Source organism: Thiohalobacter sp. COW1, from assembly GCF_016629505.1.
Lineage (GTDB): Bacteria > Pseudomonadota > Gammaproteobacteria > Thiohalobacterales > Thiohalobacteraceae > Thiohalobacter > Thiohalobacter thiocyanaticus_A.
In genome coordinates, this window is sequence record NZ_AP024239.1 from 3,485,861 (window position 1) to 3,542,349 (window position 56,489).

At 64.7% G+C, this 56,489-nt stretch carries 59 protein-coding genes, 1 tRNA gene and 1 pseudogene (1 of these 61 cut by a window edge); 48 read left to right on the forward strand and 13 right to left on the reverse strand.

What is annotated here, in order from left to right; genetic code table 11:
- The 3 genes from COW1_RS16535 to COW1_RS16545 form a co-directional block, all read left to right on the forward strand.
- On the forward strand, positions 1-104 hold the 3' end of the coding sequence (locus COW1_RS16535) for a cytochrome c1 (protein WP_201344845.1). It extends 637 nt beyond the left edge of the window; only the last 104 of its 741 coding nucleotides appear in the window; its start codon lies off the left edge, out of view; it ends in the stop codon at positions 102-104.
- A gap of 126 nt (positions 105-230) precedes the next feature.
- On the forward strand, positions 231-857 hold the full coding sequence (gene sspA / locus COW1_RS16540; protein WP_201344847.1) for a stringent starvation protein SspA: 627 nt from the start codon (positions 231-233) through the stop codon (positions 855-857).
- 62 nt (positions 858-919) lie between these two features.
- Positions 920-1,321 (forward strand): ClpXP protease specificity-enhancing factor, encoded by a 402-nt coding sequence (locus COW1_RS16545; protein WP_201344849.1) that lies wholly within the window; start codon positions 920-922, stop codon positions 1,319-1,321.
- Here the strand turns inward: COW1_RS16545 and COW1_RS16550 are convergent.
- Entirely contained in the window at positions 1,305-2,348 is a 1,044-nt protein-coding gene (locus COW1_RS16550) for an integron integrase (protein WP_201344852.1), read from the reverse strand. The two genes, COW1_RS16545 and COW1_RS16550, sit on opposite strands and share 17 nt — an antisense overlap.
- Positions 2,349-2,666: 318 nt before the next feature.
- On the opposite strand from COW1_RS16550, the gene COW1_RS16555 reads away from it, so the two are divergent.
- The 15 genes from COW1_RS16555 (at position 2,667) to COW1_RS16625 (ending at position 11,403) form a co-directional block, all read left to right on the forward strand.
- Positions 2,667-2,930, forward strand: coding sequence for a hypothetical protein (locus tag COW1_RS16555; protein ID WP_201344854.1), 264 nt, complete (start codon positions 2,667-2,669; stop codon positions 2,928-2,930).
- 102 nt (positions 2,931-3,032) lie between these two features.
- Entirely contained in the window at positions 3,033-3,473 is a 441-nt protein-coding gene (locus COW1_RS16560; RefSeq protein ID WP_201344856.1) for a hypothetical protein, read from the forward strand.
- 105 nt (positions 3,474-3,578) lie between these two features.
- Positions 3,579-4,361: a hypothetical protein gene (locus COW1_RS16565; protein WP_201344858.1), complete on the forward strand. Its 783-nt coding sequence runs from the start codon at positions 3,579-3,581 to the stop codon at positions 4,359-4,361.
- Positions 4,362-4,392: 31 nt separating this feature from the next.
- Positions 4,393-5,043, forward strand: coding sequence for a DUF4145 domain-containing protein (locus COW1_RS16570; RefSeq protein WP_096366945.1), 651 nt, complete (start codon positions 4,393-4,395; stop codon positions 5,041-5,043).
- Between the two features lie 72 nt (positions 5,044-5,115).
- A protein-coding gene (locus COW1_RS16575) for an IS3 family transposase (RefSeq protein WP_201344860.1) occupies positions 5,116-6,305 on the forward strand; the annotation gives its coding sequence in 2 pieces (ribosomal slippage) (positions 5,116-5,413 and positions 5,413-6,305; 1,191 coding nt in all).
- Between the two features lie 109 nt (positions 6,306-6,414).
- The gene (locus tag COW1_RS16580) at positions 6,415-6,774 is read left to right on the forward strand and encodes a hypothetical protein (RefSeq protein WP_157745665.1); all 360 of its coding nucleotides are present in this window, start codon (positions 6,415-6,417) and stop codon (positions 6,772-6,774) included.
- Positions 6,775-6,943: 169 nt separating this feature from the next.
- Positions 6,944-7,225, forward strand: coding sequence for a type II toxin-antitoxin system RelE/ParE family toxin (locus COW1_RS16585; RefSeq protein WP_096366942.1), 282 nt, complete (start codon positions 6,944-6,946; stop codon positions 7,223-7,225).
- Between the two features lie 11 nt (positions 7,226-7,236).
- Complete coding sequence (locus COW1_RS16590; protein ID WP_096367609.1) at positions 7,237-7,536, forward strand: HigA family addiction module antitoxin; 300 nt, start codon at positions 7,237-7,239, stop codon at positions 7,534-7,536.
- 83 nt (positions 7,537-7,619) lie between these two features.
- Positions 7,620-7,937, forward strand: coding sequence for a multidrug efflux SMR transporter (locus COW1_RS16595; RefSeq protein ID WP_096366941.1), 318 nt, complete (start codon positions 7,620-7,622; stop codon positions 7,935-7,937).
- Between the two features lie 98 nt (positions 7,938-8,035).
- The gene (locus COW1_RS17295; RefSeq protein ID WP_201344862.1) at positions 8,036-8,359 is read left to right on the forward strand and encodes a helix-hairpin-helix domain-containing protein; all 324 of its coding nucleotides are present in this window, start codon (positions 8,036-8,038) and stop codon (positions 8,357-8,359) included.
- 254 nt (positions 8,360-8,613) lie between these two features.
- Positions 8,614-9,153 (forward strand): PEP-CTERM sorting domain-containing protein, encoded by a 540-nt coding sequence (locus COW1_RS16605; RefSeq protein WP_201344864.1) that lies wholly within the window; start codon positions 8,614-8,616, stop codon positions 9,151-9,153.
- A gap of 278 nt (positions 9,154-9,431) precedes the next feature.
- Complete coding sequence (locus COW1_RS16610; RefSeq protein WP_242466551.1) at positions 9,432-9,638, forward strand: PhzF family phenazine biosynthesis protein; 207 nt, start codon at positions 9,432-9,434, stop codon at positions 9,636-9,638.
- Positions 9,639-9,965: 327 nt separating this feature from the next.
- Complete coding sequence (locus COW1_RS16615; RefSeq protein WP_201344868.1) at positions 9,966-10,358, forward strand: hypothetical protein; 393 nt, start codon at positions 9,966-9,968, stop codon at positions 10,356-10,358.
- A gap of 112 nt (positions 10,359-10,470) precedes the next feature.
- A complete protein-coding gene (locus COW1_RS16620) occupies positions 10,471-11,106 on the forward strand; it encodes a LysE family translocator (RefSeq protein ID WP_201344870.1) in 636 nt (211 codons plus the stop codon).
- A gap of 54 nt (positions 11,107-11,160) precedes the next feature.
- The gene (locus COW1_RS16625; RefSeq protein ID WP_201344872.1) at positions 11,161-11,403 is read left to right on the forward strand and encodes a DUF4282 domain-containing protein; all 243 of its coding nucleotides are present in this window, start codon (positions 11,161-11,163) and stop codon (positions 11,401-11,403) included.
- A gap of 14 nt (positions 11,404-11,417) precedes the next feature.
- Here COW1_RS16625 and COW1_RS16630 read toward each other — a convergent pair whose 3' ends face one another.
- Positions 11,418-12,329 (reverse strand): hypothetical protein, encoded by a 912-nt coding sequence (locus tag COW1_RS16630; protein ID WP_201344874.1) that lies wholly within the window; start codon positions 12,327-12,329, stop codon positions 11,418-11,420.
- A gap of 89 nt (positions 12,330-12,418) precedes the next feature.
- On the opposite strand from COW1_RS16630, the gene COW1_RS16635 reads away from it, so the two are divergent.
- The 3 genes from COW1_RS16635 to COW1_RS16645 all read left to right on the forward strand — a co-directional run bounded on the left by COW1_RS16635 (position 12,419) and on the right by COW1_RS16645 (position 15,490).
- Complete coding sequence (locus COW1_RS16635) at positions 12,419-13,528, forward strand: NnrS family protein (protein WP_201344876.1); 1,110 nt, start codon at positions 12,419-12,421, stop codon at positions 13,526-13,528.
- Between the two features lie 82 nt (positions 13,529-13,610).
- Positions 13,611-14,702 (forward strand): HAMP domain-containing sensor histidine kinase, encoded by a 1,092-nt coding sequence (locus COW1_RS16640; RefSeq protein WP_201344878.1) that lies wholly within the window; start codon positions 13,611-13,613, stop codon positions 14,700-14,702.
- Positions 14,703-14,725: 23 nt separating this feature from the next.
- Positions 14,726-15,490 (forward strand): EAL domain-containing protein, encoded by a 765-nt coding sequence (locus tag COW1_RS16645; protein ID WP_201344880.1) that lies wholly within the window; start codon positions 14,726-14,728, stop codon positions 15,488-15,490.
- A 3-nt stretch (positions 15,491-15,493) separates the two neighbouring features.
- On the opposite strand, the gene COW1_RS16650 is transcribed toward COW1_RS16645, so the two are convergent.
- The 5 genes from COW1_RS16650 to COW1_RS16670 form a co-directional block, all read right to left on the reverse strand.
- Positions 15,494-15,649: a hypothetical protein gene (locus tag COW1_RS16650; protein ID WP_201344881.1), complete on the reverse strand. Its 156-nt coding sequence runs from the start codon at positions 15,647-15,649 to the stop codon at positions 15,494-15,496.
- A 187-nt stretch (positions 15,650-15,836) separates the two neighbouring features.
- Positions 15,837-16,421 (reverse strand): BON domain-containing protein, encoded by a 585-nt coding sequence (locus COW1_RS16655; RefSeq protein WP_201344883.1) that lies wholly within the window; start codon positions 16,419-16,421, stop codon positions 15,837-15,839.
- Position 16,422: 1 nt separating this feature from the next.
- Complete coding sequence (locus tag COW1_RS16660) at positions 16,423-17,019, reverse strand: SIS domain-containing protein (RefSeq protein ID WP_201344885.1); 597 nt, start codon at positions 17,017-17,019, stop codon at positions 16,423-16,425.
- A 23-nt stretch (positions 17,020-17,042) separates the two neighbouring features.
- Positions 17,043-17,429 (reverse strand): YraN family protein, encoded by a 387-nt coding sequence (locus tag COW1_RS16665; RefSeq protein WP_242466455.1) that lies wholly within the window; start codon positions 17,427-17,429, stop codon positions 17,043-17,045.
- On the reverse strand, positions 17,329-19,389 hold the full coding sequence (locus COW1_RS16670) for a penicillin-binding protein activator (RefSeq protein ID WP_201344890.1): 2,061 nt from the start codon (positions 19,387-19,389) through the stop codon (positions 17,329-17,331). The genes COW1_RS16665 and COW1_RS16670 overlap by 101 nt, the downstream gene beginning before the upstream one ends.
- A 197-nt stretch (positions 19,390-19,586) precedes the next feature.
- Between COW1_RS16670 and rsmI the strand changes: the two genes are divergently transcribed.
- Entirely contained in the window at positions 19,587-20,441 is an 855-nt protein-coding gene (gene rsmI / locus COW1_RS16675) for a 16S rRNA (cytidine(1402)-2'-O)-methyltransferase (protein ID WP_201344892.1), read from the forward strand.
- 235 nt (positions 20,442-20,676) lie between these two features.
- On the opposite strand, the gene yegQ is transcribed toward rsmI, so the two are convergent.
- Both yegQ and queG read right to left on the reverse strand, forming a co-directional pair.
- Positions 20,677-21,984, reverse strand: coding sequence for a tRNA 5-hydroxyuridine modification protein YegQ (gene yegQ / locus COW1_RS16680; protein WP_201344894.1), 1,308 nt, complete (start codon positions 21,982-21,984; stop codon positions 20,677-20,679).
- 289 nt (positions 21,985-22,273) lie between these two features.
- The gene (queG, locus tag COW1_RS16685; RefSeq protein ID WP_201344896.1) at positions 22,274-23,362 is read right to left on the reverse strand and encodes a tRNA epoxyqueuosine(34) reductase QueG; all 1,089 of its coding nucleotides are present in this window, start codon (positions 23,360-23,362) and stop codon (positions 22,274-22,276) included.
- Between the two features lie 390 nt (positions 23,363-23,752).
- On the opposite strand from queG, the gene COW1_RS16690 reads away from it, so the two are divergent.
- The 13 genes from COW1_RS16690 to COW1_RS16750 all read left to right on the forward strand — a co-directional run bounded on the left by COW1_RS16690 (position 23,753) and on the right by COW1_RS16750 (position 38,264).
- Positions 23,753-25,255: an NAD(P)H-hydrate dehydratase gene (locus COW1_RS16690; RefSeq protein ID WP_201344898.1), complete on the forward strand. Its 1,503-nt coding sequence runs from the start codon at positions 23,753-23,755 to the stop codon at positions 25,253-25,255.
- Complete coding sequence (gene tsaE, locus COW1_RS16695; RefSeq protein WP_096366923.1) at positions 25,239-25,703, forward strand: tRNA (adenosine(37)-N6)-threonylcarbamoyltransferase complex ATPase subunit type 1 TsaE; 465 nt, start codon at positions 25,239-25,241, stop codon at positions 25,701-25,703. The genes COW1_RS16690 and tsaE overlap by 17 nt, the downstream gene beginning before the upstream one ends.
- A 165-nt stretch (positions 25,704-25,868) precedes the next feature.
- Positions 25,869-27,176, forward strand: coding sequence for an N-acetylmuramoyl-L-alanine amidase (locus COW1_RS16700; RefSeq protein WP_201344899.1), 1,308 nt, complete (start codon positions 25,869-25,871; stop codon positions 27,174-27,176).
- Between the two features lie 140 nt (positions 27,177-27,316).
- Entirely contained in the window at positions 27,317-29,128 is a 1,812-nt protein-coding gene (mutL, locus tag COW1_RS16705; RefSeq protein WP_201344901.1) for a DNA mismatch repair endonuclease MutL, read from the forward strand.
- A 5-nt stretch (positions 29,129-29,133) separates the two neighbouring features.
- Entirely contained in the window at positions 29,134-30,081 is a 948-nt protein-coding gene (gene miaA / locus COW1_RS16710; RefSeq protein WP_370590875.1) for a tRNA (adenosine(37)-N6)-dimethylallyltransferase MiaA, read from the forward strand.
- Between the two features lie 191 nt (positions 30,082-30,272).
- Entirely contained in the window at positions 30,273-30,542 is a 270-nt protein-coding gene (gene hfq / locus COW1_RS16715; protein ID WP_096366919.1) for an RNA chaperone Hfq, read from the forward strand.
- Between the two features lie 29 nt (positions 30,543-30,571).
- Positions 30,572-31,891: a ribosome rescue GTPase HflX gene (gene hflX, locus COW1_RS16720; RefSeq protein ID WP_201344903.1), complete on the forward strand. Its 1,320-nt coding sequence runs from the start codon at positions 30,572-30,574 to the stop codon at positions 31,889-31,891.
- Positions 31,892-32,037: 146 nt separating this feature from the next.
- Positions 32,038-33,186 (forward strand): FtsH protease activity modulator HflK, encoded by a 1,149-nt coding sequence (gene hflK / locus COW1_RS16725; RefSeq protein WP_096366917.1) that lies wholly within the window; start codon positions 32,038-32,040, stop codon positions 33,184-33,186.
- Positions 33,186-34,058, forward strand: coding sequence for a protease modulator HflC (gene hflC / locus COW1_RS16730; RefSeq protein ID WP_197702953.1), 873 nt, complete (start codon positions 33,186-33,188; stop codon positions 34,056-34,058). The genes hflK and hflC overlap by 1 nt, the downstream gene beginning before the upstream one ends.
- A 59-nt stretch (positions 34,059-34,117) precedes the next feature.
- Positions 34,118-34,303 carry a DUF2065 domain-containing protein gene (locus COW1_RS16735; protein WP_201344905.1) on the forward strand — a complete coding sequence of 62 codons (186 nt, stop codon included), beginning with the start codon at positions 34,118-34,120 and terminating at the stop codon, positions 34,301-34,303.
- 151 nt (positions 34,304-34,454) lie between these two features.
- Positions 34,455-35,633 (forward strand): ATP phosphoribosyltransferase regulatory subunit, encoded by a 1,179-nt coding sequence (locus COW1_RS16740; protein WP_201344907.1) that lies wholly within the window; start codon positions 34,455-34,457, stop codon positions 35,631-35,633.
- A 140-nt stretch (positions 35,634-35,773) separates the two neighbouring features.
- Positions 35,774-37,087 carry an adenylosuccinate synthase gene (locus tag COW1_RS16745; RefSeq protein WP_201344909.1) on the forward strand — a complete coding sequence of 438 codons (1,314 nt, stop codon included), beginning with the start codon at positions 35,774-35,776 and terminating at the stop codon, positions 37,085-37,087.
- Positions 37,088-37,244: 157 nt separating this feature from the next.
- Complete coding sequence (locus COW1_RS16750; RefSeq protein WP_201344911.1) at positions 37,245-38,264, forward strand: MBL fold metallo-hydrolase; 1,020 nt, start codon at positions 37,245-37,247, stop codon at positions 38,262-38,264.
- A 104-nt stretch (positions 38,265-38,368) separates the two neighbouring features.
- Here COW1_RS16750 and COW1_RS16755 read toward each other — a convergent pair.
- Positions 38,369-38,455: transfer RNA gene (locus COW1_RS16755), tRNA-Leu, on the reverse strand.
- 92 nt (positions 38,456-38,547) lie between these two features.
- On the opposite strand from COW1_RS16755, the gene rnr reads away from it, so the two are divergent.
- From rnr to COW1_RS16815, 12 genes are all read left to right on the forward strand, one after another.
- A complete protein-coding gene (gene rnr / locus COW1_RS16760) occupies positions 38,548-40,869 on the forward strand; it encodes a ribonuclease R (protein WP_201344913.1) in 2,322 nt (773 codons plus the stop codon).
- Complete coding sequence (locus tag COW1_RS16765; RefSeq protein WP_242466456.1) at positions 40,866-41,561, forward strand: OmpA family protein; 696 nt, start codon at positions 40,866-40,868, stop codon at positions 41,559-41,561. The genes rnr and COW1_RS16765 overlap by 4 nt, the downstream gene beginning before the upstream one ends.
- Positions 41,562-41,894: 333 nt before the next feature.
- Positions 41,895-42,650, forward strand: a complete 756-nt coding sequence (gene rlmB / locus COW1_RS16770; protein ID WP_201344915.1) for a 23S rRNA (guanosine(2251)-2'-O)-methyltransferase RlmB — start codon at positions 41,895-41,897, stop codon at positions 42,648-42,650.
- 114 nt (positions 42,651-42,764) lie between these two features.
- Positions 42,765-43,145 carry a 30S ribosomal protein S6 gene (rpsF, locus tag COW1_RS16775; RefSeq protein WP_201344917.1) on the forward strand — a complete coding sequence of 127 codons (381 nt, stop codon included), beginning with the start codon at positions 42,765-42,767 and terminating at the stop codon, positions 43,143-43,145.
- 22 nt (positions 43,146-43,167) lie between these two features.
- Entirely contained in the window at positions 43,168-43,494 is a 327-nt protein-coding gene (gene priB / locus COW1_RS16780) for a primosomal replication protein N (RefSeq protein WP_201344919.1), read from the forward strand.
- Between the two features lie 15 nt (positions 43,495-43,509).
- On the forward strand, positions 43,510-43,734 hold the full coding sequence (rpsR, locus tag COW1_RS16785; protein ID WP_201344921.1) for a 30S ribosomal protein S18: 225 nt from the start codon (positions 43,510-43,512) through the stop codon (positions 43,732-43,734).
- 55 nt (positions 43,735-43,789) lie between these two features.
- On the forward strand, positions 43,790-44,701 hold the full coding sequence (locus COW1_RS16790) for a DUF2232 domain-containing protein (RefSeq protein ID WP_096366906.1): 912 nt from the start codon (positions 43,790-43,792) through the stop codon (positions 44,699-44,701).
- A gap of 34 nt (positions 44,702-44,735) precedes the next feature.
- Positions 44,736-45,182, forward strand: a complete 447-nt coding sequence (rplI, locus tag COW1_RS16795) for a 50S ribosomal protein L9 (RefSeq protein ID WP_096366905.1) — start codon at positions 44,736-44,738, stop codon at positions 45,180-45,182.
- Positions 45,183-45,317: 135 nt separating this feature from the next.
- Entirely contained in the window at positions 45,318-46,715 is a 1,398-nt protein-coding gene (gene dnaB / locus COW1_RS16800; protein ID WP_201344923.1) for a replicative DNA helicase, read from the forward strand.
- Entirely contained in the window at positions 46,712-47,785 is a 1,074-nt protein-coding gene (alr, locus tag COW1_RS16805; protein WP_201344925.1) for an alanine racemase, read from the forward strand. The genes dnaB and alr overlap by 4 nt, the downstream gene beginning before the upstream one ends.
- A 198-nt stretch (positions 47,786-47,983) precedes the next feature.
- Positions 47,984-49,306, forward strand: a complete 1,323-nt coding sequence (locus COW1_RS16810; protein WP_201344927.1) for a tetratricopeptide repeat protein — start codon at positions 47,984-47,986, stop codon at positions 49,304-49,306.
- A 12-nt stretch (positions 49,307-49,318) separates the two neighbouring features.
- Positions 49,319-51,097, forward strand: coding sequence for a FecR domain-containing protein (locus tag COW1_RS16815; RefSeq protein WP_201344929.1), 1,779 nt, complete (start codon positions 49,319-49,321; stop codon positions 51,095-51,097).
- A gap of 27 nt (positions 51,098-51,124) precedes the next feature.
- Here the strand turns inward: COW1_RS16815 and COW1_RS16820 are convergent, their stop codons facing one another.
- Positions 51,125-53,350 (reverse strand): CHASE2 domain-containing protein, encoded by a 2,226-nt coding sequence (locus tag COW1_RS16820; protein ID WP_242466457.1) that lies wholly within the window; start codon positions 53,348-53,350, stop codon positions 51,125-51,127.
- A 523-nt stretch (positions 53,351-53,873) separates the two neighbouring features.
- On the opposite strand from COW1_RS16820, the gene radA reads away from it, so the two are divergent.
- A complete protein-coding gene (gene radA / locus COW1_RS16825; protein ID WP_201344933.1) occupies positions 53,874-55,235 on the forward strand; it encodes a DNA repair protein RadA in 1,362 nt (453 codons plus the stop codon).
- A 252-nt stretch (positions 55,236-55,487) separates the two neighbouring features.
- On the opposite strand, the gene COW1_RS17300 is transcribed toward radA, so the two are convergent.
- Both COW1_RS17300 and COW1_RS17305 read right to left on the reverse strand, forming a co-directional pair.
- On the reverse strand, positions 55,488-55,835 hold the full coding sequence (locus COW1_RS17300) for a PilZ domain-containing protein (protein ID WP_369801271.1): 348 nt from the start codon (positions 55,833-55,835) through the stop codon (positions 55,488-55,490).
- 378 nt (positions 55,836-56,213) lie between these two features.
- A pseudogene (locus COW1_RS17305) lies at positions 56,214-56,474 on the reverse strand (FHA domain-containing protein); the annotation flags it as partial.
- Positions 56,475-56,489: the final 15 nt, after the last annotated feature.

Sequence of the window (56,489 nt, forward strand, 5' to 3'; positions counted from 1 at the left end):
GGCTCGAGCGCAAGCGCATCGGCCTGTGGGTGATCGGCTTCCTGGTGATCTTCACCATCCTGGCCTACATGCTGAAGAAGGAATACTGGAAGGACGTACACTGACGGTACGCCCCGGACAGTACAGGTAAGGCCCCGGGCCGGTGGCGCGTGCGTGCGCCCCGGCTCGGTGCTTTTTCAGGTATACTCTGCGCCAGACGCCCAATCCGGAGTAGCCCAGGAGTAATCCAGATGGCCGTAGTCGCCAATCGTCGTTCCGTCATGACACTCTTTTCCAGCGCCAGCTGCCCCTACAGCCATCGCGCGCGTATCGTGCTGGCCGAGAAGGGCATCACCGTCGAGGTGGTCAACGTCGACCTGGACAACCTGCCGGAAGACCTGATCGATCTCAATCCCTACCAGACCGTGCCGACGCTGGTGGACCGCGAGTTGGTGCTCTACGATTCCCACGTCATCATGGAATACCTGGACGAGCGCTTCCCGCACCCGCCGCTGATGCCGGTCGATCCGGTCTCCCGCGCCAAGGCGCGCCTGGCCATGTACCGCATCGACCAGGACTGGTACGGTCTGCTGCGCGACATCGACACCAAGGGCGAGAAGGCCGCCGCCAAGGCCCGCAAGATGCTGCGCGACAGCATCGCCTCCAGCGCCGAGGTGTTCGCCGCCATGCCGTTCTTCCTCAGCGAGGAATTCAGCCTCATCGACTGCTATGTGGCCCCGCTGCTGTGGCGGTTGCCGGTCTACAAGATCGACCTGCCCAAGCAGTCCAAGGCCGTGTGGGATTATGCCGAGCGCATCTTCGCCCGCGACTCGTTCCAGCAGAGCCTGACCGACGCCGAACGCGAAATGCGCGACTGAAATTCACCGGCCGGAACACCGCCGTTCCGCGCCGCATCTGCAAGTCCGGTCCTATGGAAGACATGAGCCCCAGCCGGCCGTATCTGATCCGCGCCATCAACGAGTGGATCATCGACAACGGCCAGACCCCCTATCTGCTGATCAATGCCGACTATCCCGGCGTCGAAGTCCCGCAACAGTTCGTCGACGAGGGCAAGATCGTGCTCAACATCAATCCCACCGCCGTCGCCGGGCTGGAACTGGGCAACGAGTACATCCTGTTCAGCGCCCGCTTCCAGGGCCGCGCCTGGGAGATCGTCATCCCGGTGCCCGCCGTGCTCGCCATCTACGCCCAGGAAAACGGCCGCGGCATGATGTTCAACGAGGACGAATACGGCCCCGAGCCGCCCGACGGCGGCGGTGGCCCGGAGCAGGACAAGTCCGACGACGACAAGGGCCGGCCCTCGCTCAAGGTGGTGAAGTAAGCCTTCCCGCGGGGGCGGGGCGCTCATCCGCCCCCTGTTCCTGCGCACTGCCCAGTACCTCCCCAAGCGGACTCAGTACCGCATTCCCGCCGCGTTGCAGCACATGGGTGTAGATCTGTGTGGTGCGCACGTCCTTGTGCCCCAATTGTTCCTGCACTGTGCGGATATCCATCCCGCGTTCGAGCAGATGCGTCGCGAATGAATGGCGCAGGGTATGGCAACTCGCCGGTTTCAGGATCCGCGCCTTGCGGACGGCCAGTTTCACGGCCTTCTGTACGCAGCTTTCATCCAGGTGATGCCGCCGAACGACGCCGGAACGGGGATCCACACTGCGCCGGCTGGCGGGGAAGACATACTGCCAGGCCCAGGAGGTGGCTGCGCGCGGATATTTACGCGCCAGCGCATGCGGCAGCCATACCGCCCCGAAGCCGTCACGCAGATCCTTCTCGTGCAGGTTGCGGACTGATTCCAGATGCCGTTGCAGCGGCGCGATGCAGGGATCGGGAAGCACGACTACCCGGTCCTTGCCGCCCTTGCCGGAACGCACCGTAATGCTGCGGTGATCGAAATCCAGATCCTTCACCCGCAGGCGCAGGCACTCCATCAACCGCAGACCCGAGCCGTACAACAGGCAGGCCGGCAACCAGTGGGGGCCATCCAGCGCCTGAAACAGCCTGCGCACCTCGTCCCGGGTCAGAACCACCGGCAGGCGTTCGGGACGCTTCGCCCGAACAGCCCCAAGGATATCGCCCAGCGGCCGGCCGATGACATGCCGATAGACAAACACCAGGGCGTTGAGCGCCTGATTCTGAGTACTGGGGGCGACATTGCGCCCGACCGCGAGATAGGTCAGGAACTCGCCGACTTCGGTTTCGCCCAACTCGCTCGGGTGCCGCTTGCCATGAAACAGGATGAACTGCCGGATCCAGCCGAGATAGGCCTCTTCGGTGCGGATGCTGTAGTGCCGGGTCCGGATCGCGTCACGCACCTGATTGAGGAATGGTGATTTAGGGCGGTCCTTGTGCATAGAGCTCTCTCCCTGAGCTGTATGTCTGTACAGTACAAAAGAAGCGGCCGTTCCGCAACCCCTGCGGGATAGGCGGCGAAGCAGGCATATAACCGGGCAAGGTAACCGATGAAGCCGCATCCCATATGCTTGATATGCTGGAATAAAAAGGGTAGTTTTTGAAGTGGTGGGCAGAAATTATGGACTGCCCGGAGTTGGGATATATGGAAAATCGCCGTGTTATATCACGGCAAAGCTCCAGATACACACTGTTAGCGCTACTGAGACATAGTGATGCTTCTTTTAATAGCAATCGTTCTGCTTTTGACTGGAACATTGATGTACTACCGAACAGTTATCCGACTGCAGCAGTGCTTGAATGAGGCCGATCCGGAACGTGGAGTCATCTATAGGTTTTTTGCAGTTGATGAGATCTCTTTAATGAGCAACCCCGTGCGAATGTACCGTTTCATTTTTCACAAAGCAGATAAGGTTCTCGAAAATTCCGATGCACTTGCGGGGATAAGGAACAAATTTATTTCCTCTCTGTTCGTCTGTGGCATTGGGAGCGTGCTGGCAGGTGTGGATATTCTGCTGCGCTAACAAGTAGTTCCAGTACGTTCCGGGCCTTTGGCCCTCCACCGGATGCCCTTTTCGCTGCGCTACAAGGGCACCGCTGAACAAAAGCGTTATGTGTAAATAATTATGAAAAATGGATTTCTACATCTTACTAACTCGCTTTCATTATTTGAAAAGCTCAAATATGACTTTAATGAGTTAGAAAAAGATAGTAATGATGCGTACAAAGCATTCAATTTCTTTGTAACAGCAGAGCATTTACCAGACTGGGTTGGCGACACCAAAATAAAAGACAACAACCCCTATTTAAGGGTCTCGTCGCATTTGGCTACTGGTGCCAAACATTTCAAAGTCACAAACCCTAAAAAAGCCTCTGTCAGCAATACTGCAATTGACGTATATGTCGAAGACGGTTATGTTCATGACGGCTACTTCGAAACCGTACTTACTCTTGTCCTTACAGATAAAGAAGCTAAGGAACTCGGCGTAACATCAATACCTGTAATGGCATTGGCAGAAGAAGTACTGTCTTTTTGGAAGAAATATTTTGAAACTAACAACACATAACAAAACGGTCAAGTTCGCATGTGCAAAAAACGCACATGCTTGGACTCCGCTTACGCTCCGCCACTTACCTAAGCGTTATGCCCTTGAATGCCATCGAGTGCCAGCATGAGAAGTTACAGCGACATTGAGAAACAATTCATCTCGTTTCTTGTTAAGTCAGAGCGAGGACAGAGGAAACTCATGTCCTTTTTAGATGCCCACCTTGAGCGAACAAAGATTCGTATCGACCTCACCAAGACCGATGCAGAGTATCGGTTCGAGGTTGAAAAGGCATCAGATGAAGTCTTCGGTTGGATAATCAACAAGGTAGAAGATTTACAGGAGATAGTCGCAGTCCTAGTCGGCCTACTGGGCTACTTGCAGGCCCGTGGATACATCGCCTCGTACAAAGTAACCCCGGATGTTCATACATCAGTGTATGAATTTGGGCGGGGAATAGATAAAAACTTGAAACTGTCATCTCCATTTCCTGACAAAGACATTGCGCGCCTCGTAATCGATTTCGCATTTAAAGAAATTGTGCCACTTGATCCATTACGGGATTTGGAGGCACATGCCTTTGTCGCTCCCGAAGACCGCAGATTCCAAAAACAATATTTGCAAACAAACGTTGCAATAGTTTTGGCATTTGCTGTTGGTGCGGCAGGGGTTTGGTTGAGCTATTGCGCCCTGATGCAACAAAACGCGACATCTGCTGCGCAAGCTGAAAACGACAAAACGAACCATGCAGCTACCGAGGCGCGTTTTGCGGCGGAGTCGGCCTGGGTGAAAGATATTCAGTCTTTGTTGAAACAAATTGAGAAGGCAATACAAAGTTCGTCCAACAGCGGGCATAACAACGCGCTCAAGAGCGACCTCGGGGACGCTGCGCGCCCCTCGGCGCCTTAGCGCGAACGTTAGGTGCCAATAGGAATAGCAGATGCAGCATAAATACTATCCACCAACGTACCAGGAAAATCAGTTTCATTGTATTTATTGCAATGTTTTCGCTCGCCAATCCTGGTTCAGTCTTTATACCCATATGCATAGTAATGCTCGTGGCACCGATTTCGAGGCATCGGTATGTAGTCATTGTGGCGAACATACTTATTGGTACCAACAAAGAATGATCGTGCCATCTGATTCGCCAGTCCCACCTTCGCACCCAGATTTACCTGAGTCCTGTGAAGCTGAATACGAAGAGGCTAGATCTGTTTTTGGTCGTTCCCCTAGAGCTGCAGCTGCTCTATTGCGGTTAGCTGTTCAGAAATTAATGGCCGAACTTGGGCAAAGCGGAGAAAACATCAACAATGATATAAAGTCTTTGGTGGCAAGCGGGTTGCCAATTCAGGTTCAGAAAGCACTAGACTTTTGCCGGGTAGTCGGCAACAACGCAGTACATCCTGGTGAAATAGATCTGAATGACACTCCAGATATCGCACAAAATCTTTTTAGTATGATTAACTTTATCGTCGAAGATCGCATTACGCGGCCGAAAGAAATTGATGAGTTATATTCTCAACTGCCAGAAGGTGCAAGAGATGCGGTGCAAAAAAGGGATGGCGACGATAATGAAAAAGAAAGCACCTAACCAAGCGCCCCAGCCGACGTTGTAGTTCCCCCGCTTTAGTGGACACCTTCTGATAACTCAGGAGGTGTGAAAATGGCAAGATACACGCAACCCAGAAAGACCTGGCAATATACAAACGATTTCAAAGTTAAGGCGGTACGGCTTAGCTACCAGGAAGGAATTCAAGTCAAGCAAGTGGCTGAAGGGCTGGATATTCATCCTTTCATGTTGTCACGCTGGCGAAAGGAATACCGCGACGGAAAACTACAAGAGGATGGCCGGAAACGCGTGCGAGTGGACAAAGAGAAAACGACGATTAATCTACAGGATTTATCAGAGATTGATCGACTAAAACGGGATAACGAGCGCCTGAGAAAGGAGAACGATCTCCTAAAAAAGTGGCAACGGTATCTGGCGGAACAACATCAGAACGATTTGGATTCGTCCAAAGATACCGGGAAATCGGAGTGAGGTTTCTATGCCACTGGCTGGGCGTCTCCACCAGTGGCCTTTATGCTTGGGAGAAACGCCAAGCCTCGCAGCGCCACCAGGAAGATCAACAGCTCCTGAAGCATATATCGCGCATCTATTGGCGAAGCGAGGGTCGCTACGGGAGCCCCCGGGTCCATCAAGCCCTGCGACAACAGGGGGTATTGGTGGGCCGGAAGCGGGTAGAAAGGCTAATGCGAGGGGCAGGTTTGAGGGCCAGGGTGACGCTGGTCACGCGCCGTCAGCCAGGACTGATGCGCTTCAAGACGGCAGGCGAGAATTTATTGAAAGGCCTGGAAGCGCCCACGGCTATCAATCAGGTCTGGGTGGCGGATGTGACGTATTTGAAAGTCAATCAGCAATGGCGCTATCTTGCTACCGTCATGGATCGATATTCGCGACGGATAATAGGCTGGTCACTGGCAGCCACGCGCACGACAAAGCTCACTCAAGCCGCCCTGGCATATGCGCTGAAGAAACGAGGGCGTCCAAGCAACATCATTCTACATACTGACAGAGGAATTGAGTTTACCGGATATGAGTTCCGGGATCTGATGAAACAGCATGGCATTCGCCAGAGCTTCAACCGTCCGGGGCGCTGTACGGACAACGCGCACATGGAGTCGTTTTATCATAGTCTCAAAGGGGAGCTTGTTCGTGGCTCGGTATATAGACGGACAAGCACATTGCGCAGATCCCTGTCCCGATACATCAATCGGTTTTACAATGCGGTGAGGTTGCACTCGGGTTTGGGCTACCTGTCGCCGATAGAGTATGAACAAAAAACAGCGTGACAAACCGGGTGTCCATTTTATCGGGGGAATATCACGCAAACTACACTGCGCTTCGTTTGCGCCGCACAGCTTTATCGTTATGTGTAACAACAAGAGAGAGGTTTGAGAAATGAAGAGTATTACTAATTTATTCTTATTTTTTGTCGTTTGGCTGCCTATTATTGCGACTGCGAGCGATGATTACAAGATCACAGGGAAGTCAGGGATCATGCATTTCGTGGCTGTAGATGCCACACAAAAAGACAATGAAGATGTCTATCGCCTTGCGGTAGGTAATGCTTGTGCTGGTAAAGCAATATGTCAGGTTCAATTCTGGGTAGGTAGTGCGCCTAGCAAATTCCCATTAACGGATGCACAGGTAGAGTCAAAATTGGTGCAGTGGCAACAGAATCTTAATACCGGGCTCCGCCGTTGGTTAGTGAAATGCAGCTCATCAAATTTATTTTCAAAAGAAAGAGAGTGCATGTAACTGGTCTAGGAGTGCGAAGTGAGCTTGTGCATCGAAGTAACACATAACACGTCGCTCCATCCGACATCGGCGCTGACGCGCCTCCTCGGCTGAGCTAGGCGTTAGAACTCACGAGACCCAAAATAGTGTTGCTTGACAATACTAACGCGATACAATAGTATTCCTCGCTATGATCAAATCGTTCAAGGGCAAGGAAGCTGAGAAGATTTATCAGGGGTGCTATTCGAAGCGGATTCCCAAAGACATTCAACGCCTTGCGGCACGGAAACTGGAAATGCTCGCTGCGGCGAGCGATCTCAAATCATTGAGAATTCCACCGTCCAACCGTCTTGAAAAACTGAAGGGTGACAGGGCAGGTCAATACAGTATACGAATCAACGATCAATGGCGTATCTGCTTTATCTGGAAAGCCGGTGATGCTCATGAGGTGGATATCGTTGATTATCATTAGAGGTGTCAGTCATGGCTAAGAGAGATTTCGATCCCATTCATCCTGGTGAAATTCTGCTTGAGGAATTCTTGCGGCCCATGGGTATATCTCAATACCGCCTTGCAAAAGATATCAGTGTGGCGCAACGCCGTATAAGCGAAATTACCCAAGGCAAGCGGTCTATTACAGCTGATACGGCGTTGCGCCTCGGTCGGTACTTTGGCATGGAGGCGCAGTTTTGGCTCAATCTTCAGTCGCGTTACGATCTTTTGTGTGCAGAAGCGGAGCTCGCCAAACGGCTGGACAAAGAAGTTACGCCCCATGCGGCATAGAAAAGGGTACTAACCAGCCCATCATGCCGACAGGAAGATCGCGCGGCTTATGGGCGACGTTAGCAATCAATAGGAGTTCCGTAGTGGGTTGGTTTTATTTGTTGCTTGCTGGCTTATTGGAGATCGGCTGGCCCGTTGGGCTTAAGATGGCACAAATTTCAGAGACCCGCTGGACCGGAATTGGTGTTGCTGTTCTGTTCATGGGTATGAGCGGTTTCTTTCTTTTTCTCGCTCAGCGCTCAATCCCCATTGGCACTGCATATGCTGTTTGGACTGGAATTGGCGCGGCAGGCACTTTCTTGGTTGGGGTCATGTATTACGGCGATCCGGCGTCAATTCTTCGTTATCTCGGCGTCGTGCTGATTGTGGCTGGGGTAGCAACATTAAAATTGGCGCATTAAGTGCTAATAAGCTGCTCAAATTCGTTCCGGCCACAAAAGCTGTGGCCTCCACCGGACTCGCTAACGCTCGACGATTAGCGGGGCGTTAGCCGCTATCTATGAACCCGAGCAAAGTCGAAAGAACCAAAACCAAGAAGCTTACCGATCTTCCGAACATAGGTCCGGCAATGGCGCAGGTTCTTGAATTGATCGGAATCGGTGTGCTAAAGGATCTGGAAGGCCGTGACGCATGGGAACTTTATGAAACTCTATGTGAACGCAGAGGATCTCGCCAGGACCCATGCGTGCTGGACATATTCATGTCCATAACTGATTACGTCGGCGGAGGCTTCCCTAAACCGTGGTGGGCATATACAGAAGAGCGCAAACGCCGGTACGGTAGAATACTCAATGAAGGCCGAAATAAACGAGTACACGGCTGACAAGTCAGCCAGTCCGGCGTGGGCATTGATGAGCTTTGATTGCGCTACGCAGCTTGAACGTAAGCATTGAAACTTGGTACTTAGTCAAGTGTAGAATTCTTTTAGCCTGTTCCCGATAGGTGTCAGTGATTTTTACACTCATGCAAAAGGCAGACTGCGCAGCCAATAATATTATCCGAAAAACAATAAGCTGAAGTTATGGCATTATTGTTGCTGGGCTGATCACTTAGAACATTTAATAATTGGAGAAGAAAATGAAAAAAATCGTTTGTCTGTTTGTGTGCCTGTTTGTTGGAACAGCAAATGCAGGGTTGATTACAGTTGACTTCCCGAGCAGCACGTCAGCATCGACGGCATCAGCCGGGGAATATTTTTTTCTCACTTCACATTCCGTTCAGGAAACTTTTTCAGGCACTGGGATAAATGGCGTCACCTCACTCGACCTGTCGCTTGAGCTTGATTACAACAGTTTGAACGGCGGTGCGTTTGTTGATTTTGATGTGCTCATTAATTCCGTAACAGTCGGTAGTTTTTCATTCGTACAGACTGATGCGCTTGGATTATATGACTTCAGTTACAGTTTTCCGGAAATCATAGGGTCAGGAACATACGAATTGGCTTTGCAGGCTACCAATAATGTTCCTATTGGCCTTGGGTCCGTTGGGTTTTCCGAAACGAACAGCACTGCTGATCTGACAGGTGATGTTTCTGCGGTTCCGGAACCCGCAAGTATTGCATTGCTCGCGCTCGGGTTGGCTGGAATAGGGTTTTCGAGAAGAAGAAAAGCATCTTAACCTAGTGGTCATATTTAAAAGCCTCGTTCATTAACGGGGCTTTTTTTGCTGAACAAAAAAGCACTCGGACGAATAAAAGCAGCTTCGCTCCTGTCGTCGCATAGCTGCTTTGATTTGCCAATTGAAAATGGATTTCCCGCCGACTCCCTGCGAGATTTCCGAGGCCCTGGCTGACACCATTGGCGTACGCCCTGTCGAGTTGCTGGCTTGTGCGTGGTGTCATCGTGACTGCGCCAGGCACTGATGTGGATTTTGTCAGTCGTTTCTTTGCTCCAAAGGTGGGGATCCCAGAAGATCCCGTCACGGGTTCGGCTTATTGCAAGCCCGCGCCGTACGGGGCTGGAAAACCGGGGAAAACACAGTGTTCGCCAGCCAGGTACCCAGGCGTGCTGCCAGCCTTCCATGCGAAGGCAAGGACGACCCGGGTCGTGCTGGATGGAAGTGCCGTAATGTTCATGCAGGCAGAGATCGCCTTCGACGCCTGACAATGCTTGATCCCGGACGCATTTTCCGTTCACGTTGTTCGTTGCGAATACGCCGATTACGGCTGACATCATACGCACTCCCTGTAATAAGGCGTCCGGCACTCCTTCAATTGCCGGCCCGCCCGGCTGTATGTGCCGGCCGCTGAGTGCTGCCGGCCCCGTGCGTTTGCGGCACACGGGGAGGGGCGCGGCTGAATCCTCTCCGGTTGATTTGCATCAGGAAAGCGGGCTGGCATTCCCGTGAAAATCGTTTATGTTTTGAATGCCTGGATGGGTACGATGTCCAGCGCAAGGTTTCCCCGGATTGCACTGCACAAGGAGTGAGTCATGAGTAAGAATATGTTGAAGATTTCAGCGCTGTCCGTCTCGCTGCTGTTGTCTTCCGGGCTGGCTGTCGCCGCGGATCAGGACCGCGCCCAGGTCCAGGACCGGACCCAGCAGCAGGAGCAGGTCTACGGCAGCCAGCTGATGACCGAGCAGGAGCGCAATGAGTATCGTCAGCGCATGCGTTCAGCCGGTTCCGCCGAGGAGCGCCAGCAGATCCGTCAGGAGCACCATGAACGCATGAAGATGCGCGCGCGGGAACGTGGCGTCACCCTGCCCGACGAGCCGCCTGCCCGCGGCAGCGGCATGGGCAAAGGCGACGGTATGGGCCAGGGTAATGGCATGCACAAGGGCGGCGGTATGGGTCAGGGCGGAGGCATGGGCCAGAACCGCTGATCGCGCTGTTGTCTGACAACTGGTTCACTCAAATGTGTCCGGGGCTGCACCGTCTGACGGTGCGGCCCTTTCGTTGTGTCCGGCCCCGGCCGGGTGGCGGGCGTCCGGCGGCATGATTCCCCTGCCGGAACTGGGCGCCTTTATCGCCGCCTCGATCCTGCTCGGCCTGGCGCCCGGTCCGGACAATCTCTTTGTCCTCACCCAGTCGGCGTTGTTCGGGGCCCGGGCCGGTCTGCTGGTGGTGCTGGGGCTGTGCACCGGGTTGCTGGTGCATACCGCCCTGGTCGGCCTGGGGGTGGCAGCCCTGCTGCTCGCCTCGCCGCTGGCCTTTACCCTGCTTCGACTCGCCGGTGCCCTGTATCTGCTCTACCTGGCCTGGCAGGCCTTTACCGCCGCGGGAGCAAAGGGCCTGGCAGGCGGCCGTTCCAGCCTGCTCTCCGGGGGGCAGTTGTATCGGCGCGGCATTATCATGAATCTCACCAATCCCAAGGTCTCGCTGTTCTTTCTGGCGTTCCTGCCGCAGTTCGTCGCGCCTGAATACGGCCGGGTGGGCCTGCAGGTGGGGTTGCTCGGCGCGCTGTTCATCGCAGCGACCCTGTTGGTGTTCGGCGCCGTCGCCCTCCTGGCCGGGCGGCTGGGCGAGTGGCTGTCAGGTTCTCCCCGCACGCAGCGCTGGCTGCACCGGCTGGCCGGGTGCGTCTTTGTGCTGCTGGCGCTGCGGCTGGCATTGCCCACCGGAACGGTCTAGGCTTCAGAGGGTGCAGAGTCAGATTGCCTAACCGAGAATAAGGGAGAAACAACAATGAAAGATGTCCTTTTCTTCGACAGCATGCTCACCCCCAAGATCATCACCGTGGTTTACTGGCTGTTGCTGCTGGGGGTGCTGATCTCGGGGCTGGGTATCATGTTCAGTGGCCAGACCGGCGGTTTCCTGGGCGGCGTCGCGATGATCGTCGGCGGGGCGATCGGTGCGCGGATCTGGTGCGAACTGCTGATCGTGCTGTTCAAGATCCACGACAATATCAAGCGGGTCGCCCGGAACTGACCTTCTGGCCGTGCTCAGTCCGTCACCGCCTGCAGCAGCGCCAGCGGGCCGACGGACCTGATCCGCTCGAGTTGCCCGGCCTGCATCACGAACAACGATCCGGCAAAGCCCAGGGCGTTGACGGAGATGCCCTCGTGGCATTCGCGGGTGCGCGGCACGGCGAGCATCCAGTCGCGGGTCAGCAGCAGGTTGTAGGGGGCGGACTGGCGGGTCTCGTCGCCGAGGCTCAGCGCCTCGATGCCGATGGCCTCCAGCAGGGCGATATAGAGGCGGTACAGGTCGCCGTTCCCGCGCATGGCGTCGGGCCTCAGGCGCACGAAGGCATGCGGCAGCGGCAGGGCGGGGCAGCGGACGATGCGGCCGGGCGCGTCCGGGCCGTCGAGCAGCGGCGTGATGGGCACGGCCGGCCCGGTGCCGAGCAGCGGCAGGGGAATCCATTGCAGGTGCTTGTGCGTCTGGCTGGCGCCGGCCACCTGGCCGCCGTTGTAGAAGCCCAGCCCGCCCCGTTCGCGCATGCACCAGGCCAGGGCGCTGAAGTCCGCGGGCGTGAGCAGACATTCCTGGTGCTCGAACGCCCGGGTGACGAGCAGGATGTGATGCTCGATCACGTTGAACTTGTTGAAGATGCACAGGTGCCCGTGCCCGACGGCGCCAATGGTGAGATCCGCCTCGGGCGGCAGGAAGGGATTCGACGGTCCGGCATCATTCTGCGTCTGCCGGCGCTCTCTGTCCCTGGCCTTGCGTGCCAGGCTCGATACCCGGCGCACCACCCAGGTGACGCCGTCGCGTTCCAGCAGCGCCTGCTGCGTCTCGATCGGTTGCAGCGCACCGCGCTCGAGCGCATGCCGTTCGCGTTCCAGCAGCCGCGGCCAGAACTCGCTGTGGGCGAGTGCCGCGGTCCCGGGCCTGGTTCTCTCAGGGTGCATGGCGCTAGCCTACTACAGGAACGGTTGACCGCGGCAAGGGGTTGGCCTGGATCAATTGCGCCGATCGCCGCCAACCCTATGCTGTGTCCATGCCTCAACGGATAGAGACCCCCAGGCCGGCAGGGCGGCCGCGGCGGGTGCCGCATCACATTCTGTTCCCGCTGGCGCTGGGCTTCGGCGCGCTGGTGCCGCTGCTGTGGCTGGGCCTCGGCGGCAGCGTCTTCTGGCACGCGCATGAACTCCTGTACGGCTATGCCCTGCTGATGGCGGCGGGATTCCTGGTGACACGGGCGCGTCCCGCCCTGCTGCTCGGTCTGGTCGCCGCCTGGGGCGTGGGCCGATCGGCCGCCCTGGCACCGGCGTCGGTCGCGGCCATCCCGGCTGGCGTGGCGTTCCCGGTGCTGCTGGCATGGCTGGCCGGCCGGGCCCTGTGGCGGGGGGCCAAGCGGCCGGAGAACCGCATCCTGCCGCTGCTGCTGGTACTGCTGCTGGTGCTGGACGCGCTCTGGTGGCTGGGGGCGGTGCTGCAGCAGCCCCAGCTGCAGCAGCGGGCACTGCTCGGGACGGTGGATCTGTTCACCCTGATGATGCTGCTGATCGCCGGCCGGGTGCTGCCGGCGGCGCTGGGCGGCTGGCTGGAACGTCAGGGCATCGCCCGGCGCGATCACCGCCGCCGGGCCTGGGAACTGCCCCTGGCGGCGGTGATGGCGGGCCAGCTGCTGGGGGATCTGGCCGGCCTGGCAGACCGGGCCGGGGCAATGGCCCTGGCGGCGGCGGGCCTGGCGCTGGCCCGGGCGCGCGCCTGGCAGCTGGGCTATGCGTGGCGGCGTGCCGACCTGTGGCCGCTGGCGCTGGGGTATTTGTGGCTGCCGGCCGGGCTGGCGCTCAAGGGACTGGCGCAGATCACCGCTGTGCTGCCGCCCGGCCATGCCCTGCATGCCCTCACCGTGGGCGCGCTGGGGACGCTCACCCTGGTCATGTCGGCGCGCACGGCGCGCCTGCAGCGTCACCTGTCGCTGGCTGGGCTGCACCTGCTCGGCCCGGCCGTGGTGCTGGCCGGGCTGGCGGCCCTGGTCCGGCTGGCGGCGCTGCCGGCGACCCCGGCCAGGGCGGCGCTGTTGTGGTCGGGGGCCGGCCTGTGGTGCCTGGCGCTGCTGCTGGGGCTGTGGCTGCAGTGGCAGGCCGCCCGGGGCCGGTGAACCCGCTTCCCGTCGGGCTTGCGTTTTTGCCTGCGCGCCCGATACTCGCACCCTCAGCCCGCGCGAAGCATGGAGAACCCGCTTGGACCCGGATTTCGATTTCAAGGACATCATCGCCAACGCCAACGATATCGTGATCGTCACCGAGGTCGCGCCGCTGGACGAGCCGGGGCCCCGCATCGTGTATGTGAACCGGGCCTTTACCGATCTCACCGAATACACGCCGGAGGAGGTGCTGGGCAGGTCTCCGCGCATTCTGCAGGGGCCGGATACGGATCCCGCGACCCGCCGGCGCATTCACGCGGCCCTGACCCGCAACCAGCCGGTGCGCGAGGAGATCCTCAACTACAGCAAATCGGGGCGCAGGTACTGGCTGGACATGAACATCGTGCCCCTGGTCGATCCTGACGGCGGCGTGCGCTATTTCGCCGCCATCGAGCGTGACCTGACCGAGCGGGTGACGGCCGAGGCGATGAAGGACGAGTTCATCTCCACGGTCAGTCACGAGTTGCGCACGCCCCTGACCGCGCTGCGCGGGGCCATCGGCATGCTCAATCCGCAGGTGGTGCCGGAATTGACTCCGCAGGCACTGGAGTTGGTCGATATCGCTCAGCGCAACTGCGCCCGACTGCTGTATCTGATCAACGATCTGCTGGATATGGAAAAGCTCGCCTCCGGCGGCGTGCCGTACAGCTTCGCGCCCCAGGCCCTGGCCCAGGTCATCCGCACGGCGCTGGATATCAATGCGCCCTACGCCGACCAGCATGAGGTGCGTCTGGTGTTCGAGCCGCCGCGGGTGGATCTGCAGGTCATGGCCGACGAACAGCGCCTGCTGCAGGTGCTGGGCAATCTGCTGTCCAACGCGGCCGGTTTCTCCCCGCCCGGCGGCGAGGTGCGGGTGGACCTGCAGCCGCAGGATGATCGGGTGCGGGTCAGCGTCTGCGACGACGGCGAGGGCGTGCCGGAGAGTTTCGTGCCGCGCCTGTTCCAGAAATTCGCCCAGGCGCCGCTACGCTCGGGTGAGCGCCGCAGAGGTACCGGTCTGGGACTGGCGATCTCGCGCGGCATTATCGACCAACACGGCGGCGAGATCGGCTATTACCCGAACCGGCCGCGCGGCAGCTGCTTTTATTTCGTCCTGCCGCGCATCCAGGGCCAGGCCGGCGGCCGCTGAAACCGCTCTGGCAGAACCGTTGTATGAATGAAGCAATCCTCTCCCGCCCGGGCTGTCGCGAGTGCGCCGAAGGCAAGGCGCTCGAATTCGACTTCACCATGGCCTTCCAGCCCATCGTCGATCTGCGCGAGGGCAGGGTATTCGCCCACGAGGCGCTGGTGCGCGGCCTGAATCAGGAACCCGCCGGGCAGATCCTGGCCCGGGTCAACGACAGCAACCGCTACCGCTTCGATCAGACCTGCCGGGTCAAGGCCATCAGCCTGGCTGCGCAGCTGGGCCTGGAGGGTCTGCTGTCGATCAATTTCCTGCCGCATGCCATCTACCGCCCGGAGACCTGCATCCGGACCACCCTGGATGCCGCGCAGCGTTACGGTTTTCCGCAGGAACGGATCATCTTCGAGGTCACGGAGGGCGAGCAGGTGCAGGATCACGCCCACCTGATCGGCATCTTCGAGGAGTACAAACGGCTCGGGTTCAGGACCGCGATCGACGATTTCGGCGCCGGTTATTCCGGGCTGAACATGCTGGCCGAGTTCCAGCCCGACATCGTCAAGCTGGATATGGTCCTGGTGCGCAACATCCACGCCGACAAAGCCCGGCGTGCCATCGTTCGCGGCATTGCCGGTGTCTGCCAGGAACTTGATATCACCCTGGTGGCCGAGGGGATCGAGACGCTGGAGGAGAAGCAGGTGCTGCTGGATCTGGGGATTGTGCTGCAGCAGGGGTTTCTGTACGCCCGGCCGGCGTTCGAAGCGGCGGCTGAATTGTCGGCAGCGGCCTGCGACTGAGGCTTACATCAACCGCCGGCCGCAGCGCCCGCATTCGCGCTTGACCGCGATCAGGCTCCAGACGGTGAGGGCGATCGCGGGCAGCAGGAAAAAGGGCCAGTAGCCGTGACTGAGAAAGGCGATGGGAACCAGCCAGACCAGCAGTGTGGCAGGTATCAACCAGATGTTTTTCAATACGGGCGGTTGAGTATTCCCGCAATAGGCGCATTTGTGCATTGTAGTTCTTGCTGCAGGGCCGCCCTGACGGGCAGCCGGGTTGGTGGGCTCTGACGGCCCTGTCTCCCTCTGGTGCCAGCGAGATTGCCACGATCGCCGGCCTGCCGCAAGAACAGGTTCAATCCGGGGTTCAGTCGATATACTCGAACAGCTTCACCACGCGCTGCACCCCGCCGACGCTGCGCGCCTCTTCGGCGACGGCGTCGCCCTCGCGCCGGGTCAGCAGTCCCATCAGGTAGACGGTGCCGTTCTCGGTGACCACCTTGACCCGGGTCGGGTCGAAGCCCTCCAGGCCCCGGATGCTGAACAGGCTGGTTTTGACCTTGCCGGTGATCAGGGTGTCGCTGGAACGGGTCATCATGGAACTGGGCGCGGCCACGCTCAGTTCGTTGTAGACCCGCCTGACCTTCTCCACACCGGCCACGATCCGCTCGGCCCGCTGCTTGTAGCCCTCGGTGGGCGTCTCGCCTGACAGCAGCACCATCATGTTGTAGCTGGTCACGTTGAGGTGGGACTGCTTGTACAGTTCCTCGTCCTTGCGCAGGGCGCTCAGGGCCTTGAGTTCGATGGACTGGTCCTCGATCACGGTGCCGGCGGTGCGCCGGTCATGCACCACGGCGACGCCGGTGGCGGTGCCGCCCACCACCAGCGGGGCGCAGCCGTTGAGGACAGACAACGCGGCAACGGCAATGAATACGGATTTCAGGGCATGCATGTCAGTTCTCCTGTCCCAGTAACTGGTAATCGATCAGGTCGCACAGGCAGTGGATGATCAGGGTGTGCACCTCGCGGATGCGCGCCGCCGAGGTGACCGGCACCCGGATCTCGACGTCCTGGTTGATGAGCAGGTCCGGCAGCGCGCCGCCGTCGCTGCCGCCGGTCAGGGCCACCACCGTCATGTCGCGGTCGTGGGCGGCATGAACCGCCTGCAGGATCGCGTCCGGGCTGCCGCCGGCGGCGATCGCCAGCAGTATATCCCCCGGCGCGCCCAGTGCCGTGACCTGGCGGGCAAAAACCGACTCCCACCCGAAGTCCTCCGCGATCGCGGTCAGCGTGGGGCCGTCGGTGTTCAGGGCCATGGCCGGCAGGCCAGGACGCGCCAGTTCGAAGCGGCTGAGCATGGCGGCGGCGAAGCGCTGGGCCTCGACGGCGGCGGCGCCGCTGCCGCAGCTGAGGATGCGCCGCTCATCGAGCAGCGCCCGCAGCATGGCCTCGGCGGCATGGGCGATGCCGGGGGCAACCGCTTCCATGGCGCTCTGCTTGGCGTGGATGCTGTCGTTGAAATGCTGGGTGATGCGGGCAAAGAGATCCATGGTTTTTTCTGTATTCGTATTCGTCAGCCGTCATCGGCGGAAAAGGCATTGGCCAACCAGTCGACCTGTGCGCCGCCGGCAAGTTCCCCGTGCACTCCGACCACGTCGAAGCGCGGCGCATAGCCGGCCAGGCGCGGATGGGTGAGCAGAAAGTGCGCCGCGCTGCGGATGATGTGCCGGCGCTTGCGCCGGTCAATGGTATCAAAGCCGTGTCCGAAGCGCGTGCTGCGGCGGTAGCGCACCTCGATGAAGGCCAGGCTGGCGCCATCGAGCATGATCAGATCGATCTCGCCCGCGCGGCAGTGATAGTTACGGCTGACCAGTTTCAGTCCCCGCTGCTGCAGGTAGCGGAGCACGTAGCGCTCCACCGCCTGGCCGCGGGCCCGGGTATGGGTCGGGGGTTGCTGCATCGGACTCATCCTTGAGTGGCAGTGGGGGAGTGGAGACCGCGCCGGCCTCCGTGGCCGGCGCGGGGATGACGGGCGGCAGCGCCTCCGGGACGCCGCCCCGGAACCGGGCCCAGGCCAGATCGCGGTGGATGCGGCCGTCCGCATCCAGGCTCAGCGTGCCGCTGGCGCCGGCGTGCGGGCCGGTCAGGCCGCCGGGGTTGGGACCGGACAGCCAGGCCAGCAGGTGCAGGGCATCGTGGCCGAAGGCGTAGAGGCGCGGGTACTGGCGGCTGGCCTCGGGCCAGAGCCGCTCGGTGGTGGTGCGCAGCGGCGCGAAGGCGGGATCGAGCAGCCAGGGGGCATCGCAGAAGCGGATGTCGTTCATGTCCTGGTCGCGGTCGCGATCGACGTGGCCGGTGAAGCTGTGCGAGGTGCTGTACAGCGGCAGGTCGCTGGCGTGATGAAACCGGAACAGGGGCCGGAGCAGACGCGCGGTCTCGGGCCGGGCCAGCAGGAAGACGAATTCGGCGTCCTGGCGCCGGCGCGGTTCGAACTCCACCTGGCGGCCCAGCAGCCGCACCAGCCGGGTGCGGCGGGTCTGACTGGCGTCCAGGTTGAGCAGGGTGCGGACCTGGTCCGACAGGCCGCGGGCCTCGCGGCCGTAGTACTGCACCTCCAGCAGGTCGCCGCCCAGTGCCTCCCAACGCTCCAGAAAGGCGCTGAACACGCGCTCACCCCAGGTTCCCTCCGGCACCAGGGCCAGGGCCCGGGTCCTGCCGCTGTGGAAGGCGCGTTCGGCCACCTGTCGCGCCTCGTCCTCCGGCGCCAGGCTGAACTGGAACAGGTTGGCGGGCAGTTCGCCGGCGTCGGTATCGGGGATCCAGTTCAGGGCCAGCACCGGCACCTCCAGGTGCCCGGCGCGGGCCAGTTCGGCGACCGACTCCTTGCTCAGCGGGCCGATCACGAATTCCGCGCCCTCGCGGATGGCCTGCTGATACAGGGACCAGGCGCGGCCCGGTTCCTCGCCGATGTCGTAGAACCGCAGCCGCGGCCGCGGGTCCACGGTGTCCAGGCTGTAGTGGGCGGCGAGCAGGCCGTTGCGGATGGCCTCGCCGGCCTCGCCCAGGCGGCCCGACAGCGGCAGGATCACGCCCACCTGGCCGGGATAGCGGCCGCGTTCGGCGACCTGGGCCTGCAGGCGTTCCAGCGTGGCGGCCAGTACCGGATGGCGCGGATTGCGCAGACGCCAGTCCCCCAGGGCCTGTTCCAGCGCGGCCGGCGCGCTCTGGTGACGGCGGGCCAGTTGCACCAGTTCCATCCAGCCGCCGAGCACCGGGTCGGCGGCCGGACGCAGCATGTCCAGGGCCCGGGGGTCGAGGCGGGACAGGGCCGCGATGATGGCCTGCTGATTGGCCTCGCGCTCGGCGGCGTCCTCGAGCAGGCCGTCGAGCCAGATGCGTTCGCGCGCGCTTTCCAGGTGATGGTTCTGGCGGGCGTAGGCCGTGGCCCGCAGCCGGTGCTGGCGGCGCTGCTGCTCCAGGCTCGCCGTCTCGGGCGGGGCCTGTTCCAGCTGCGCCAGGGCCGCCGCCGCATCGTCCCCGGCCAGCGCCAGGGCCGCGCGGCGCAGATCCAACCGGAACCGCGTCAGGGGGTCGGTCGCCAGCGCGGCGATGTCGTCGAGCAGCAGCCGGGCCTGCTCCAGCTCGCCGTATTCGATCAGGAGGTCCGCGGCCTGCAGGCGGTAGTCGAGGGCGCGCTCGGGCGGCGCGGTCTCCGCCGCCTGCAGGTAGAGCTGCACCGCCCCCTGCGGGTCGCCGGCGGCCAGGCGCGCTTCGGCCGCCGGCAGCGTGACCGGCGCCGCCACCGGGGCCGGGGCCTCGCGCGGCGGCTGGCCGGCGCAGCCGGCCAGTGCGGCCAGGACGAGAAGGATCAGTAACTGCGGGATCCGGAAGAGGGCAGTGGACCGGGGAAGCGGGGTCACGATGGATGCGGGCTCCGATGTTCTCTCATAAACCCGGCAATTCAATATCGAGCAAGTTCTGATCGATTTCCTATTCGTCATGCCGGCCTTCGGCGGCATGACGGCGCGATCAGAGTTTCCTCAGATTGCCGGGTTGATTATTGTACCCTCCTTTATCGGGACGATCGAATGGATGCCGGCATGCGGCGGAGAGGACAATGAGTGAGACGGGCGGTGTGCTGTATGTGGTGGCCACGCCGATCGGCAACCTGGGCGATCTCAGTCAGCGGGCGATCGAGACCCTGCGCACGGTCGATCTGATTGCCGCCGAGGATACCCGCCATTCACGGCCGCTGCTGCAGCATTACGGCATCCGCACCCCGTTGCAGTCCTGTCATGAGCACAACGAGGCGCAGGTCAGTCCGCGTCTGGTCGAACAGCTGCAGGCCGGACAGCGCATTGCCCTGATCTCGGATGCCGGCACCCCGCTGGTCAGCGATCCGGGCTATCAGCTGGTGCGCGCGGCGATCGAGGCGGGGGTGGCGGTGCTTGCCGTGCCCGGCCCCAGCGCCCTGGTCGCGGCGCTGTCGGTGTCCGGGCTGCCCACCGACCGCTTCCGCTTCGAGGGCTTCCTGCCGGCAAAGGCCGGCGCGCGCCGGGAGCGCCTGCAGGCACTTGCCGCCGAGACCGCCACCCTGGTGTTCTATGAATCCAGCCATCGGATCCAGGCCTGCCTGGCCGACATGGCCGCGGCCTTCGGCGATGCGCGTCACGCGGTACTGGCGCGCGAACTGACCAAGCGGTTCGAACAGACCGAGCGCGGGGCCCTGGCGCATCTGCTGCAGTGGCTGGAGGCAGATGCCAACCACCGCAAGGGCGAGTTCGTGGTGATGGTGCAGGGGGCGGAGGCGGCCGCCGGGCAGGACGCGGCCGAGACCCGCCGCATCCTGGAGCTCCTGCTCAAACAGCTGCCGGTCAAACAGGCCGCGGCAATCGCCGCCGAGATCACCGGCGAGCGCAGGAACGCCCTGTATCAGCTGGCGCTGGAGTTCGGAAACGACAAGCCTGAATGATGCGTAGGATGGGTGAAGGCGCAATGCGCCGTAACCCATCTCCGGCCCGCCGCGATGGGTTGCGCTGTGCTCCACCCACCCTACAGGCTGTGGCGCTGGCGTTGGGGGCTGTATAACGGGGTGTCGGGCAGGCTACCGCGTACCCCGTAGGATGGGTGAAGGCGCATGCGCCGCAACCCATCATTCAGTCGCGCCGCGATGGGTTGCGCTGCGCTCCACCCATCCTACTCGAAATCTATGCGGCGTCTCCGTGCAGCTCCCGCGCAATCAATCCGAACTCGTACTCCCCCGGCTGCAGCGGAATCCGCACCCGGTAACCGCCGCCGGGGGCCTCCTGCATCGGGTTGCCGCCGCTGTCCTGCATTGAATCCAGCCGCAGCCGGCGGTTGCCCTGCGGCAGGATCAGTTCCAGTTCGTCGCCGATGCCGAACTTGTTCTTGACCGCCACCTCGGCCAGGCCGCTGGCCGGGTCGTAGCCGCTGATCTCGCCCACGAACTGCTGACGCACCTGGTCGGAGCGGCTGCTCAGATAGTTCTGATAGTCCTGATCGGCGTGACGCTGGTAGAAGCCGTCGGTGTAGCCGCGGTTGGCCAGGTTGTCGAGCGCATTGAGCAGGTCGGGGTCGAAGGGCCGGCCGGCGACGGCGTCGTCGATGGCGGCGCGGTAGACCTGGGCGGTGCGGGCGACATAGTAGTGCGACTTGGTCCGGCCCTCGATCTTGAGGCTGTCGATGCCGATCTCGACCAGGCGGTGGATGTGCTCGATGGCGCGCAGGTCCTTCGAGTTCATGATGTAGGTGCCGTGCTCGTCCTCCTCGATCGGCATCAGCTCACCGGGGCGCTCCTTCTCCTCGATGAAATGCACCGGCGCATCGTTCAGCGTCACCTCTTTCGGCCGGGCGTCGCCGGCGGCATCGCGTTCGCCCTCTTGGACCTGGTAGTCCCAGCGGCAGGCGTTGGTGCAGGTGCCCTGGTTGGCGTCGCGGTGATTGAAATAGCCCGACAGCAGGCAGCGTCCGGAGTAGGCGATGCAGAGGGCACCGTGCACGAACACCTCCAACTCCATGTCCGGGCACTGCTGGCGGATCTCGGCGACCTCGTCCAGCGACAGCTCGCGCGACAGGATGATGCGTTTGATGCCGAGCTGCTGCCAGAAACGCACCGCGGCGTAGTTCATGGTATTGGCCTGCACCGACAGGTGGATCGGCAGTTCCGGCCAGCGCTCGCGCACCAGCAGGATCAGCCCGGGGTCGGCCATGATCAGGGCGTCCGGGCCGAGCGCGACCACCGGCTCCATATCCTTGATGAAGGTCTTCACCTTGCTGTTATGCGGCAGGGCGTTGCTGGCCAGAAAGAACTGCCGGCCAGCGGCGTGCGCGGTCTCGATGCCGCGCTGCAGGTTGTCCAGGCGACTGAAGTCGTTGTTGCGTACCCGCAGGCTGTAGCGCGGCATGCCGGCATAGACAGCGTCGGCGCCGAAGGCCAGGGCATAGCGCAGGTTGTTCAGGGTGCCGGCCGGGGCCAGTAGTTCGGGGCGGTTCATGGTGTGACGGCCTGTGGGTATGGGCTGCGAATTCTAGCACTCTATCCGACTTGGGCGGGAGTCACGCAGAGGACGTTTATGCCCTATGGGTACAAAGACGCAGAGGTTTTTATAACGAATTCTGCATTTATGCCGTCATCCCGGCGCAGGCCGGGATCCAGAAACCGCCGCGGTCACTGGATTGGGGCATGTGCCGGAATGACGGGGAGTTTTTGTAGGTCGGGTTAGCCCGCAGGGCGTAACCCGACGGGATCCGCGTTTGTGTCGGGTTACGCTGCGCTAACCCGACCTACCGGGCTGCGTCCTGTGCGTTGTTATCGCCATGCCGTGACAGCGCCCACGCCACATGCTCGCGCACCAGCTCCGAGGAATGATCGGACCGCGCCTGCAGCGCCGTGATCACTTCAGCCGATGTCGGCGCATTGCCCAGCGCCACGGCGATGTTGCGCAGCCAGCGTTCATGGCCGATGCGGCGGATGGCGCTGCCCTCGGTGCGATCGAGAAAGGTCGCCTCGTCCCAGCCGAAGCATTCGATCAGCCCGGCCGTGTCCAGGCCGTGGCGGGGCTGGAAGTCGTCCTCCGCCGTCAGCTGCGCGAAGCGGTTCCAGGGGCAGACCAGCTGGCAGTCGTCGCAGCCGTAGATGCGGTTGCCCAGCAGCGGGCGCAGCTCGACCGGGATCGGGCCGTGCAACTCGATGGTGAGATAGGAGATGCACAGGCGGGCATCGAGCTCATAGGGGCCGACGATGGCGCCGGTGGGGCAGGCATCGAGGCAGCTGCGGCAGGTGCCGCAGTGATTGTCGCCGGGGGCGTCCACCGGCAGCGGCAGGTCGGTGTAGAGCTCGCCCAGAAAGAACCAGGAGCCGGTCTGCTTGTGGATCAGGTTGGTGTGCTTGCCGATCCAGCCCAGGCCGGCCTGTTCGGCCAGGGCCTTTTCCAGCACCGGCGCGCTGTCGGTGAAGGCGCGGTAGCCGAACGGGCCGATCGCCTGCTCGATGCGTTGCGCGAGTTTCTGCAGCCGCTTGCGCAGCAGCTTGTGATAGTCGCGGCCCAGGGCATAGCGGGAAATGAAGGCTTGCGCCGGCGACTGCAGCACGCTGTCGGCATCGGCCGCGTCGGGCCAGTAGTTCAGGCGCGCCGAGATCACCCGCAGGGTGCCGGGTTCGAGTTCGGCCGGCCGGCTGCGGCGGGTGCCGTGACGGGCCATGTAGTCCATCTCGCCGTGGCGGCCGGCGGCCAGCCAGTTCAGCAGGTGCGTCTCGGCCTCGGACAGGTCGGTGCCGGTGATGCCGATGCGGTCGAAGCCCAGTTCCGCGCCCCAGGACTTGATGTCGCGGGCAAGCTGGTCGAGGTCGGTAATCGCGGGAGTGACGGACATGGGCGGGGATGCGGGTATGCTGGGCTTGTCATATGATGGCGACGTAATGATAGCCACGAAACCCACGAAATCCACGAAAATTCAGACTGTATTCACGGCCGGGCTCTGCAAGCCTGGCAATGACAGGCACATCCCTTTAACTTAACGCGATTATCGCAGTGGATGGTGGAATTAATCGCGTCCCGTCATTCCGGGCCCGGCCTGCGCCAGTGCAGGCTGCGGTCGCGATACAGTTGCCGCCGCGGTCCCTGGATCCCGGCCTGCGCCGGGATGACGGTAATAGTCGGCTCAAGTTAAGTGCCATGCATCCCTGAGTTGCTTCTGGCCATGATTTTTAGTGGGTTTCGTGGATTTCGTGACCATTCAGTCTAACCCGCGGGTCAGGTGGATATGCAAACCGGTTGTGAACCTCTGTACAGCGCCGCCCAGGTGCGCGAACTGGACCGCCTCGCCATCGAGCAGCGCGGCGTGCCCGGCCATGAGCTGATGACGCGCGCCGGCGCGGCCGCCTTTGCGGCGCTGCGCCGGCACTGGCCGGAGGCGCGGCGGGTGCATGTGCTGTGCGGCGCCGGCAACAATGCCGGCGACGGCTATGTGCTGGCGCGGCTGGCGCGGGCGGAGGGCTGGTATGCCAGCGTGGGCTGGCTGGCCGATCCCGCGCGGCTGCAGGGCGCTGCCCGCACCGCCTGGCAGGATGCGGTCGATGCCGGGGTGAGCGTCGCCCCCTTCGAGCCGGGGCGGCTCACTGCCTGTGAGGTGATTGTCGACGGTCTGCTGGGCACCGGGCTGCAGCGCGAGGTCGCAGGCGACTGGGCCGCGGCCATCGAAGCGGTCAATGCCAGCGGGGTGCCGGTGCTGGCGCTGGACATCCCCTCGGGCCTGGCCGCCGACACCGGCCGGGTGCTGGGCACGGCTGTCCGCGCCGCCCTGACCGTGACCTTCATCGGCCGCAAGCTCGGGCTCTACACCGGCCAGGCGGCGGACCATGTCGGCGAGGTGGTTTTCGCCGGGCTGGAACTGCCGGCCGATCTCGCCGCGGATATGCCGCCGCAGGCCTGGCTGGCCGGATATGACCAGGCCGCGGCCCGGCTGGCGCCGCGGTCGCGCACGGCGCACAAGGGGGCGTTCGGCCATGTGCTGATCGTCGGCGGCCGGCCCGGCATGGGCGGGGCGGCGCGTCTGGCCGGCGAGGCCGCGGCCCGGGTGGGGGCGGGGCTGGTCAGTGTGGCCACCGATCCCGGTCATGTCGCTGCCGTGCTGGCGGCCCGACCGGAACTGATGGCGGCCGGCGTGGACGGAGCGCCGGACCTGGAACCGCTGCTGGAACGCGCCAGCGTGATCGGGCTGGGGCCGGGGCTGGGCCAGGGCCGCTGGAGCCGGGCGCTGTTCGAGCGGCTGCTGCGGGCCGAGCAGCCGCTGGTGCTGGATGCCGATGCCCTCAACCTGCTGGCGGCCGCGCCGCTGCGCCGCGACGACTGGGTCCTCACGCCGCACCCCGGCGAGGCCGCGCGCCTGCTCGGGACGGACACCGCCGCGGTCGAGGCCGATCGGGTGGCCGCGGTGCAGCAACTGCAGCAACGCTATGGCGGTGTGGTGCTGCTCAAGGGGGCGGGCAGCCTGGTCTGTGACGGCGCGGTCGTCTGGATCGCTGCCGGCGGCAACCCGGGCATGGCCAGCGGCGGCATGGGCGATGTACTGACCGGTGTGATCGCCGGCCTGCGCGCCCAGGGCCTGACCCCGGCCGAGGCCACGGTGGCCGGGGCCGTCCTGCATGCCGCCGCCGCTGACCGGGCCGCCCGCGACGGCGAGCGCGGGCTGCTGGCCGGCGATCTGCTCACACCGCTGCGCGCCCTGGTCAATCCCGGACAGGATCACCATGCCGCGCACGATTGAACTCGACGGCGAGGCCGCCATGGAGGCCTTCGGCGCGCGCCTGGCGCAGGCGCTGCCGCCCGGGCTGCAGATCCATCTGCAGGGGGATCTGGGCGCCGGCAAGACCACCCTGGTGCGTGGCTTCCTGCGCGGTCTCGGTCACAGCGGCAGGGTCAAGAGCCCGACCTACACCCTGATCGAGCCCTACCGGATCGGTGAGCGCCAACTCTACCACCTGGATCTGTACCGCCTGGCCGATCCCGAGGAATTGGAATTTCTCGGAATCCGCGACCTGTTCGACCCGGGCGTGACCAGCCTGATCGAGTGGCCGGAGCGCGGGGCCGGGTTGCTGCCGCCGCCCGATCTGCTGATCCGCATCGAGCACCTCCCGGCGGGCCGGCGACTGTGGCTGGAACCCGGCCCGGCGCGGCGCGCGGAACTGGAATCCGGGCTCGATGCGGCCATGTGAGTCCGGAATCCGCCGGATGCTGTCCCAATGCCTTAGACCGGTTTCACAGGTTTGCCCTATATCCCCTCGATATGGAAAGAAAAACACTTGAATTTCGCCGCTGTGCGGGTTAAATTCAAAGGGAATATCACCCGCAAGCGGCCGGGGAGGGACAGCAGCATGCGGATGACAAGCCGATTCGGATTCCTGCTACTGGGGTGGCTGACCGCTCTCTGGGTCGGTGCCGCCGAGGTGACCGATGTGCGCGTCTGGGCGGATGCGGAGCGTACCCGCCTGGTGCTGGACCTGGATGCCCCGGTCGAACACAAGCTGTTCACCCTCAGCGCCCCCGACCGTGTGGTGGTCGATCTCGAAGGGGCCCGCCTGCGTGCGGACAATCTTGATGACGCCGCCAGCGGGCCGATCCGCAACCTGCGTCACGGCGTTCGCAACGGCCGCGACCTGCGCCTGGTGATCGACCTGAGCGGTCCGATCAAACCCAGAAGCTTCCTGCTCAAGCCCGATCAGCAGTCCGGCCACCGGCTGGTGGTGGACCTGGAAACCCCGGGGCAGGCGCGCCGCGCCCCCGAACGTCCGACCAAGTCCGTCGATCAGATCCGCGCCCCGCGTGACCTGGTCATCGCCGTCGACCCCGGCCATGGCGGCAAGGACCCGGGCGCGCGCGGCAGCCACGGCACCAACGAGAAGCAGGTCGTGCTCGAGATCGCCCGCCGGCTGGCGCGGCATATCGATCAGGAACCGGGGATGCGTGCCATCATGACCCGGGACGGCGACCGCTTCCTGTCCCTGCGCCAGCGCATGGACATTGCCCGCGACCACGATGCCGACCTGTTCGTCTCCATCCACGCCGATGCCTTCCGCGACCGCCGGGTGCAGGGCTCCTCGGTCTATGTCCTGTCCCGGCGCGGCGCCAGTTCCGAGATGGCGCGCATCCTGGCGCAGTCGGAGAACGCCGCCGATCTGGCCGGCGGGGTGAGCCTCAACGACAAGGACGAACTGCTGCGCTCGGTGATTCTGGATCTGTCGCAGTCAGCCAGTATCGAGGCCAGTCTGGAGGTGGCGGACAATGTGCTGCAGGGCCTGAAGCAGGTCGGCAAGGTGCACAAGGACCACGTCCAGCAGGCCGGCTTCGTGGTGCTGAAGTCGCCGGACATCCCCTCCATCCTGGTCGAGACCGCCTTCATCTCCAACCCGAGCGAGGAGCGCAAGCTCAAACAGGCCTCGCACCAGGACAAGCTGGCCCGGGCCATGCTCGCCGGCATCCGCAACTACTTCTACAGCAACCCGCCGCCCGGCACCTATGTCGCCATGCACAATCCGCGCGAGCATGTGATCCGCCGCGGCGACACCCTGAGCGAGATCGCCAGCCGCTACAACGTCAGCCTGCGGGCGCTGCGTGCGACCAACGGTCTTAACTCCGACCGGGTCTACGTCGGCCAGACCCTGCGCATCCCCGGCGCCGGCGAGGGCTGACCCGGCGATCGGGTAGGATGGGTGGAGGCGCTTGCCGCCGTAACCCATCGGCTCGCCCCGCTCCTGCCTCTTCCAACGATGGGTTGCGCTGCGCTTCACCCATCCTACGGGTCCTGCCGCGGCTCTGATAAACTGACGGCATGTCCATCCGCCTGCTGTCCCCGCAACTCATCAACCAGATCGCCGCCGGCGAGGTGGTGGAGCGGCCGGCCTCGGTGATCAAGGAACTGCTGGAGAACAGTCTCGATGCCGGCGCCCGCCAGATCGAGATCGATGTGGAGCAGGGCGGCAAGCGCCTGCTGCGGGTGCGCGACGACGGCACCGGCATCCCGCAGGACCAACTGGCGCTGGCCCTGTCGCGCCATGCCACCAGCAAGATCGCCAGCCTGGAGGAACTGGAGCAGGTCGCCTCGCTGGGCTTTCGCGGCGAGGCCCTGCCCAGCATCGCCTCGGTCTCGCGCCTGAGCCTGACCTCGCGCGCGGCGGACGCCGAGACCGGCTGGACGGTCGCGGCCGACGGTTCCGACCGGGTCGAGACGCCGCGCCCGGCGCCGCATCCGGTCGGCACCAGCGTCGAGGTGCGCGAACTGTTCTTCAACACCCCGGCGCGGCGCAAGTTCCTGCGCACCGATGCCACCGAATACAAGCATATCGAGGACGTGGTGCGGCGCCTGGCCATGAGCCGGTTCTCGGTCGGCCTGACCCTGCGCCACAATCGCAAACAGGTGTTCCGGCTGCCGCCGGCGGCCACGCAGGAGGAGGGCGCCCGACGCCTGGCCCGGCTGTGCGGCGCGCCCTTCGTCGACCACAGCCTGCACGTCAGCCAGCAGAGCGGCGGGCTGCGCCTGAGCGGCTGGGTCGGCCTGCCGACCTTCTCCCGCAGCCAGGCCGACCTGCAGTATTTCTTCGTCAACGGCCGCATGGTGCGCGACAAGCTGATCACCCACGCCGTGCGCCAGGCCTACCAGGACGTGCTCTACCACGGCCGCCATCCGGCCTATGTGCTCTACTTCGAACTGGATCCGACGCTGGTGGACGTGAACGTGCATCCGGCCAAATCGGAGGTGCGCTTCCGCGACAGCCGCGCCATCCACGGCTTCATCTTCCAGGCCCTGCACCAGGCGCTGGCCGGGCTGCGGCCCGGCCGGGAACAGACCGCGCAGGCGCCGGTCCCGCCGCAGCGGCCCGAACCGGCGGCTGCCGCCGAGGAACACGCGGCCGCGCCGGCCGGCGGTCGCCAGCAGGCCATGCCGCTGGCGGTGAGCGAGCAGGTGGCCGCCTATGCCGCCCTGCATCCCGCCCCGTCCGCGCTCGCGCCGGCGCCGCAGGCCGCGGATGCGGCGGCAGCGGAAACGGAGGCCGCCGAGACGCCGCCGTTGGGTTACGCCCTGGCCCAGCTGCACGGCGTCTATATCCTGGCCCAGAACGCCTGCGGCCTGGTACTGGTGGACATGCACGCCGCGCACGAACGCATCACCTATGAGCGTCTCAAGGTCATGCAGTCCGAGACCGGCATCCGCTCCCAGCCGCTGCTGGTGCCGGTGACGCTCAGCGTGAGCGAGCGCGAGGCCGCGCTGGCCGAGTCCGACCCCGAGGTGTTCCGCGAACTGGGCTTCGAGGTGGACCGGCTGGGGCCGGAGCAGCTGGTGGTCCGCCAGGTGCCGACCCTGCTGGCGAGCGCCGATGCCGCCGCGCTGGTGCGCGACGTATTGTCCGATCTGCTGGAGCACGGCGTCAGTACCCGGCTGCGCGAGGCCATGAACGACATCCTCTCCACCCTGGCCTGCCATGGTTCGGTACGCGCCAACCGCCAGCTCACCCTGGCCGAGATGAATGCCCTGCTGCGCGACATGGAACGCACCGAGCGCAGCGGCCAGTGCAACCACGGCCGCCCGACCTGGGTGCAGTTCAGCCTGGCCGAACTCGACCGCCTGTTTCTGCGCGGCCAGTGAAGCCCGTGAGTACGCAAGCGGAACCGCCCGTGGTCTGTCTGATGGGGCCGACGGCGGTGGGCAAGACCGACCTGGCCGTGGCCCTGGTCGAGGCGCTGCCGCTGGAGATCATCAGCGTCGACTCGGTGATGGTCTACCGCGACATGGACATCGGCACCGCCAAGCCCGATGCCGGGACCCTGCGCCGGGCCCCGCACCGTCTGATCGATTTCCTCGATCCCGCCGAGGCCTATTCCGCCGCCCGCTTCGTCACCGATGCCAGGCGCGAGATGGCGGCCGTGCGCGCGGCCGGCCGCATCCCGCTGCTGGTTGGCGGTACCGGGCTGTATTTCCGTGCCCTCGAGCAGGGGCTCGCCTGGCTGCCGGAGGCCGACCCCGAACTGCGGGCACGCCTGAGCGCCGAACTGGCCGAGGCCGGGCCGGCGGCCCTGCATGCCCGCCTGGCCGCGGTCGACCCGGAGGCCGCCGCCCGCATCCATCCCAACGATCCCCAGCGCCTGCAGCGCGCGCTGGAGGTGCATGCCCTGACCGGCCGGCCGCTGAGCGCCTTCCACCGGGAGCAGTCCCCGCCGGGCCGCCCGAACTGGCTGAAGCTGGTGCTCGAGCCGCAGGACCGGGGCTGGTTGCACGCCCGCGTCGAACGCCGCTTCGACGCCATGCTGGCCGCCGGATTTGTCGAGGAGGTGGAACATTTGTGCCGCCGTGGTGATCTAAGCCCGCAGATGCCGTCAATGCGCGCTGTCGGCTATCGCCAGGTCCGGCAGTACCTGGCGGGGGAATATGATTATGCGGAGATGCGTCTACGGGGCGTGTATGCCACGCGTCAGTACGCCAAGCGCCAGCTGACCTGGCTGCGGGGCGAGCGCGACGCGCACCGCTATGCTGCCGACCGGCCTGGATATGCCGCCCGAATGCTGTCGCGGGTGACGCAGGAACTGTCCGGCTGGATTTGAAAAAAGTTAAATCAGATATACAGTTACAACTATCGATACCGATTGTGAAATCGCACTATTATCGCTATGCTTAGGTCTGTATTCAGCGTATGAATATGCCTCACCTTCCCCGGTCGTCCGGGGGCTCGAAGACAATGAGACAGAACAGCAGCAGTCCTGGCTGGCATAATTAGAAAAAAAGGAGAAATCAGATGTCGCGTGGTCAATCACTTCAGGAACCTTTCCTCAACACCCTGCGCAAGGAGCGGGTGCCGGTCTCCATCTATCTGGTCAACGGCATCAAGCTGCAGGGCCAGATCGAATCCTTCGATCAGTTCGTGGTGCTGCTCAAGAACAGCGTCAGCCAGATGGTCTACAAGCATGCCATCTCCACCGTGGTGCCGGCCCGCAATGTCCGGTTCAGCAACAACGGCGGCAACAGCCCGGCGGCCGATGAAGGACCTGAACCCGGGAATGTCTGACTGTCACAGCGTCCTGCGGGGTGCGTTCCTTGTTTGAACGCCCCCGCCTCGGCGAACGCGCGCTGCTGGTTCATCTTTTCCTCCCCCAGGACAAAGACCAGGAAGATATCCACGAATTCGAGGAACTGGCCCGCTCGGCCGGCGCCGAGGTGCTGGGTGTCGTCACCGCCACCCGCGGCAGCCCCCATCCCAAGTATTTCGTCGGCACCGGCAAGGCCGAGGAGATCCGCGAGCGGGTCGAGGCCGAGGCGGCCGAACTGGTACTGTTCAATCATGCGCTGAGCCCCAGCCAGGAGCGCAACCTGGAGCAGCTGCTCAAATGCCGGGTGCTGGACCGCACCGGCCTGATCCTGGATATCTTCGCCCAGCGCGCCCGTTCCCACGAAGGCAAGCTGCAGGTGGAACTGGCCCAGTTGCGGCATCTGTCCACCCGGCTGGTGCGCGGCTGGACCCACCTGGAGCGGCAGAAGGGCGGTATCGGTCTCAGAGGTCCCGGCGAGACCCAGCTGGAGACCGACCGCCGCCTGCTGGGCGAGCGCATCAAGCAGCTCAGCCGGCGCCTGGACAAGGTGCAGCGGCAGCGCGCCCAGGGCCGGCGTGCCCGCGACCGCGCCGAGGTGCCCACGGTGTCGCTGGTCGGCTACACCAACGCCGGCAAGTCGACCCTGTTCAACGCCCTGACCACCGCTGAGGTGTATGCCGCCGACCAGTTGTTCGCCACCCTGGACCCCACCCTGCGTCGGGTGGAACTGCCGGGGCTGGGCGAGGCGCTGCTGGCCGACACCGTCGGCTTCATCCGCCACCTGCCGCACGATCTGGTGGCCGCCTTCCGTTCGACGCTCGAAGAGACGCGCGAGGCCGACCTGCTGCTGCATGTGGTCGACGTGCACGACGAGGCGAGCCGCGAGCGCATCGAGGAGGTCGATGCGGTGCTGGCCGAGATCGAGGCCGGTGAGGTGCCGCAGCTGCGGGTCTACAACAAGATCGATCTGGCCGGGCTGGCGCCGCGGCTGGAGCGCGACGGCGAGGGTCGGCCGCGGGCGGTCTGGGTCTCGGCGCAGACCGGCGCCGGGCTGGACCTGCTGCGCGAAGCGCTGGCCGAACGCCTGAGCGGCGGCATCGTGCGCGGCTGGATCTGTCTTCCGCCCCAGGCCGGCCGCGCCCGGGCGGAGTTCTTTCAGCGCCATGCGGTGCAGCGTGAAGAGACCGACAGCGCCGGCCAGACCTGGCTGCTGATCCAGATGCCGCGCAGCGATTATCGCCGCCTGTGCACCCGCACCGGGCTGGCGGAGGAATTACACCCGGAAGACGCGCGGGATAACCTTGCGACTGTCAGCCATGGCCCATAAAATCAGCGCTTTGTGTTTTCAGCTGACAGGGTTCACCGGATCGGGCGGTGACATGCGCGCAGCAAGCCGGCCCCTAAACGACTGTTAATACGAGATAAGCCTACGGTCGGGCGCGAGCCCGACGACCTGCAACGGAGATAATCGGCATGGCGTGGAACGAACCCGGCGGCGGCAATCGGGACCCCTGGGGCGGACGAGGTGGCAATGACCAGGGTCCGCCCGATCTCGATGAGGTCGTGCGCAAGATGCAGGACAAGTTCGGCGGCCTGTTCGGCGGCCGCAAGGGTTCGGGCGGCGGTGGCGCTGGTCGCGGCGCCGGCGGTTTCGGCATCGGTCTGATCATCGGCCTGGCGGCGCTGGTGTGGCTGGCTTCCGGCATCTACATCGTTGACGAGGCCGAGCGCGGCGTCGTGCTGCGCTTCGGTGAATACCAGAAGACGGTCGGGCCGGGCCCGCACTGGCATGTGCCTTATCCCATCGACACGGTACTCAAGGTCAATGTCGATGCCCTGCGCACCACCCAGCACAGCGCCCAGATGCTGACCAAGGACGAGAACCTGATCCGGGTCGGCCTGTCGGTGCAGTATCAGGTCAGCAACGCCGAGAATTACCTGTTCAACGTGCGCAATGCCGACTACACCCTCAAGGAGGCGTTGGAAAGCGCGGTGCGCGAGGTGGTCGGCTCCAAGACCCTGGACGATATCCTCAGCGAGACCGGCGGCCGCCTGGTGCTGGTCAACGAGACCCAGGAACACATGCAGAAGCTGCTGGACCGTTACGGCGCCGGGCTGCAGGTGGTCAAGGCCAACCTGGAAAGCGCCCAGCCGCCGCAGGAGGTGCAGGGTGCATTCGAGGATGCCATCAAGGCGCGCGAGGACCAGGACCGGCTGAAGAAACGCGCCGAGGCCTATGCCCGCGACATCATCCCCAAGGCCGAGGGTACCGCGCAGGGCCTGATCGAGGAGGCCGAGGCCTACAAGCAGAAGGTGGTCTCCCAGGCCCAGGGTGAGACCAGCCGCTTCCTGCAGACCCTGGCCGAATACAAGCAGGCCCCCGACGTGACCCGCAAGCGTATGTACATCGAAAGCATCCAGAACGTGCTGCAGAACACCAGCAAGGTGATGGTGCCGGCCGACCAGGGCAACAACATCATGTACCTGCCGCTGGATCAGCTGCTGCGGCGTGCCCCGGCCTCTGCGTCCGGACAGAACCAGTATGACAGCGACGGCTATCAGCTGCCGTCCTCGTCGGGTCAGGGCAATTCGGGTACCAATCAGCTCAGGGAGGGCAGGTAATGGCTGCCATGCGTTTTCCGCTATTGATCGTCCTGGTCATCGCCCTGGTGCTGGGTTACCTGTCCCTGTTCACCGTCGACGAGCGCGAGAAGGCCATCATGTTCCGTCTGGGCGAGATCGTGCGTTCCGACTTCGAGCCGGGCCTGCATTTCCAGCTTCCCATCGTGAACAATGTGCGCAAATTCGACTCACGCGTACTGACCCTGGATTCGCGCCCGGAACAGATCCTGACCGGTGAGAAGAAGAACGTCCTGATCGACTACTACGTCAAGTGGCGTATCGAGCAGGTCGAGGATTACTACCGCGCCTTCAGTGGCCGCGAGTCCGATGCCGTCTCGCGCATGGCCCAGACCATCAAGGACGGTCTGCAGGCCGAACTCGGCAACCGCACCATCCGCGAGGTGGTGTCCGATGAACGCACCCAGATCATGCAGAACGTGGCCACCAAGGCTGACGAGAAGATGGCGCCCTTCGGCATCGACATCATCGATGTGCGCATCAAGCAGATCGAACTGCCGCCCAATGTCGCCACCTCGGTGTTCGACCGCATGCGCGCCGAGCGTGAACGCATCGCCAAGGAACACCGGGCCGAGGGCGAGAAGGCCGCGCGTATCATCCGTGCCCGGGCCGACCGCCAGCGCACCGAGCTGCTGGCCGACTCCCGCCGCCAGGCCGAGGAGATCCGCGGTGCCGGGGATGCCCAGGCCACCCAGATCTATGCCGATGCCTTCTCCCAGGACGAGGATTTCTTCGACTTCTATCGCAGCATGCAGGCCTACCGCGAGTCCTTTGCCAGCAAGCAGGACATCCTGCTGCTGCAGCCGGATTCGGAATTCTTCCAGTACTTCTCGGGCGGTACCCAGGGCCGCTGAACGCGGGCCCGGGCGCACGGCGTGCCGGGTCCCGCGCCGGTCGGATGGATTGAACCGTCATGTGGAACGAACTGCTGATCGCGCTGGCGCTGATGCTGGTCATCGAGGGGGTGCTGCCCTTTCTCAGTCCTGACGGATTCCGGCGTACGCTGGTCAGCATGATCCAGCTGGACGACCGCGGCCTGCGTCTGGCCGGGCTGGCGAGCATGCTGATCGGCCTGACGCTGCTGTACTGGGTGCATTGAGTCCTGCAACCGCTGTAGCCACGAATCACACGGAAAGACACGGAAGGAAAGCGGCCCGTCGTAAGCGTCGGAATGCCTCGAACCAATCTTGTTTCTGTCCATGTGTTTCCGTTGTCATAATGATTTTTTTATCTGATACCTAGAACCGAAGATGAGCGCGATCAATCACTGGCTGTTGCCTGAAGGCATCGAGGAAGTCCTGCCCGAGCAGGCTTGGCGCATCGAGCAGCTGCGCCGCGGTCTGCTCGACACCTATCGCGGCTGGGGCTATCAGCTGATCATGCCGCCGATGATCGAGTTCCTGGAGTCCCTGCTGACCGGCGCCGGCAACGACCTGGACCTGCAGACCTTCAAGCTGATCGATCAACAGAGCGGGCGCCTGCTGGGGCTGCGTGCCGATATGACCCCGCAGGCTGCCCGCATCGATGCCCATTCACTCAAGCGCGAGGCGCCGACCCGGCTGTGCTACCTCGGCACGGTGCTGCACACCCGTCCGGACGGCTTCGCCGGCTCCCGCTCCCCGCTGCAGGTCGGTGCGGAGCTGTTCGGGCATGCCGGCATGGAAAGCGATCTCGAGATCATCGGCCTGATGCTGGAGACGCTGCGCCTGACCGGCATCGAGACGGTGCATATGGACCTCGGCCACGTGGGTATCTTTCGTGGCCTGGCTCGTGCCGCGGGCCTGGACGGCGAGGCCGAAACCGACCTGTTCGACGTGCTGCAGCGCAAGGCCATCCCGGAGATCGAGGGGCTGCTCGGCGACATGGACCTCAATGCGGCACAGCGCGAGGGCTTTGCCCGCCTGGCCGAACTGCACGGCGGGCGCGAGGTGCTGGATGCGGCGCGCGAACGGTATCGGGATATTGCGCCGGTGCAGGAGGCGGTCGACAATCTGGCCGCGATCGGCGAGGCCGTGCACTCGCGCTGGCCGGAGTTGCCGGTCAACTACGATCTGGCCGAGCTCAGGGGCTATGCCTACCAGACCGGCGTGGTGTTCGCCGCCTTCACCCCCGGCTGCGGCCAGGAGGTGGCGCGCGGCGGGCGCTATGACAAAATAGGCGAGATCTTCGGCCGGGCCCGGCCGGCCACCGGCTTCAGTGCCGATCTGAAGACCCTGATGGCGCTGGGTCGGACAGCGGCGGCTTCCGACGGGGCGATCTACGCGCCGGCCGATGGCGATTCCGGCCTGAACGACCGGGTGCGTGAATTGCGCAGCCAGGGCGAGCGGGTGATCCAGGGGCTGCCCGGTGAGGCCGGCGGGGCACAGGCGCTTGGCTGCGACCGCCGGTTGGAGTTGCGGGACGGAGTCTGGGAAGTCCGGAACTTATAGAACGCATTGATTATTTCCTTACCGTCATCCCCGCGAAGGCGGGGATCCAGCGCGTAGTTGATCTACCGGACACTGGATTCCCGCCTTCGCGGGAATGACGTGACTAAAGTTAAGTACCGTTCAGGGCAGAGAGAAGCATAATGGGTAAGAATGTCGTTGTAATTGGCACTCAGTGGGGCGACGAGGGCAAGGGCAAGATCGTGGATCTGCTGACTGATCGCGCCGCTGCCGTGGTACGGTTCCAGGGCGGGCACAATGCCGGTCATACGCTGGTGATCGAAGGCGAGAAGACGGTGTTGCACCTGATTCCTTCCGGGATCCTGCGCGAGAAGGTCCAGTGCCTGATCGGCAACGGCGTGGTGCTGTCCCCCGATGCCCTGAAGGAGGAGATCGATATGCTGGAGGCGCGCGGCGTGCCGGCCCGCGAGCGGCTGCGCATCAGCGAGGCCTGCACCCTGATCCTGCCCTATCACGTGGCGCTGGATCACGCCCGTGAACAGGCGCGCGGCAAGAAGGCCATCGGCACCACCGGGCGCGGCATCGGCCCCGCCTACGAGGACAAGATATCCCGGCGCGGCCTGAAGCTGGGCGAGATCTTCTCGCGCGAGCATCTGGCCGCGCGCCTGGGCGAGGTGATGGACTATCACAACTTCGCCCTGCAGCATTATTTCAAGACCGAGCCGGTGGACTTCCAGCAGGTCCTGGATCACACCCTGGAGATGGCCGAGCTGCTGCAGCCCATGATCGGCGATGTACCCGAGATTCTCGATCAGGTGCGCCGCGACGGCGGCAATGTCATGTTCGAGGGCGCCCAGGGGGCGTTGCTCGACATCGACCACGGGACCTATCCCTATGTGACCTCGAGCAATACCACCGCCGGCGGCGCCTGCACCGGCAGCGGGGTGGGGCCGCGCAATATCGACTATGTGCTCGGCATCACCAAGGCCTATACCACCCGCGTCGGCGCCGGGCCCTTCCCGACCGAACTCTACGACGGCGTCGAGCTGATGGACGAGACCGGCGCCCACATGGCGCGCCAGGGCCATGAGTTCGGTTCCACCACCGGCCGGCCGCGGCGCTGCGGCTGGTTCGACGCCGTGGCCCTGCGTCGCGCCATTCAGATCAACAGCGTCAGCGGTCTGTGCCTGACCAAGCTGGATGTGCTGGACGGGCTGGATCTGCTGCGCATCTGTGTCGGCTATCGCTATGACGGCGTCGAGCGCCTGACCCCGCCGGTCGGCGCCGAGGCCTACGCCCGCTGCGAACCGATCTACGAGGACATGCCCGGCTGGAAGGACTCCACCGTCGGCGTGCGCGACTTCGATAAGCTGCCGGCCGCTGCCCGCGCCTATATCAGGCGCATCGAGGAAGTGGTGGAAGTGCCGGTGGACATTGTCTCCACCGGCCCGGAGCGCAACGAAAACGTCATCCTGCGTCACCCCTATGATGTCTGAGGCAGGCCCACGCTTCGCCGGCAGTTGTTGTGTGGGTCGGGTTGGCAGAGCGTAACCCGACATGCCGCGGTATGTGTCGGATTACGCACTGCGTGCTAATCCGACCTACGGACTATACTTGCCGCCACGGAGACGGCCTGAAGGAGAGAGACAGATCATGATCCACCTGCTGCGTACTCTGCTGCTGGGCCTGGGCCTGACTCAGGCCGCCCTGTTGAGCGCCGCCGGACCGGTGGCGACTCCCTACGGCGAGGTCAGCCTGCCGCTGGAACTGCACCAGGTGCCGGATGCGCCGGTCTATTACCTGGTCGGGCTGTCGGGGGTGCCGGGCGCGGAGAACGAGGGACATACCTCCAATGCCGGGTTCGTGGTCACCGATGCCGGCGTGGTCGTCTTCGACGCCCTCGGCACGCCGGCGCTGGGCTACCGCATGCTGCAGCGTATCCGCGAGGTGACCGACCAGCCGATCGAGCGCGTCATCGTCAGTCATTATCACGCCGATCATATCTACGGCCTGCAGGCCTTCGAGGAGCATGCCGGCGACCCGCCGGTATGGGCGCAGCAACTGGCCCTGGGGTATGTCGGAGGCTCCAGCGCCAGCCAGGGCGAGGACGCCGAACGGCGCCTGGCTCAGCGGCGCGAGGCCCTGTTCCCCTGGGTGGACGAGAACACCCATATCGTCGCGCCCGACCACACCTTCGAGAAGGAACTGCGCTTCGAGGTCGGCGGCGTGGAGTTCCTGGTCCGGCACCTGGGCCCGAGCCATGCGCCGGGTGACAGCATCATGCTGGTGGAGGACTACGGCGTGCTGTTCAGCGGCGATGTCATCTACCAGGGCCGGGTGCCGTTCCTGGACAGTCCGCAGACCGACAGCCAGCGCTGGCTGGAGGGGCTGGAATACCTCACCCTGCTGGAGCCGTCGCCGCGCTTCATCATTCCCGGCCACGGCGATGCCTCCGCCAATCCGGAGCAGGCGGTACGCGCCACCCGTGACTACATCCGCTATGTGCGTGAGGCGATGCGCGAGGCAGTGCAGGACTTCATGTCCTTCGACGAGGCCTATGCGCAGACCGACTGGTCAGATTACGAGCACCTGCCGGCCTTCGATGCCAGCAATCGCGGCAATGCCTATCGTATCTTCCTGGAGATGGAGGCGGCCGCGCTCGGCGGTGAGTGAAAAGCAACGGGGCGGTACGCTGATGCGTACCGCCCCGTCAGTTAAAAATACTTTTGGAACAATTACTTGTGCTTGCCATAGCCGTCTGCTATGGTGCGGTGATTTGGTGCCGAGGAGAGGACTTGAACCTCCACGGGGTTACCCCCACTAGCACCTGAAGCTAGCGCGTCTACCAATTCCGCCACCTCGGCAGAGCGGGCGAGCCCGCTCAGAAGCCGCGCACTTTACCCGCCGGACGCAGCCTTGTCAATGCGATCGCGCGGGCTTCGAGATACGAGGAGTTATGACTCAAAAACGCAGAAAGAAAACCGCCGGCCGGATCGACTGGCGGCGTCAGGACCCGAACTATGCCCGGGAGAAGGCCAAGTACGGCCACCCCGTCCCCAGCCGCGAATTCCTGCTGCAGTGCATCAAGGATCTGGGGGTGCCGACCGCCTGGCAGGAACTGGCCGACCGGCTCGGCATGGAGGAGGAGGACGACCGCGAGGCGGTCCGCCGCCGGCTCAAGGCGATGGAACGCGACGGCTCACTGCTGCGCAACCGCCGCGGCGGTTATGTGCCGGTCGGCAAGCAGGACCTGGTGCGCGGGCGGGTCACGGCCCATCCCGACGGCTTCGGTTTCCTGATTCCCGATGAGGGCGGCAATGACCTGTTTCTCTCGGCGCGCGAGATGCGCCGGGTCTTTCACGGCGACCGGCTGGTCGCCCGCGTGGTCGGCGAGGATCGCCGCGGCCGGCGCGAAGGCGCGGTGGTGGAGGTGCTGGAACGCAACACCCATCGGGTAGTGGGGCGTTTCTTCCGCGAGGCCGGCGCCGCCTTCGTGGTCCCGGACAACAAGCGCATCGTCCACAATCTGGTCATTCCCGGCGAAGAGGTCGGCGAGGCGCAGCCGGGCCAGATCGTCGTCGCCGACATCCTGGAACAGCCCACCCTGCGCAATCCCCCGATCGGGCGCATCGTCGAGGTGCTGGGCGATCACATGGCGCCGGGCATGGAGATCGACGTCGCCGCGCGCAGCTACGAGCTGCCCTGCGAATGGCCCGAGGCGGTGGAAGAGGAAATCTCCGGCCTGGGCGCGAAGGTCACGCCGGCGGCCAAACGCGGCCGCGAGGACTTGCGCGAACTGCCGCTGGTGACCATCGACGGCGCGGATTCGCGCGATTTCGATGATGCCGTCTACTGCGAAGCCAAGCCCAAGGGCTGGCGGCTGCTGGTGGCCATCGCCGACGTGGCCCACTATGTCCAGCCCGGCACCGCGCTGGATCAGGAGGCGATCAATCGCGGCAACTCGGTGTACTTCCCCGAGCGCGTCATCCCGATGCTGCCCGAGGTGCTGTCCAACGGCCTGTGTTCGATCAATCCCGGCGTGGACCGCCTGTGCATGGTCGCCGACATGTACATCAACCAGGAAGGCAAGCTGCTGCGTTCGCGTTTCTTCGAGGGGCTGATGCGCTCGCATGCGCGCCTGACCTATGACGAGGTCGCCGCCATGCTGCTCGAGCGCGACCCGGCCACGCGCAAGCGTCATGCGCATGTGGTGCCGCACGTGGAGGAACTGCACCGGCTCTATCAGGTGCTGCGCAAGGCCCGGCTCAAGCGCGGTGCGATCGATTTCGACACCACCGAGACCCGGATCGTGTTCGGCGACGAGCGCAAGATCGACCGCATCGTGCCGGTGGAACGCAACGACGCCCACAAGCTGATCGAGGAATGCATGATCTCGGCCAACGTGGCCGCGGCCCGCTTCCTGTCGCGCCACAAGATGCCCGCTCTCTACCGGGTGCACGATGGCCCCAAGAGTGAAAAGATCGAGGATCTGCATACCTTCCTGGGTGAGCTCGGGCTCAAGCTCAGGGGCGGCGACAAGCCGCAGGCCCAGGACTATGCCCGGCTGCTGGAAAGCATCCAGGACCGGCCGGATGCGCACCTGATCCAGACGGTGCTGCTGCGTTCCATGTCGCAGGCGGTCTATACCCCCGACAACGCCGGCCACTTCGGCCTGGCGCTGGATCAGTACGCGCACTTCACCTCGCCGATCCGGCGTTATCCGGATCTGCTGGTGCATCGCGCCATCCGTCATGTGCTGCGCAACAGCAAGCGCAAGAAGGCCCAGGCCTTCAGCTATTCGCACACCGACATGCAGAAGTTCGGCGAGCAGTGCTCCATGACCGAGCGCCGCGCCGACGAGGCCACCCGTGACGCCGAGGACTGGCTCAAGTGCGAATTCATGATGGACAAGGTGGGCGAGGTCTACGACGGCATCATCAGCAGTGTGACCTCGTTCGGGATTTTCGTGGAACTGCGCGATATCTTCGTCGAGGGCCTGGTCCACATCACCGCCCTGAAGAACGACTACTATCATTTCGAGGCCCACGGCCACCGTCTGATCGGCGAGCGCACCCACAAGATCTATCGTCTGGGCGATGCCATCCGGGTCAAGGTGGTGCGGGTGGATCTGGACGAGCGTAAGATAGATTTCGAACTGGCCGAGGCCGCTCCCGAGGCCCCTGCTGCACCCGCGGAGAAGAAACGCAAACGCCGCCGGGGTGGCAGGAAACGCGGGGGGCATTCCTCGCAGCGCAACAAGAAGAGGTCAACATCATGATGAAGAAATTCCTTCCGCTGGCCGTGGCTGCCGCTCTGACGGCGGGTTGCGCCGCCGATGATCCCAACCGCCGGGCCAAGACCGGTGCGGCCATCGGCGCCATCGCCGGCGCCGTGCTCGGTCATCAGATCAATGACGAAAAGGGCGCGGTCATCGGCGGCGTGGCCGGCGCGGTCGCCGGCGGCGTGGTCGGCAACTACATGGACAAGCAGCAGCAGGAATTCGAGCGCGCCCTGGCCGAGGAGCAGCGCCAGCACGAGATCGAGATCCAGCGTCTGGAGGACGAGAGTCTCAAGATCGACATCGCCAGCGAGGTCTCCTTCGATTTCGACAGCGCCGAGCTCAAGCCCAGCTTCCGGCCCACCCTGGACAAGGTCGCCGATATCCTGCAGCGCTACGAGCGCACCGTGGTGCATGTGGTCGGCCACACCGACAGCGTCGGTGCCGAGGAATACAACCAGCGTCTGTCCGAGCGCCGGGCCCGCAACGTGGCCGAGTACTTCGCCTCGCGCGGGGTCATGCGTGAACGCCTGCGTGCCGAGGGCCGCGGCGAGCGCGAGCCGCGCGCCACCAACGACACCGCCGCCGGACGTCAGCTCAACCGTCGCGTCGAGCTCTACGTCAAGCCGATCGTGGAAGGCCAGGAGCGCGAGGCCTACGAGGCCCCGGCCGGGCCGGCCAGCTGGCAGTAAGCTGTTACGGGTACAGCCGCGCCGCGCGTCGTCTCGACGGGCGGCGTTTTTTATTCACGGCGGCGAGATAAACGCAGAGTGCGCAGAGACGCAGAGACGCAAAGTTTCTAAATTACAAAGCTGTTATAAATTGTTGAAGGCCGCGCCCCTGTGGGCTCATTCCGACGCAGGCCGGAATCTGATGGCCACGGCGGTTTCTGGATTCCGGCATTCGCCGGAATGACGGGAAATATATCAGGTAATACTGTGAGTCTTGCATGACTGAAATGAACTTCTCTGCGTCTCTGCGGCCTCTGCGTTATTGTCACGCAGTCTGGAGATTAGTCTTCAGCCATGGCTAAATCCGAACATATCTATGGCATCCACGCGGTCGAGGCGTGGCTCCGCCGTTCTCCCGAGCGCCTGCGCCAGCTGTGGCTGCAGGAGGGACGTGACGATGCCCGTCTGCAGGGCCTGGCGGCCGCGGCCGAGCGGGCGGGCGTCAAGCCCCAGCGCGTGCCGCGCGCGACCCTGGAGCGACTGGCCCCGGAGGCGCGCCACCAGGGCGTGGTGGCCGAGGTGCTGCCGCTGCCGCCCGGCGATGAATCCGGACTGCAGAATCTGATCGAAGCGCTGGGGCCGCAGGCCCTGCTGCTGGTGCTGGACGGGGTGCAGGACCCGCACAACCTGGGGGCCTGTCTGCGCACGGCGGATGCCGCCGGTGCCGACGCCGTGGTGCTGCCGCGCGACAAGTCCGCCGGTCTCACCCCGGTGGCGCGCAAGGTGGCCTCGGGGGCGGCGGAGACCCTGCCGGTATTCACCGTGACCAACCTGGCGCGCGTCCTCGAGCGGCTCAAGGCGGCCGGCTTCTGGCTCTACGGCGCCGCCGGGGAAGCCGATCAGAGCCTGTACGAACAGTCACTTGAGGGACGCGTGGCCTGGGTGCTCGGGGCCGAGGGCAAAGGTCTGCGGCGCCTGACCCGCGACCATTGCGACGTCCTGGTGCGCATCCCCATGGGGGGCACGGTCGCGAGCCTGAATGTCTCGGTGGCCACCGGGGTGGTGCTGTTCGAGACCCGTCGGCAACGGCTGGCAGCCCTAAGGGATTGAATCGGCAGCAGCCTGCACGTAGAATACACCGCCTTTCGGACCGCTGTGGCGGGCCGGAACTCCCTTGCCGCACCGGAATGGCCGGGCGGCTGCTGAATCCACAAGGGGTTTACAATGCGACACTATGAAATCGTGTTTCTGGTCCATCCGGACCAGAGCGAGCAGGTCAATGCCATGGTCGACCGCTACCGTGCGACGATCGAGAACGGCGGCGGCAGTATCCACCGGCTCGAAGACTGGGGCCGCCGGCAGCTGGCCTATCCCATCCAGAAACTCCACAAGGCCCACTACGTGCTGATGAACGTCGAGTGCGGCCAGGACGTGCTGGACGAACTCAACAGCGCCTTCCGTTTCAACGACGCCGTGCTGCGCAGCCTGGTCATTGCCCGGGACGAGGCCGTGACCGAGGCCTCGCCGCTGGCGCGCAAGGACGACAAGGACAGCGACGAGGGCGAGTCCAGGAGCGGGTCCCAGGACAGCGAAGACGCCGCCTGAGCGGGCGTACGCGGGGGCGCGCTTGGAGCGCAATCAGGTCCGGATCGACGGCCGGGTGAGCCGGGCCGCGCAGCTGCGTCAGTCGCCGGCCGGCATCCCCATCGCGCACTTCGTCCTCGACCACCAGTCGGAACAGACCCAGGCCGGCCTGCGCCGGCAGAGCCGGTTCCGCATCGCGGTGGTCGCCGCCGGCGCCGAACTGGCTGCGCAGGCCGGGCGGCTGCAGCGGGACGACCGGGTCCGGGTCAGCGGCTTTCTCAGCCGCGCCGATTCGCGCAGCGGGGACCAGCGCCTGGTCATACACGCACAACAGATCGAATACGCGGGGCTCGCAGAGCCCGCAGACTGAAGAGGAAGACAACAGATGGCACGCTTTTTTCGTCGCAGGAAATTCTGCCGCTTCACCGCCGAGGGCGTGAAGGAGATCGACTACAAGGATCTCGGCACCCTGAAGAACTACATCACCGAGACCGGCAAGATCGTTCCCAGCCGGATCACGGGCACCAGCGCCAAGTATCAGCGCCAGCTGGCCACCGCCATCAAGCGCGCGCGCTACCTGGCCCTGCTGCCCTACAGCGACTCGCACTGAGGCCTTGGGCGGCGCAGGCGCGGCCGCCCGGGCATCCCGGACCGCCGGGGGCTGAATGCGGGCACTGGCCAACTATGTCATGCGCGGCCGTCTGGCCGCGATCGCGGTGCTGGTGGTGAGCTCCTTCGCCGCCCTGCTGCTGCCGCCGCTGACCTCGCCGCTGGCCTATGTCGGCGGCGGCGCGCTGGGTCTGGTGACCCTGCGCCGCGGGGCCGGGGAGGGCGGCATCGTGCTCGCCGGCGGCCTGGTCGGCATGAGCCTGCTGGGCCTGGCCCTGGGGGATACGCCGACCGTACTGGTCCTGACCGGCCTGATCCAGTGGCTGCCGCTGTGGCTGGTGGCCTTGGTGCTGCGGGTGACGGTGTCCTGGCAGCGCACCGTGCAGGCGATCCTGGGCCTGGGCGCGGCCTTCGTGCTGCTGCAGTACCTGTGGCTGGGGGATCCCGGCCAGTGGTGGGAGGCGCAGCTGCGGCCGGTGGTGGAACGGATGCAGGCCGGCGGCGGCCAGGACCTGGAGGCCATGCTGGTCCAGGTGGCGGGCTGGATGCCGGCCCTGGTGGCCACCGCCCTGATTGTCGGCATCACCCTGAGTTTGGCCCTGGCGCGGGCCTGGCAGTCGCAGTTGTACAATCCGGGCGGCTTCGGCCGGGAGTTCCGGGAATTCCGGCTGGGCACCGCGACCGCGCTGCTGAGCGTGGCGCTGCTGCTGATCGGCATCGCCACCGAAGGCGCTCTGGGCGGGCTGGCCGCCCAGCTGGTCTGGATTCTGGCCGCAGGCTGCCTGTTGCAGGGCATTGCCGTGGCCCACGGCATCGTCAACCGGCGGGGGCTGGCCCGCGGCTGGCTGGTGGCCATCTATGTACTGTTGCTGTTTGTCCAGCCTTACAGCGGCCTGGTGCTGGCCCTGACCGGGCTGGCGGACAACTGGTTCGATTTTCGTCAACGCGTCGCCGCACCCCCGGCATGAGGGCGGCGGCAACGATCACAGCGTGAGGTGTGTCATGGAAGTGATTCTTCTGGAAAAGGTGGCCAATCTGGGCGCCCTGGGCGACCAGGTCAGGGTCAAGCCCGGCTATGGCCGCAATTATCTGATCCCGCAGGGCAAGGCCACCCCGGCCACCCCCGAGAACATCGAGAAGTTCGAGCAGCGCCGGGCCGAGCTGGAGCGCCAGGCCGCCGAGGCCCTGGCTGCCGCCCAGACCCGGGCGGAGAAACTGGAGGGCTATGAGCTGACCCTGACCGCCAAGGCCGGCGACGAGGGCAAGATGTTCGGCTCGGTCGGCACCTCCGACATCGCCGAGGGCCTGCAGGCGGCCGGTCACGAGGTCGAGCGTCAGGAAGTGCTGCTGCCTGAGGGCGCCTTCCGTCAACTCGGCGAATACGAGGTCCAGCTGCGCCTGCACGCCGACGTGGAAGCCACCATCAAGCTGGTGATCGTCGCCGAGTAAGGCCAACCCCCTGATATCCATCAGGGCTGTTGCACCTCATGCCAACCCCCGGCCGCGGCCGCTTGTCCGTGGCCGGGGGGCTTTGTATGCTGGCAGGCAATCCCGGATACGCCGCCCGCAGGTATAATCACACTCATGCCCGATACCCTTTCCACGGCCGATGCCCTGGCATCACAGACCGAAGCGCTGAAGGTCCCGCCGCACTCCATACCCGCCGAGCAGTCGGTGCTGGGCGGCCTGATGCTGGACAACGAGGCCTGGGACCGGATCGCCGACCGGGTGGCCGAGGATGATTTCTACCGCCGCGACCATCGCCTGATCTTCCGTGCCATCGCCGAACTGGCCGAGCACGGCAAGCCGCTGGACGTGGTCACCCTGGGCGAGTGGCTGGAAAATGCCGATCTGCTCGAGGAGGCCGGCGGCATGGGGTATCTGGGCGAACTGGCCCGCAACACCCCCAACGCGGCCAATATCACCGCCTATGCCGACATCGTGCGCGAGCACTCTATCCTGCGCCAGCTGGTGCAGGTCGGCACCGATGTGGCCAACAGCGCCTACTTTCCGGAAGGGCGCAATGCTCAGGAACTGCTCGATCACGCCGAGCAGAAGGTGTTCACCATCGCCGAGCAGGGCAAGCGCGGCCGCACCGGTTTCACCGCCATCAAGGATCTGCTCACGAAGACGGTCGACCGCATCGACTACCTGTTCCAGCTCGACAATCCCATCACCGGCGTGCCCACCGGCTTCAACGACTTCGACGAGATGACCGCCGGGCTGCAGCCCTCGGACCTGGTCATCGTGGCCGGCCGCCCCTCCATGGGCAAGACCACCTTCGCCATGAACATCGTCGAGCACGCCGCGATCAAGAACAAGACGCCGGTCGCGGTGTTCAGCATGGAGATGCCGGGCGAACAGCTGGCCATGCGCATGATGTCCTCGCTCGGGCGCATCGACCAGCACAAGGTGCGCACCGGCAAGCTCGAGGACGAGGACTGGCCGCGGCTGACCTCGGCGGTGAGCATCCTGGCCGACGCGCCCCTGTTCATCGACGACACCCCGGCGCTCAGCCCCAACGACCTGCGGGCCCGGGCCCGGCGCCTGAAGCGCGAGCACGACCTGGGCCTGATCGTGATCGACTACCTGCAGTTGATGCAGTCCTCCAGCCGATCCGACAACCGCGCCGCCGAGATCTCGGAGATCTCGCGCTCGCTCAAGGCCCTGGCCAAGGAACTGCACGTGCCGGTGGTGACTCTGTCGCAGCTCAACCGCAGCCTGGAGCAGCGTCCCAACAAGCGCCCGGTGATGTCGGACCTGCGCGAGTCGGGCGCCATCGAGCAGGACGCGGACATGATCGTGTTCATCTACCGCGACGAGGTCTACAACGAGGACAGCCCGGACAAGGGCACCGCCGAGATCATCGTCGGCAAGCAGCGTAACGGTCCCATCGGCACCCGCCGTCTGACCTTCCTCGGCCAGTACACCCGGTTCGAGAATTTCACCATGGACGATTACGGCGTCGAGGACTTTGCATGACCCGTCCCGTCCGTGCGCGCGTCGTGCTCGACGCGCTGCGGTCCAATCTGGAACTTGCCCGCCGCACCGCCCCGCACAGCCGTATCCTGGCCGTGGTCAAGGCCAATGCCTACGGTCATGGCCTGGTGCCGGTGGCTCAAGCCCTGGAGGCCGCCGATGCCTTCGGCGTGGCCGGGGTGGAAGAGGCGCTTCTCCTGCGCCAGGCCGGCATTAAAAAACCCATTGTCCTGTTAGAGGGCTTCTTTCATGGCGCCGAACTGGATGAGGTCATCCGGCATCGCCTGAGTCTGGTGCTGCATGCCGCGCATCAGGTCGAGGCACTGGCTGCGGCCGCGCCCGCGGCGCCGCTGCGGGTCTGGGTCAAGCTCGATACCGGCATGCACCGGCTGGGCTTCGCGCCCGGCGAACTGCCGTCCGTGCTGCAGCGGTTGCAGGCACTGGAGGGGGTGGAGCTGGCCGGCCTGATGACCCATTTCGCCTGCGCGGATGACCGTGCGGATCCCGCCACCCGCCGGCAACTCGAACGCTTCGACGCGCTGGCCGGGGGACTGGAGGGTGAACACAGCCTGGCCAATTCCGCCGCCCTGCTGGGCTGGCCGCAGACGCATGCCGGCTGGGTCCGGCCCGGCCTTATGCTCTACGGCATCTCGCCCTTCGTTGACAGTCTGGCCGCTGATCACGGTCTGCGCCCCGCCATGACCCTGGAGACCGAACTCATCGCCATCCGCGACTGCGCCGCCGGCGATGCCGTCGGCTACGGCGGGGCCTGGGTCTGCCCCGAGGCCATGCCGGTGGGGGTGGCCGCCATCGGTTACGGCGACGGCTATCCGCGCCATGCCCCGGCCGGTACCCCGGTGCTGGTCGACGGTCGGCCGGCGCAGCTCGTCGGGCGCGTCTCCATGGACATGATCACCCTCGATCTGCGCGGCCTGCCCGAGGCCCGGGTGGGCAGCCGGGTCAGCCTGTGGGGCGAGGGGCTGCCGGTCGAGCATATCGCCCGCGCGGCCGGGACCATCCCCTATGAACTGGTCTGCGCCGTGACCGCGCGGGTGCCCTTGCTGTATGAGTGAGCAAGTAGGATGGGTGAAGGCGCGCAGGGCCGTAACCCATCACCCGGCCGGGGCATGGCGATGGGTTACGCTGCGCTTCACCCATCCTACAGGCTGACCCCTGACTCCGGCACATCCCTTGCATTTCCTTCCGGCAGACGCCGAAACGTCAAATCCGTGACTGAGCGTCATCATTAAGAATCAGCCGGAGTCGGGATCTTGGAAATCGCTTTCCGCCGCTGTCGCGGCCTGTGTCTGCTGGTGAATTGCCTGCTGTTGTGTCTGCCGGCCGCAGCGGCCGGATCGGAGGATATCGCCCGCCTGCTGCGCGACGGCGACACCACGGCCGCCTGGGAACAGGCCCGGATGCTTGCCCCCGAGCGGGCGGGCGAGCCGGCGTTCGACATGCTCTACGGCCTGGCAGCGGTCCGGTCCGGGCATCCCGAACACGCCGTGTTCGCCTTCGAGCGGGTGGTGGCACTGGAGCCGGGCAATCACCGGGCCCGGGTGGAACTGGCCCGGGCCCATTATCTCGCGGGCAACCTCAACCTCGCCAGCGCCGAGTTCGAGCGGGTGCTGGCCATCAATCCACCGCAGCGGGTGCGTGATAACGTACATACCTTTCTGGATGCCATCGAGCGCCGCCAGGCGAGCCTGTCGACGCGGGTCACCGGCTATCTGGAGTTGCGGGCAGGCACGGACAGCAACGTCAACAGCGCCACCTCGGATGACACCCTCGAGATTCCGGCGCTGGGCACCTTCACGCTCAATGGGGCCAGCCTCGACCGCAGTGACGAATTCGTGGAGAAGAATGCCGGCCTGGCGGTGGTGCATCCGCTGACCCGGCGGCATGCCCTGTTCGCCGACCTTACCTACAAGGACCGGGAGAACATCGAGACCCAGGCCTACGATCTGCGCTCGGTGACGCTCAATGCCGGCCCCATGCTCGCCGTTGCCGGCGGCCGGCTGCGGCTGCCCCTGAACTATCAATTCCTGTATCTGGACAACAGCAAGTACCGCCGCCTCGGCAGCGTCGGTTTCGACTGGACGCGTGACCTGGGACGGCGGGACCAGCTGCAGCTGTTCGGCCAGTACGGCAGCCTGCGTTACCCGGATAACGCGGCGCGCAACGCCCGGCTGGCGCTGGGCGGCGCCGGCTGGAGCCATCGCTTCCCCGATCCGGATGTGCAACTCTCGGCCAGTGCCTATGTCGGCGACGAGGCCACCCACGATACCGTCGGCGAACACAACGGCAAGCAGTATCTGGGCCTGCGCCTGGGCGGCCAGTGGACGCTCACCCCGCATCACAGCCCCTATTTCTCGCTGGCGGCGCAGTGGAGCGAACACGACGCGAGGGATCCGGTCTTCGCCCGGACCCGCGAGGACGAGTTCGCCGAGGCCCGCCTGGGCTGGGCCTGGACACCCGCCGATGCCTGGCTGTGGCGGATCGAGCTGGCCTATACCCGCAACGATTCCAATATCTCGCTGTACCAGTACACCCGCAGGCAGGCCTTTGCGGGCGTGACCTGGCGGTTCGATTGATCGAGGTGTGACATGCAAGCGATCGCGCGTTCAACCCTTGCCCTTCCGGGGCTGCTGCTCGGTCTGTGTCTGCTGTGCGGGCTGACGAGCGTGCAGGCCGCCCCGGCAGCGGCCGGCCATGTGATCATCGCCCGGGGTGAGGTGCAGGCCATCTCAGCCGCGGGCGAGGCGCGCGACCTGCGCCGTCGTTCCCCCTTCTATGCCGGGGAAACGCTGATGACCGGCACCGATGCCACGGCCCAGCTGCGCTTCAGTGACGGCGCCCTGGTCGCGCTCAGGCCGGACACCGAGTTCCGGGTCGACCGCTACCGCTACGAGGCCGGGGGCGGGGAGGGCGACGAGAGCATCTCCACCCTGATCAAGGGCGGCTTGCGCACCATCACCGGCGCCGTCGGCAAGCAGGACCCGGACAGCTATCGGGTCGATACCCCGGTGGCGACCATCGGCGTGCGCGGTACCCATTATGAAGCCGTGGTGGGCGCAGGCCTGGCGGTTGCCGTCTGGCAGGGCGGCGTCACGCTACGCAATGAAGGCGGGGCGCTGAATCTGGGTCAGGGTGCCAATTACAGTTTCGCCACCATCGCCAGTGCCGACCGTCCGCCGCGGGGACAGCTGCAGCCGCCGCCCGGACTGAAAGCCCCGGTGGATGAGTTTGCCCCCGGTGGCAGTGACGATCCCGCCGGCGAAGAAGATGGGGGCGAGGGCGAGGATCAGACCGCCGCGGACACTGATGCGACAGCGACTGACAGCGGAACTGCGGATGAGGACAGGCAGACCTCGGAGTCGACAGCGACCACAACGGGGACCGGGAGCGAGGGCGACAGTGCGACCGCGGACTCCGGCGATGACACCCTGGTGGCTCCTGTGTCGGAGGCGGATACCCTGGACGCTGAAACCTCACTGGATACGACCACGGACACCACGCTCAGCGGCACCACCACCGACACCACGCTGGATACGACCTTTACCGTCTCCGAGCCGGTGGATACCGTCAGTGACATCACCACTCAGGACGCGCGGCTGTCGGATACGGAATGGCAGCAACTCTACAGCGGCAGCCACCTCGGCCTCATCCTGGAGGCGAACAGCGCCACGCAGGGGATGCGCGGCGGGCGTGCGATCGCCGACCCTGCCGGCTCGCCGGTGTTCACGGAGAACGGGTATGCGCCGTTCGAACCCGAGTATGCCGATGCCCCGATAAAGGAAGTGTTCCGCCGTGGCGGCGCGGCACTGGATGCGCTCGGCAGCCATACCGTCGACAGCAACCATACGGTGTACTGGGGGGTGTGGAACGGCAATCCGGATCCGGTGATCATCCAGACCGATGCCACTGATCCCGATGTCATTCGCACCAGCAACAAGCCCTTCTTCTGGGCGACCCTGCAGCCGACGGACCCGGCGGTACTGGATGCGCGTAGCGGTGTGGTCAGCTACAACAATGTGATCGCGGTGCAGGGCGGCGGCAGCGGCGGCCAGATCACTGCGGCCGATGTGACCTTCACGCTGGATGTGAACTTCGATACCGGCGCCGTGAGCAATGGCAATCTGCAGATCGGCAATGGCGCCGAGTACTGGAATATCGATCTCGCCGGCCAGATCAAGGGTTCGTTTGCGGATCTGGAGATAGAGCCGACCAGCAGCGTGACCGTCAGCCCGTCGAACTACGGTGTCCTCGGCGAGGTCGTTACGGGCTTTACCGGCAACAACGGCGAAGTGCTGGGCGGCGGTTTCCTGCTTGAGGCCCAGGGTGATCCCGGCATCCATGCCGAGGGCATCCTGCTGGTGGACTAGGGTCGGGGAAGAGCCTCCGGCTGCAGGCTATTTTTCCCGGCGTTCGAACACCCCGTCCCAGTCCGGCGGCAACTCACGCCGGCGCAGCTGATCGATGCGTTCCAGATAGAGCTTGTAGAGCCTGTCGCCGGGCCGCTCGGCGGCCAGCTCGCGAAAGCCGCGGTCGGCCGCGTCCCAGTCCTGGTTCCAGAAGGCCGCCAGCGTGGCGTCGTGACGCTGCAGCCAGTCACTCATCGCGGGCGTCAGTTCCGTCTGCGCACACAGCGGTTCATACACGGTCACCCCCTGCCGCTTGCCCTTGACCCGTACCCGGTCCAGGGTGCGGTAGACGAAACCCGGCGCCAGTTCCCGGGTGCGTTCCCCGACCACCAGCCGCACGCCGTAGTACTTGGTCACGCCTTCCAGCCGTGAGGCGAGATTCACGGCATCGCCCAGCACCGTATAGGCACGGCGGTATTGCGAGCCCATGTCACCGACGTTCATCACGCCGCTGTTGATGCCGATGCCGATATTGATCTCCGGCAGGCCCTCGGCCAGAAACTGTTCCCGCAGCCGATCGGCCGCGGCGAGCATCCCGAGCGCGCCCTCGATGGCATGGCCGGCGTGCCGGGCATCATGCAGCGGTGCACCCCAGAAGGCCATGATCATGTCGCCGACATATTTGTCGATGGTGCCGCGGTGATGAAAGATGGTCTCGGTCATGGGCGTGAAGAAGCGGTTGAGCAGATCCTTCAACTCGCCGGCGCCGAGGCTTTCCGAGATGGTGGTGAAGTTGCGGATGTCGGCGAACAGCACACTCATCTCGCGGCTCTCGCCCTCGGCGTGATACTGCCCCGGATTGCGGCTCATCTCCTCGACCAGCTGCGGCGGGACATACTGGCCGAACATGCCCTTGAGTTGGCGCCGGCGGCGGGCCTCGCCGAGAAAGCCGTAGCTCAGGTTGAACAGCATGATGGCCGCGATGGCCAGCGTCGGCGTGGTGGTGGCCAGCGCCAGTCGGTGCTCGGTCCACAGCCAGAAGTTGCCGGCGATGAAGCCCGACAGGACCAGGGCGGAGAGGAGCAGGATCCACACCGGCCCGAGAAAGGGCAACAGCAGCGCCAGCAGCGAACCCACGCCGATGATGATGAACACATTGGCCCCGCTGGCCCAGTCCGGCTGGTAGGGGAAGTCCCCTGCCAGCAGCCCGGCGATGATGCTGGCATGGATCTCCACCCCGGGATAGACGTTCTGCACCGGTGTGGGCTTGACGTCGGCCAGGGCCAGCGCGGTGGCGCCGACCAGCACGATCCGGTTCTCGACCCGGGCCGGATCGAAGTCGCCCGCCAGCAGGTCCGCGGCGGACAGGTGGTCGAAACTGCCCGCGGGGCCGGTGTAGGGCACCAGCACCTGGGCGCCGGCGTCGGTATGAATGCGCTGGTCGCGGGCCAGTGACAGGTATTCCACCACCTGACCGTTGCCGACCTCCGCGGTGTCGATGCCGATCTGCCGGGCGAACAGATAGACCCGGGCGGTCTCCAGTGCCAGCGAGGGGTACAACTCCCCCTGATGCCGGACCAGCAGGGGGACGCGCCGGATCACGCCGTCGGCGTCAGGCATAACAGTAATGAAGCCGCCATGCCCGGCTGCCTGCTGCAGCAGCGGCAGGTTGGCGGTGTGGGTGGGAAGCTCGGGAACCGCGAACAGCGCGTCCGTCTCACCGGCCAGCGGCGCCGGTGCCGGCAGGATGCCGCTGCTGTCCGCCCGCGCCGTATGCAGGACATAGCCGAGCACGGTATCCATGCCGGTCAGGGCACGGGCCAGCCGCCGATCGCCGTCCCGGGCGCGCGCCAGCGCCAGCAGCGCCTCATAGCGGCCGGCAGCGGGGTCGGCCTGCTGCGCGATCAGGGCCTTCAGGGTGTCGACCTCGCTGCGTTCCGGCTCGGACATGACCAGATCGAAGGCAACCACGGCCGCGCCGGCATCGCGCAGGCTGTCGACCACCTGCGCCAGTCGCTGTCGCGGCCAGGGCCAGCGGCCTTCCTGTTGCAGACTCTGTTCGTCGATGTCCAGGATCAGGATGGTGTCATTGGCGGCCGGCGCGGCCGGCAGGCCCAGGTTGAGCCGCAGGTCATAGCTCAGATACTCGAGCCGCTCGCGCAGTGTACTGACCGGTTCCCGTCCGGTGGTTTCCACCCAGGTGCCGATCAGGGCCAGCAGCAGGCCGGCCAGGATGGCGGCGACACGGGGTGATCTGTGCAGGGCGGCAGGCAAACGGGTGCTTCCCTCTCCAAACGCAAGGCCCGGGCGGTCCGACGCCGGGGGTGACTGTAAAGACGTCGGCAGCTTTGACAGCTTCTGCGAAATACCAATCATTCGCGTCTGCAGTCCACCCGTCTGATCGGGCGTGGGATTTCCTGCCGTCCGCTCGCGACCGCCGCGCGTTGCTCGTCACCGGATTTTACAGCATCCCGGGCAGGTTAATCTCAATTTATTGTTTTAAATATATTTTATTTCAAGGCATGCATGTTGCTCCTGTCTTCCTGTCCCCATGCAGGAGCGACCGCCATGAAGACACAGCCTACCCAGCTCGAGAACATCGTCGGCCTGCTGGTCCTGGTGGCCGTGCTGTTGCTGGCGGGCATGGATCTGGGGCCGCTGGTCTGACCCCGCCCTGATTCCTGCCATTGCCGCCGCCTGTCATCTGGCGGGACGGGCGGCGATACAGTGCCTCTTCCCCATCCCCGAACCAGTCCGTAGACTTCCAGTCTCTGCCCGGACTGGACGAGGATTCACCGTGTCGAAAGGCAAGACCGCCTACAGTTGCAGCGCCTGCGGGGCGCAGTCGCCCAAGTGGGCCGGCCAGTGCCCCGAGTGCGGCGAGTGGAACACCCTGGTGGAGGTCGTCGCCATGGCGGCCGCGCCGGCCGCCCCGCGCTTCGCCGGCTATGCCGGGGCGGCCGAGACCCGGGTGCGCGACCTGGCCGATGTCCAGCCCGAGTCGGCCGAGCGCATCCCCACCGGCAGCGAGGAACTCGACCGGGTGCTCGGCGGCGGCCTGGTGGGGGGCTCGGTGGTGCTGCTGGGCGGCGACCCCGGCATCGGCAAATCGACCCTGCTGCTGCAGACCCTGACCGATCTGGGCACACGCCTGCCCGCGCTCTATGTCACCGGCGAGGAGTCGCCCGAGCAGGTCGCCCTGCGCGCGCGCCGCCTGGGCCTGGCCAGCGAGCACACCCGGCTGCTGGCCGAGACCGCGGTGGAGCGCATCATCGAGATCGCCCGGCGCGAGCAGCCGCGGGTGCTGGTCATCGATTCCATCCAGACCCTCTACACCGCGGTGCTGCAGTCCGCGCCCGGGTCGGTGGCGCAGGTGCGCGAGAGCGCGGCCCAGCTGGTGCGCTACGCCAAGGCCAGCGGCACCGCCCTGTTCCTGGTTGGGCATGTGACCAAGGAGGGCACCCTGGCCGGGCCGCGGGTGCTGGAGCACATGGTCGACACCGTGCTCTATTTCGAGGGCGATGCCGGCGGGCGTTACCGGGTGGTGCGGGCGATGAAGAACCGCTTCGGCGCGGTCAACGAGATCGGCGTCTTCGCCATGACCGAGAAGGGACTGAAGGCGGTGAGCAATCCCTCGGCGATCTTTCTGTCGCGTCACGACGAGCCGGTGCCGGGCAGCGTGGTGATGGTCACCCGCGAGGGTACCCGACCGCTGCTGGTGGAGGTGCAGGCGCTGGTGGCCGACAGCCACCTGTCCAACCCGCGCCGGGTCACCCTGGGCCTGGAGCAGAACCGGCTGTCTATGCTGTTGGCCGTACTGCACCGCCACGGCGGCATCGCGGTGGCCGATCAGGACGTGTTCGTGAACGTGGTCGGCGGGGTGCGGGTCAGCGAGACAGCAGCCGACCTGGCGGTGCTGGTTGCCGCCCTGTCGAGCTTCCGCGACCGGCCGCTGCCGGCGGACTGGATCGTGTTCGGCGAGGTCGGCCTGGCCGGCGAGATCCGCCCGGTGCCGAATGGCGTGGAGCGGCTGCGCGAGGCGGCCAAGCACGGCTTCAGAAAGGCGCTGGTGCCGGCGGCCAACCTCAAGCAGGTGAAGGTGGAAGGCCTGGAGACGGTACCGCTGAAGCGGCTGGCGGATCTGTTTGATCAGATTTGATGGCTGAAGACCTCAACGCAGAGGCGCCAAGACGCAGAGTACGCAAAGAATAGATAATGAATGCACTTCTGTTATTGGAGTCTCTGCGTGATGTGCAGTATGTAGGTCGGTTTAGCGTAGCGTAACCCGACGGTGCGCGTCATGTTGGGTTACGGTGCTATGCACCTAACCCAACCTACAAATACATTGGATCTTCTCTGCGTCCCCTGCGCCTTCGCGCCTCTGCGTTGAAGGTTTTTTATATCGAACCGCCTAACCCAGGCTGGCCAGTTCGCGTTCGAGCAGATCGGGGTTGCCGAGGTTGAGCTCCACCAGCCGGCGCAGGTGGGTGATGCTGTCCAGGTCGATATCCTCGCAGCGCAGACCCAGTCGGTCCTCCTCCTGATGGGCGACGCTGACATCCATGGCAATGACCGCGTCCTCGCCCAGCCGGAGCTCCAGCCGGAACGGCCCTTCGGTGCGGCCATCCCAGTCATCGGGCCGGGCGATCAGCGCGCCCTTCAGCGAGATGTCGAGCAATTCCACCGGCCACTGCCGATCGCCGGCGGACAGGCGGGCATCGGCATCGAAGGGGATGCGGGTGAAGCGGCGCCGCTGCACCGGTTCGGGTTCGGAACCCGCGGCGGCGGATGCGGCGGCGGTCTGCGGCTGATCGAGAAAGAACTGCAGTTCCAGCCGGCCGATCTGCAGCCGATCGCCCTCGTGCAGTTCGCGCGAACTGTCACCGATGTCCTCGCCGTTCACGCGCGGCGCGGTGTCGCCCTCCAGGTGGGACAGGTAATAGCCCCTGTCGCGGCGGGCGATCATGGCGACATGTTCGCCCTGCTTGCCCACCCGGGTCAGGGCGCGGTCGAGGCGGATGGTGCGGCCGAAATGGCTGCCGCTCATGATCTGCATCCAGCCGGTGCTTCGGTGGCGGGTGATGGGGGTGACGTTGGTCTGTTCCGTGCCGCCCTCGCTGCTGTAGGTGAGCAGGTGCTTGCCGATCTGGATGCGGTCGCCCTCGGCGAGGGTGTGCGCGGCCTCGATGGCCGTGCCGTTGACCTGGACAACGGCCTCGGGACGCGGTGTGAGATGGATACCTGCGGCATCGAGCCGGAGATCGGCGTGCTGCGGCTCCACGGCCAGGCTGTCGATATGGATCTGACACTGGGGGTCGCGGCCGATGCACAGGTTCTCCCCCAGCAGGGGGAATATCCTCAGTACCCGCTCTTTGAATGTCAGTGTCAGTTTGGCCATGTCTCTCCCCGCCAC

Coding starts and splice junctions, on each gene's coding strand:
- sspA (WP_201344847.1), top strand. CDS start 231: ATGGCCGTAGTCGCCAATCGTCGTTCCGTCATGACACTCTTTTCCAGC.
- COW1_RS16545 (WP_201344849.1), top strand. CDS start 920: ATGAGCCCCAGCCGGCCGTATCTGATCCGCGCCATCAACGAGTGGATC.
- COW1_RS16550 (WP_201344852.1), bottom strand. CDS start 2,348: ATGCACAAGGACCGCCCTAAATCACCATTCCTCAATCAGGTGCGTGAC.
- COW1_RS16555 (WP_201344854.1), top strand. CDS start 2,667: ATGTACTACCGAACAGTTATCCGACTGCAGCAGTGCTTGAATGAGGCC.
- COW1_RS16560 (WP_201344856.1), top strand. CDS start 3,033: ATGAAAAATGGATTTCTACATCTTACTAACTCGCTTTCATTATTTGAA.
- COW1_RS16565 (WP_201344858.1), top strand. CDS start 3,579: ATGAGAAGTTACAGCGACATTGAGAAACAATTCATCTCGTTTCTTGTT.
- COW1_RS16570 (WP_096366945.1), top strand. CDS start 4,393: ATGCAGCATAAATACTATCCACCAACGTACCAGGAAAATCAGTTTCAT.
- COW1_RS16580 (WP_157745665.1), top strand. CDS start 6,415: ATGAAGAGTATTACTAATTTATTCTTATTTTTTGTCGTTTGGCTGCCT.
- COW1_RS16585 (WP_096366942.1), top strand. CDS start 6,944: ATGATCAAATCGTTCAAGGGCAAGGAAGCTGAGAAGATTTATCAGGGG.
- COW1_RS16590 (WP_096367609.1), top strand. CDS start 7,237: ATGGCTAAGAGAGATTTCGATCCCATTCATCCTGGTGAAATTCTGCTT.
- COW1_RS17295 (WP_201344862.1), top strand. CDS start 8,036: ATGAACCCGAGCAAAGTCGAAAGAACCAAAACCAAGAAGCTTACCGAT.
- COW1_RS16605 (WP_201344864.1), top strand. CDS start 8,614: ATGAAAAAAATCGTTTGTCTGTTTGTGTGCCTGTTTGTTGGAACAGCA.
- COW1_RS16615 (WP_201344868.1), top strand. CDS start 9,966: ATGAGTAAGAATATGTTGAAGATTTCAGCGCTGTCCGTCTCGCTGCTG.
- COW1_RS16620 (WP_201344870.1), top strand. CDS start 10,471: ATGATTCCCCTGCCGGAACTGGGCGCCTTTATCGCCGCCTCGATCCTG.
- COW1_RS16625 (WP_201344872.1), top strand. CDS start 11,161: ATGAAAGATGTCCTTTTCTTCGACAGCATGCTCACCCCCAAGATCATC.
- COW1_RS16630 (WP_201344874.1), bottom strand. CDS start 12,329: ATGCACCCTGAGAGAACCAGGCCCGGGACCGCGGCACTCGCCCACAGC.
- COW1_RS16635 (WP_201344876.1), top strand. CDS start 12,419: ATGCCTCAACGGATAGAGACCCCCAGGCCGGCAGGGCGGCCGCGGCGG.
- COW1_RS16645 (WP_201344880.1), top strand. CDS start 14,726: ATGAATGAAGCAATCCTCTCCCGCCCGGGCTGTCGCGAGTGCGCCGAA.
- COW1_RS16655 (WP_201344883.1), bottom strand. CDS start 16,421: ATGCATGCCCTGAAATCCGTATTCATTGCCGTTGCCGCGTTGTCTGTC.
- COW1_RS16660 (WP_201344885.1), bottom strand. CDS start 17,019: ATGGATCTCTTTGCCCGCATCACCCAGCATTTCAACGACAGCATCCAC.
- COW1_RS16665 (WP_242466455.1), bottom strand. CDS start 17,429: ATGCAGCAACCCCCGACCCATACCCGGGCCCGCGGCCAGGCGGTGGAG.
- rsmI (WP_201344892.1), top strand. CDS start 19,587: ATGAGTGAGACGGGCGGTGTGCTGTATGTGGTGGCCACGCCGATCGGC.
- yegQ (WP_201344894.1), bottom strand. CDS start 21,984: ATGAACCGCCCCGAACTACTGGCCCCGGCCGGCACCCTGAACAACCTG.
- queG (WP_201344896.1), bottom strand. CDS start 23,362: ATGTCCGTCACTCCCGCGATTACCGACCTCGACCAGCTTGCCCGCGAC.
- COW1_RS16690 (WP_201344898.1), top strand. CDS start 23,753: ATGCAAACCGGTTGTGAACCTCTGTACAGCGCCGCCCAGGTGCGCGAA.
- tsaE (WP_096366923.1), top strand. CDS start 25,239: ATGCCGCGCACGATTGAACTCGACGGCGAGGCCGCCATGGAGGCCTTC.
- COW1_RS16700 (WP_201344899.1), top strand. CDS start 25,869: ATGACAAGCCGATTCGGATTCCTGCTACTGGGGTGGCTGACCGCTCTC.
- mutL (WP_201344901.1), top strand. CDS start 27,317: ATGTCCATCCGCCTGCTGTCCCCGCAACTCATCAACCAGATCGCCGCC.
- hfq (WP_096366919.1), top strand. CDS start 30,273: ATGTCGCGTGGTCAATCACTTCAGGAACCTTTCCTCAACACCCTGCGC.
- hflK (WP_096366917.1), top strand. CDS start 32,038: ATGGCGTGGAACGAACCCGGCGGCGGCAATCGGGACCCCTGGGGCGGA.
- hflC (WP_197702953.1), top strand. CDS start 33,186: ATGGCTGCCATGCGTTTTCCGCTATTGATCGTCCTGGTCATCGCCCTG.
- COW1_RS16735 (WP_201344905.1), top strand. CDS start 34,118: ATGTGGAACGAACTGCTGATCGCGCTGGCGCTGATGCTGGTCATCGAG.
- COW1_RS16740 (WP_201344907.1), top strand. CDS start 34,455: ATGAGCGCGATCAATCACTGGCTGTTGCCTGAAGGCATCGAGGAAGTC.
- COW1_RS16745 (WP_201344909.1), top strand. CDS start 35,774: ATGGGTAAGAATGTCGTTGTAATTGGCACTCAGTGGGGCGACGAGGGC.
- COW1_RS16750 (WP_201344911.1), top strand. CDS start 37,245: ATGATCCACCTGCTGCGTACTCTGCTGCTGGGCCTGGGCCTGACTCAG.
- rnr (WP_201344913.1), top strand. CDS start 38,548: ATGACTCAAAAACGCAGAAAGAAAACCGCCGGCCGGATCGACTGGCGG.
- COW1_RS16765 (WP_242466456.1), top strand. CDS start 40,866: ATGATGAAGAAATTCCTTCCGCTGGCCGTGGCTGCCGCTCTGACGGCG.
- rlmB (WP_201344915.1), top strand. CDS start 41,895: ATGGCTAAATCCGAACATATCTATGGCATCCACGCGGTCGAGGCGTGG.
- rpsF (WP_201344917.1), top strand. CDS start 42,765: ATGCGACACTATGAAATCGTGTTTCTGGTCCATCCGGACCAGAGCGAG.
- rpsR (WP_201344921.1), top strand. CDS start 43,510: ATGGCACGCTTTTTTCGTCGCAGGAAATTCTGCCGCTTCACCGCCGAG.
- COW1_RS16790 (WP_096366906.1), top strand. CDS start 43,790: ATGCGGGCACTGGCCAACTATGTCATGCGCGGCCGTCTGGCCGCGATC.
- rplI (WP_096366905.1), top strand. CDS start 44,736: ATGGAAGTGATTCTTCTGGAAAAGGTGGCCAATCTGGGCGCCCTGGGC.
- dnaB (WP_201344923.1), top strand. CDS start 45,318: ATGCCCGATACCCTTTCCACGGCCGATGCCCTGGCATCACAGACCGAA.
- alr (WP_201344925.1), top strand. CDS start 46,712: ATGACCCGTCCCGTCCGTGCGCGCGTCGTGCTCGACGCGCTGCGGTCC.
- COW1_RS16815 (WP_201344929.1), top strand. CDS start 49,319: ATGCAAGCGATCGCGCGTTCAACCCTTGCCCTTCCGGGGCTGCTGCTC.